This window comes from Variovorax sp. Varisp85, from assembly GCF_047304045.1.
In the GTDB taxonomy this organism is placed as follows: Bacteria; Pseudomonadota; Gammaproteobacteria; order Burkholderiales; family Burkholderiaceae_C; genus Variovorax.
This window is the reverse complement of the sequence record NZ_JBGLYN010000045.1, coordinates 1-52,527: the sequence shown is the minus strand read 5'-3', so window position 1 is coordinate 52,527 and position 52,527 is coordinate 1. Positions and strand designations below refer to the sequence as shown.

The 52,527-nt window shown below is 62.7% G+C and carries 48 protein-coding genes, 1 tRNA gene and 2 pseudogenes; 26 read left to right on the top strand and 25 right to left on the bottom strand.

Annotation, left to right across the window (positions count from 1 at the left end; genetic code table 11):
* Window positions 1–155 precede the first annotated feature (155 nt).
* The 11 genes from aceA to ACCC97_RS18320 all read left to right on the top strand — a co-directional run bounded on the left by aceA (window position 156) and on the right by ACCC97_RS18320 (window position 11,307).
* Window positions 156–1,487: an isocitrate lyase gene (gene aceA, locus ACCC97_RS18370; RefSeq protein WP_007832492.1), complete on the top strand. Its 1,332-nt coding sequence runs from the start codon at window positions 156–158 to the stop codon at window positions 1,485–1,487.
* A gap of 324 nt (window positions 1,488–1,811) precedes the next feature.
* Complete coding sequence (gene thrS / locus ACCC97_RS18365) at window positions 1,812–3,719, top strand: threonine--tRNA ligase (RefSeq protein ID WP_413334227.1); 1,908 nt, start codon at window positions 1,812–1,814, stop codon at window positions 3,717–3,719.
* Between the two features lie 101 nt (window positions 3,720–3,820).
* Window positions 3,821–4,444, top strand: a complete 624-nt coding sequence (gene infC, locus ACCC97_RS18360) for a translation initiation factor IF-3 (protein WP_081502643.1) — start codon at window positions 3,821–3,823, stop codon at window positions 4,442–4,444.
* Window positions 4,445–4,598: 154 nt separating this feature from the next.
* Window positions 4,599–4,802, top strand: a complete 204-nt coding sequence (gene rpmI, locus ACCC97_RS18355) for a 50S ribosomal protein L35 (RefSeq protein ID WP_007832497.1) — start codon at window positions 4,599–4,601, stop codon at window positions 4,800–4,802.
* A 24-nt stretch (window positions 4,803–4,826) separates the two neighbouring features.
* The gene (gene rplT / locus ACCC97_RS18350) at window positions 4,827–5,186 is read left to right on the top strand and encodes a 50S ribosomal protein L20 (protein ID WP_007832499.1); all 360 of its coding nucleotides are present in this window, start codon (window positions 4,827–4,829) and stop codon (window positions 5,184–5,186) included.
* Window positions 5,187–5,298: 112 nt separating this feature from the next.
* Entirely contained in the window at window positions 5,299–6,375 is a 1,077-nt protein-coding gene (gene pheS / locus ACCC97_RS18345; protein ID WP_413334225.1) for a phenylalanine--tRNA ligase subunit alpha, read from the top strand.
* Window positions 6,376–6,418: 43 nt separating this feature from the next.
* Window positions 6,419–8,860: a phenylalanine--tRNA ligase subunit beta gene (gene pheT / locus ACCC97_RS18340; protein WP_413334223.1), complete on the top strand. Its 2,442-nt coding sequence runs from the start codon at window positions 6,419–6,421 to the stop codon at window positions 8,858–8,860.
* A 5-nt stretch (window positions 8,861–8,865) separates the two neighbouring features.
* Entirely contained in the window at window positions 8,866–9,237 is a 372-nt protein-coding gene (locus tag ACCC97_RS18335) for an integration host factor subunit alpha (protein ID WP_042673257.1), read from the top strand.
* Window positions 9,238–9,301: 64 nt separating this feature from the next.
* Complete coding sequence (locus ACCC97_RS18330) at window positions 9,302–9,760, top strand: MerR family transcriptional regulator (protein WP_007832504.1); 459 nt, start codon at window positions 9,302–9,304, stop codon at window positions 9,758–9,760.
* A 26-nt stretch (window positions 9,761–9,786) separates the two neighbouring features.
* A tRNA-Pro gene (locus ACCC97_RS18325) sits at window positions 9,787–9,863 on the top strand.
* A 193-nt stretch (window positions 9,864–10,056) separates the two neighbouring features.
* Window positions 10,057–11,307, top strand: coding sequence for a site-specific integrase (locus ACCC97_RS18320; RefSeq protein WP_209535025.1), 1,251 nt, complete (start codon window positions 10,057–10,059; stop codon window positions 11,305–11,307).
* A gap of 265 nt (window positions 11,308–11,572) precedes the next feature.
* Here ACCC97_RS18320 and ACCC97_RS18315 read toward each other — a convergent pair whose 3' ends face one another.
* The 9 genes from ACCC97_RS18315 to ACCC97_RS18275 all read right to left on the bottom strand — a co-directional run bounded on the left by ACCC97_RS18315 (window position 11,573) and on the right by ACCC97_RS18275 (window position 21,283).
* Window positions 11,573–12,328: a hypothetical protein gene (locus ACCC97_RS18315; protein ID WP_209535027.1), complete on the bottom strand. Its 756-nt coding sequence runs from the start codon at window positions 12,326–12,328 to the stop codon at window positions 11,573–11,575.
* 300 nt (window positions 12,329–12,628) lie between these two features.
* On the bottom strand, window positions 12,629–13,612 hold the full coding sequence (locus ACCC97_RS18310; protein WP_209535029.1) for a hypothetical protein: 984 nt from the start codon (window positions 13,610–13,612) through the stop codon (window positions 12,629–12,631).
* A 2-nt stretch (window positions 13,613–13,614) separates the two neighbouring features.
* Complete coding sequence (locus ACCC97_RS18305; protein ID WP_209535031.1) at window positions 13,615–13,854, bottom strand: hypothetical protein; 240 nt, start codon at window positions 13,852–13,854, stop codon at window positions 13,615–13,617.
* 309 nt (window positions 13,855–14,163) lie between these two features.
* Window positions 14,164–14,502 (bottom strand): helix-turn-helix transcriptional regulator, encoded by a 339-nt coding sequence (locus tag ACCC97_RS18300; protein ID WP_413334220.1) that lies wholly within the window; start codon window positions 14,500–14,502, stop codon window positions 14,164–14,166.
* A gap of 200 nt (window positions 14,503–14,702) precedes the next feature.
* The gene (locus ACCC97_RS18295) at window positions 14,703–15,143 is read right to left on the bottom strand and encodes a hypothetical protein (protein WP_209535033.1); all 441 of its coding nucleotides are present in this window, start codon (window positions 15,141–15,143) and stop codon (window positions 14,703–14,705) included.
* A gap of 54 nt (window positions 15,144–15,197) precedes the next feature.
* Window positions 15,198–16,436: a hypothetical protein gene (locus ACCC97_RS18290; protein ID WP_209535036.1), complete on the bottom strand. Its 1,239-nt coding sequence runs from the start codon at window positions 16,434–16,436 to the stop codon at window positions 15,198–15,200.
* Window positions 16,437–16,570: 134 nt separating this feature from the next.
* Window positions 16,571–17,356 carry a hypothetical protein gene (locus tag ACCC97_RS18285; RefSeq protein ID WP_209535037.1) on the bottom strand — a complete coding sequence of 262 codons (786 nt, stop codon included), beginning with the start codon at window positions 17,354–17,356 and terminating at the stop codon, window positions 16,571–16,573.
* A 923-nt stretch (window positions 17,357–18,279) separates the two neighbouring features.
* Entirely contained in the window at window positions 18,280–20,304 is a 2,025-nt protein-coding gene (locus ACCC97_RS18280) for a 4-oxalomesaconate tautomerase (protein WP_209535039.1), read from the bottom strand.
* Between the two features lie 13 nt (window positions 20,305–20,317).
* Window positions 20,318–21,283, bottom strand: a complete 966-nt coding sequence (locus ACCC97_RS18275) for a tripartite tricarboxylate transporter substrate binding protein (protein ID WP_209535041.1) — start codon at window positions 21,281–21,283, stop codon at window positions 20,318–20,320.
* Window positions 21,284–21,439: 156 nt separating this feature from the next.
* Between ACCC97_RS18275 and ACCC97_RS18270 the strand changes: the two genes are divergently transcribed.
* Window positions 21,440–22,393 carry a LysR family transcriptional regulator gene (locus ACCC97_RS18270; protein ID WP_209535042.1) on the top strand — a complete coding sequence of 318 codons (954 nt, stop codon included), beginning with the start codon at window positions 21,440–21,442 and terminating at the stop codon, window positions 22,391–22,393.
* 44 nt (window positions 22,394–22,437) lie between these two features.
* Here ACCC97_RS18270 and dctA read toward each other — a convergent pair whose 3' ends face one another.
* The 5 genes from dctA to ACCC97_RS18245 all read right to left on the bottom strand — a co-directional run bounded on the left by dctA (window position 22,438) and on the right by ACCC97_RS18245 (window position 28,169).
* A complete protein-coding gene (dctA, locus tag ACCC97_RS18265) occupies window positions 22,438–23,772 on the bottom strand; it encodes a C4-dicarboxylate transporter DctA (protein ID WP_209535044.1) in 1,335 nt (444 codons plus the stop codon).
* 86 nt (window positions 23,773–23,858) lie between these two features.
* Window positions 23,859–25,205: a 3-carboxy-cis,cis-muconate cycloisomerase gene (gene pcaB / locus ACCC97_RS18260; RefSeq protein WP_145745837.1), complete on the bottom strand. Its 1,347-nt coding sequence runs from the start codon at window positions 25,203–25,205 to the stop codon at window positions 23,859–23,861.
* Window positions 25,206–25,246: 41 nt separating this feature from the next.
* On the bottom strand, window positions 25,247–26,077 hold the full coding sequence (locus tag ACCC97_RS18255; RefSeq protein ID WP_209535046.1) for an HpcH/HpaI aldolase/citrate lyase family protein: 831 nt from the start codon (window positions 26,075–26,077) through the stop codon (window positions 25,247–25,249).
* A 10-nt stretch (window positions 26,078–26,087) separates the two neighbouring features.
* Complete coding sequence (locus tag ACCC97_RS18250) at window positions 26,088–27,278, bottom strand: CaiB/BaiF CoA transferase family protein (RefSeq protein WP_209535048.1); 1,191 nt, start codon at window positions 27,276–27,278, stop codon at window positions 26,088–26,090.
* A 30-nt stretch (window positions 27,279–27,308) separates the two neighbouring features.
* Window positions 27,309–28,169, bottom strand: coding sequence for a MaoC family dehydratase N-terminal domain-containing protein (locus ACCC97_RS18245; protein WP_413334215.1), 861 nt, complete (start codon window positions 28,167–28,169; stop codon window positions 27,309–27,311).
* 273 nt (window positions 28,170–28,442) lie between these two features.
* Here ACCC97_RS18245 and ACCC97_RS18240 point away from each other — a divergent pair, with 273 nt between their 5' ends.
* Window positions 28,443–29,045: a hypothetical protein gene (locus tag ACCC97_RS18240; RefSeq protein ID WP_209535052.1), complete on the top strand. Its 603-nt coding sequence runs from the start codon at window positions 28,443–28,445 to the stop codon at window positions 29,043–29,045.
* A 287-nt stretch (window positions 29,046–29,332) separates the two neighbouring features.
* Here ACCC97_RS18240 and ACCC97_RS18235 read toward each other — a convergent pair whose 3' ends face one another.
* A complete protein-coding gene (locus tag ACCC97_RS18235; RefSeq protein ID WP_209535053.1) occupies window positions 29,333–30,232 on the bottom strand; it encodes a LysR family transcriptional regulator in 900 nt (299 codons plus the stop codon).
* A 188-nt stretch (window positions 30,233–30,420) separates the two neighbouring features.
* Between ACCC97_RS18235 and ACCC97_RS18230 the strand changes: the two genes are divergently transcribed.
* The gene (locus ACCC97_RS18230; RefSeq protein WP_209535054.1) at window positions 30,421–31,380 is read left to right on the top strand and encodes an aromatic alcohol reductase; all 960 of its coding nucleotides are present in this window, start codon (window positions 30,421–30,423) and stop codon (window positions 31,378–31,380) included.
* Window positions 31,381–31,751: 371 nt separating this feature from the next.
* On the opposite strand, the gene ACCC97_RS18225 is transcribed toward ACCC97_RS18230, so the two are convergent.
* Window positions 31,752–32,354: an ANTAR domain-containing response regulator gene (locus tag ACCC97_RS18225; protein WP_126184674.1), complete on the bottom strand. Its 603-nt coding sequence runs from the start codon at window positions 32,352–32,354 to the stop codon at window positions 31,752–31,754.
* Entirely contained in the window at window positions 32,351–33,523 is a 1,173-nt protein-coding gene (locus ACCC97_RS18220; protein ID WP_209535055.1) for a transporter substrate-binding domain-containing protein, read from the bottom strand. The genes ACCC97_RS18225 and ACCC97_RS18220 overlap by 4 nt, the downstream gene beginning before the upstream one ends.
* Window positions 33,524–33,893: 370 nt before the next feature.
* On the opposite strand from ACCC97_RS18220, the gene ACCC97_RS18215 reads away from it, so the two are divergent.
* The 7 genes from ACCC97_RS18215 to ACCC97_RS18185 all read left to right on the top strand — a co-directional run bounded on the left by ACCC97_RS18215 (window position 33,894) and on the right by ACCC97_RS18185 (window position 41,278).
* Entirely contained in the window at window positions 33,894–35,144 is a 1,251-nt protein-coding gene (locus tag ACCC97_RS18215) for an urea ABC transporter substrate-binding protein (RefSeq protein WP_209535056.1), read from the top strand.
* 61 nt (window positions 35,145–35,205) lie between these two features.
* Complete coding sequence (gene urtB, locus ACCC97_RS18210; RefSeq protein ID WP_261380360.1) at window positions 35,206–36,858, top strand: urea ABC transporter permease subunit UrtB; 1,653 nt, start codon at window positions 35,206–35,208, stop codon at window positions 36,856–36,858.
* Between the two features lie 3 nt (window positions 36,859–36,861).
* Window positions 36,862–37,959 carry an urea ABC transporter permease subunit UrtC gene (gene urtC / locus ACCC97_RS18205; RefSeq protein ID WP_145745829.1) on the top strand — a complete coding sequence of 366 codons (1,098 nt, stop codon included), beginning with the start codon at window positions 36,862–36,864 and terminating at the stop codon, window positions 37,957–37,959.
* The gene (gene urtD, locus ACCC97_RS18200) at window positions 37,956–38,702 is read left to right on the top strand and encodes an urea ABC transporter ATP-binding protein UrtD (protein WP_145745828.1); all 747 of its coding nucleotides are present in this window, start codon (window positions 37,956–37,958) and stop codon (window positions 38,700–38,702) included. The genes urtC and urtD overlap by 4 nt, the downstream gene beginning before the upstream one ends.
* 5 nt (window positions 38,703–38,707) lie before the next feature.
* The gene (gene urtE, locus ACCC97_RS18195; protein ID WP_145745827.1) at window positions 38,708–39,442 is read left to right on the top strand and encodes an urea ABC transporter ATP-binding subunit UrtE; all 735 of its coding nucleotides are present in this window, start codon (window positions 38,708–38,710) and stop codon (window positions 39,440–39,442) included.
* 50 nt (window positions 39,443–39,492) lie between these two features.
* The gene (locus tag ACCC97_RS18190; protein WP_126184668.1) at window positions 39,493–40,488 is read left to right on the top strand and encodes an acetamidase/formamidase family protein; all 996 of its coding nucleotides are present in this window, start codon (window positions 39,493–39,495) and stop codon (window positions 40,486–40,488) included.
* A gap of 28 nt (window positions 40,489–40,516) precedes the next feature.
* Entirely contained in the window at window positions 40,517–41,278 is a 762-nt protein-coding gene (locus ACCC97_RS18185; protein ID WP_145745826.1) for an SDR family NAD(P)-dependent oxidoreductase, read from the top strand.
* A gap of 74 nt (window positions 41,279–41,352) precedes the next feature.
* Here the strand turns inward: ACCC97_RS18185 and ACCC97_RS18180 are convergent.
* A pseudogene (locus ACCC97_RS18180) lies at window positions 41,353–41,475 on the bottom strand (IS3 family transposase); the annotation flags it as partial.
* Window positions 41,470–41,990: pseudogene (locus tag ACCC97_RS18175) on the bottom strand (RraA family protein); the annotation flags it as partial. The pseudogenes ACCC97_RS18175 and ACCC97_RS18180, both read right to left, overlap by 6 nt.
* Window positions 41,991–42,319: 329 nt before the next feature.
* On the opposite strand from ACCC97_RS18175, the gene ACCC97_RS18170 reads away from it, so the two are divergent.
* Both ACCC97_RS18170 and ACCC97_RS18165 read left to right on the top strand, forming a co-directional pair.
* Window positions 42,320–43,531, top strand: a complete 1,212-nt coding sequence (locus tag ACCC97_RS18170) for an MBL fold metallo-hydrolase (RefSeq protein ID WP_261380358.1) — start codon at window positions 42,320–42,322, stop codon at window positions 43,529–43,531.
* Window positions 43,532–43,665: 134 nt separating this feature from the next.
* Window positions 43,666–44,223, top strand: a complete 558-nt coding sequence (locus ACCC97_RS18165; RefSeq protein WP_145745823.1) for a transposase — start codon at window positions 43,666–43,668, stop codon at window positions 44,221–44,223.
* A gap of 142 nt (window positions 44,224–44,365) precedes the next feature.
* On the opposite strand, the gene ACCC97_RS18160 is transcribed toward ACCC97_RS18165, so the two are convergent.
* The gene (locus ACCC97_RS18160) at window positions 44,366–45,199 is read right to left on the bottom strand and encodes an IclR family transcriptional regulator (protein ID WP_145745822.1); all 834 of its coding nucleotides are present in this window, start codon (window positions 45,197–45,199) and stop codon (window positions 44,366–44,368) included.
* Window positions 45,200–45,402: 203 nt separating this feature from the next.
* On the opposite strand from ACCC97_RS18160, the gene ACCC97_RS18155 reads away from it, so the two are divergent.
* The 3 genes from ACCC97_RS18155 (at window position 45,403) to ACCC97_RS18145 (ending at window position 48,581) form a co-directional block, all read left to right on the top strand.
* Window positions 45,403–46,566: a CaiB/BaiF CoA transferase family protein gene (locus ACCC97_RS18155; protein WP_145745821.1), complete on the top strand. Its 1,164-nt coding sequence runs from the start codon at window positions 45,403–45,405 to the stop codon at window positions 46,564–46,566.
* A 237-nt stretch (window positions 46,567–46,803) separates the two neighbouring features.
* On the top strand, window positions 46,804–47,784 hold the full coding sequence (locus tag ACCC97_RS18150) for a Bug family tripartite tricarboxylate transporter substrate binding protein (RefSeq protein ID WP_186454226.1): 981 nt from the start codon (window positions 46,804–46,806) through the stop codon (window positions 47,782–47,784).
* Window positions 47,781–48,581: an enoyl-CoA hydratase-related protein gene (locus ACCC97_RS18145; protein WP_145745819.1), complete on the top strand. Its 801-nt coding sequence runs from the start codon at window positions 47,781–47,783 to the stop codon at window positions 48,579–48,581. Before ACCC97_RS18150 ends, ACCC97_RS18145 begins: the two co-directional genes overlap by 4 nt.
* 116 nt (window positions 48,582–48,697) lie before the next feature.
* Here the strand turns inward: ACCC97_RS18145 and ACCC97_RS18140 are convergent, their stop codons facing one another.
* The 5 genes from ACCC97_RS18140 to ACCC97_RS18120 all read right to left on the bottom strand — a co-directional run bounded on the left by ACCC97_RS18140 (window position 48,698) and on the right by ACCC97_RS18120 (window position 52,144).
* Window positions 48,698–50,176 carry an amidohydrolase family protein gene (locus ACCC97_RS18140; protein ID WP_261380357.1) on the bottom strand — a complete coding sequence of 493 codons (1,479 nt, stop codon included), beginning with the start codon at window positions 50,174–50,176 and terminating at the stop codon, window positions 48,698–48,700.
* Between the two features lie 394 nt (window positions 50,177–50,570).
* A complete protein-coding gene (locus ACCC97_RS18135) occupies window positions 50,571–50,924 on the bottom strand; it encodes a DoxX family protein (RefSeq protein ID WP_145745818.1) in 354 nt (117 codons plus the stop codon).
* A 3-nt stretch (window positions 50,925–50,927) separates the two neighbouring features.
* On the bottom strand, window positions 50,928–51,470 hold the full coding sequence (locus tag ACCC97_RS18130) for an NADPH-dependent FMN reductase (protein ID WP_145745817.1): 543 nt from the start codon (window positions 51,468–51,470) through the stop codon (window positions 50,928–50,930).
* A 36-nt stretch (window positions 51,471–51,506) separates the two neighbouring features.
* The gene (locus ACCC97_RS18125; protein ID WP_413334207.1) at window positions 51,507–51,821 is read right to left on the bottom strand and encodes a Dabb family protein; all 315 of its coding nucleotides are present in this window, start codon (window positions 51,819–51,821) and stop codon (window positions 51,507–51,509) included.
* Between the two features lie 17 nt (window positions 51,822–51,838).
* Window positions 51,839–52,144 carry a YciI family protein gene (locus tag ACCC97_RS18120; protein WP_145745815.1) on the bottom strand — a complete coding sequence of 102 codons (306 nt, stop codon included), beginning with the start codon at window positions 52,142–52,144 and terminating at the stop codon, window positions 51,839–51,841.
* Between the last annotated feature and the right edge of the window lie 383 nt (window positions 52,145–52,527).

Below are 52,527 nucleotides of genomic sequence, written 5' to 3'. Positions count from 1 at the left end.
ATTATAAAAATAATTTTGAATTGAGAAATATCTCCATAAGTTGTTGATTTTGTTTGATGAAAAATATGTCTTATATAAGACATAAGAGTCTGCGATTCGATTAAAGTAACTCCACGGCCGCAGCGCCAAACTTCAATCAACCTCACGGAGTGACCATGCCCCAGACCCTCACAGAACAACTGAGCCGCGAACAGCAGATCGCCGCCCTCGAAAAAGAATGGGCCACCGACCCCCGCTGGAAGGGTGTCAAGCGCGGCTACAGCGCGGCAGACGTCGTGCGCCTGCGCGGTTCCTTCCCCATCGAGCACACGCTGGCCAAGCGCGGTGCCGAGAAACTCTGGGACAAGATCAACGGCGGCGCCAAGAAGGGCTACGTGAACGCGTTCGGCGCTATCTCCGCCGGCCAGGCGATGCAGCAGGCCAAGGCCGGCCTGGAAGCCGTGTACCTGTCGGGCTGGCAGGTCGCCGCCGACGGCAACACGTCGGAGACGATGTACCCCGACCAGTCGCTCTATGCGTACGACTCGGTGCCGACGATGGTCCGTCGCATCAACAACACCTTCCGCCGCGCGGACGAAATCCAGTGGGGCCGCGGCATCAACCCCGGCGACAAGGAATTCATCGACTACTTCCTGCCCATCGTTGCCGACGCGGAAGCCGGTTTCGGCGGTGTGCTCAACGCCTTCGAACTCATGAAGAACATGATTGCCTCGGGCGCGGCCGGCGTGCACTTCGAAGACCAGCTGGCCGCCGTGAAGAAGTGCGGCCACATGGGTGGCAAGGTGCTCGTGCCGACACAGGAAGCCTGCGAGAAGCTGATCTCGGCACGCTTTGCCGCCGACGTCATGGGCGTGCCCACCATCGTGCTGGCCCGCACCGACGCGGAAGCCGCGAACCTGATCACCTCCGACCACGACGCCAATGACAAGCCCTTCCTGACGGGCGAGCGCACGCAGGAAGGCTTCTACCGCGTGAAGAACGGCCTGGAGCAAGCCATCAGCCGCGGCGTGGCCTACGCGCCCTACGCCGACCTGGTGTGGTGCGAAACCGGCGTGCCGGACATCGGCTTCGCCCGCGAATTCGCACAGGCGGTGCACGCTGCCTGCCCTGGCAAGCTGCTGTCGTACAACTGCTCGCCTTCCTTCAACTGGAAGAAGAACCTCGACGACAAGCAGATCGCCTCGTTCCAGGAAGACCTGTCGGAGCTGGGCTACAAGTACCAGTTCATCACGCTGGCCGGCATCCACGTCAACTGGTTCAACACCTTCCAGTTCGCCCACGCCTATGCCCGCGGCGAAGGCATGAAGCACTACGTCAACATGGTGCAGGAACCCGAGTTCGCCGCGCGCGACAAGGGCTACACCTTCGTGTCGCACCAGCAGGAAGTGGGCGCGGGTTACTTCGACGACGTGACCACCGTGATCCAGGGCGGCTCGTCCAGCGTGAAGGCGCTGTCGGGTTCGACCGAGGAAGAGCAGTTCCACTGATCCGCGGACGCGGTTTTCGCTGTCACTCTCGAGCCCGGCCACGCGCCGGGCTTTTTTATGGGCAACCCGACGAGGCGCCGGGGCTCCACGGCGCCGCGGCCGCAGCTTGAACGGGCAGAAGTTAGAATCCGCGCCTCTGCACTCAACAAGAGCGAGAAAGGCATCTTGGTTATGACACCGCGAACTACTCCGCAAGGATTCAGCGGCTTTTTCTTCTTCGAAGGAAAAGGCCGGTAGCCCCGCGCTCGCTGGTTTCCGCCAGCTCTTCAACCAGGCAAAGCGCGGCATCCACCGCGCTTTTTGTTTTTCTCCCGAGGTTTCCACATGATCCAGATCACGCTCCCCGACAACTCGCGCCGCGAGTTCCCCGGCCCGGTTTCGGTGGCCGAAGTCGCCCAGTCCATCGGCGCCGGGCTCGCCAAGATGACGGTGGCCGGCAAGATCGACGGCCGGCTGGTCGATGCCAGCGACGTCATCGACCACGACGCCAGGCTGCAGATCATCACGCCCAAGGACGACGAGGGCCTGGAGATCATCCGCCACTCGACGGCCCACCTGGTGGGCCACGCGGTGAAGCAGCTCTATCCGACGGCCAAGATGGTGATCGGGCCCGTGATCGACGAGGGCTTCTACTACGACATCTCCTACGAGCGCCCCTTCACGCCCGAGGACATGGCCGCCATCGAGGCGCGCATGCGCGAGCTGATCGCGCAGGACTACGACGTGATCAAGAAGATGACGCCCCGCGCCGAAGTCATCGAGGTCTTCAAGTCGCGCGGCGAAGACTACAAGCTGCGCCTCGTCGAGGACATGCCCGACGAGCAGGCCATGGGCCTGTACTACCACCAGGAATACGTCGACATGTGCCGCGGCCCGCACGTGCCGAACACGCGCTTCCTGAAGGTCTTCAAGCTCACGAAGCTGGCCGGCGCCTACTGGCGCGGTGACGCCAAAAACGAGCAGCTGCAGCGCATCTACGGCACGGCCTGGGCCGACAAGAAGCAGCTCGACCAGTACATCCAGCGCATCGAGGAAGCCGAGAAGCGCGACCACCGCAAGCTTGGCAAGGAACTCGACCTGTTCCACATCGACGAAGTAGCGCCGGGCGTGGTGTTCTGGCACCCCAAGGGCTGGGCCGTGTGGCAACAGGTCGAGCAGTACATGCGCGGCATCTACCGCGACACGGGCTACTGGGAAGTGAAGGGTCCGCAGATCCTCGACAAAAGCCTGTGGGAGAAAACGGGCCACTGGCAGAACTACCGCGACAACATGTTCACGACGGAGTCGGAGAAGCGCGAATATGCGTTGAAGCCGATGAACTGCCCGGGCCATGTGCTGATCTTCAAGAGCGACCTGCGCAGCTACCGCGACCTGCCGCTGCGCTACGGCGAGTTTGGCCAGTGCCACCGCAACGAGCCCAGCGGCGCGCTGCACGGCATCATGCGCGTGCGCGGCTTCACGCAGGACGACGGCCACATCTTCTGCACGGAAGACCAGATCCTCGACGAGTGCATCGCGTACACGGAGCAGCTGCAGAAGGTTTATGCCGACTTCGGCTTTACGGACATCCTCTACAAGGTGGCCACGCGGCCCGACAACCGCGTCGGCTCCGACGAGCTGTGGGACAAGGCCGAGCATGCGGTGATGGAGGCGCTGCGCCGTTCGGGCGTTGACTTCATCATCTCGTCGGGCGATGGTGCCTTCTACGGCCCGAAGATCGAATACACGTTGAAGGACGCGCTGGGCCGCCAGTGGCAGTGCGGCACGATGCAGGTCGACTTCAACACGGCCGAGCGCCTGGGCGGCGAGTACGTGACGGAATCGAGCGGCCGCGCGCACCCCGTGATGCTGCATCGCGCCATCGTCGGCAGCCTTGAGCGCTTCATCGGCATGCTGATCGAACACCATGCCGGCGCACTGCCCGCATGGCTCGCTCCGGTGCAGGTGGCGGTGCTCAACATCAGCGAAGGGCAGGCCGACTACGCTGCTTCAGTGGCGAAAACGCTGCAGAATCAAGGGCTTAGGGTCCAGCTGGATCTGCACAACGAGAAGATTACGTATAAAATACGGAAGCATTCGTTGCAAAAGCTCCCTTACATCCTCGTCGTGGGCGACAAGGAAAAGGAAGCAGGTGCCGTCGCAGTGCGCGCCCGGGGCAATCAAGACCTCGGAGCAATGTCCCTCGAATCGTTCGTGCAACGGCTCGTCCAGGACGTTGCCGACAAGCGTTGATTTGCCTCTGAAACACCCCATATGTTTCCTAGCCAGATCGTGCCGCTTGTCCGCGAGGACTGACCGGCGTTCGCTACAGATTTTGTAGCAATTTTTGAAGGATTCTGACCATCGCTACTGCATTTCGCGACCGCCGCCACCGCGAGGAACGCCAACACCGCCTGAACCGGGAAATCATGGCCCCGGAAGTCCGCCTTGTAGGCCCGGAAAACGAGCCATTGGGTGTTATGAGCCTCTCGGAGGCCTTGCGCCTCGCCGGCGAGGCCGATGTGGATCTGGTGGAGGTCGTCGCGGCGGCCAACCCGCCGGTATGTCGCCTGATCGAGTACGGCAAGTTCAAGTACCACGAGCAGAAGAAGGCGGCCGAGGCGAAGTCCAAGCAGAAGGTCATCGAGGTCAAGGAAATCAAGTTCCGACCCGGTACCGACGATGGCGACTACAACATCAAGATGCGCAACATCAAGCGCTTTCTTGAGGACGGCGACAAATGCAAGATCACGCTGCGCTTCCGCGGCCGCGAGATCACGCACCAGGAGCTGGGTCTGGCATTGCTGCAGCGCATTCGCGACGAACTGGGCGACCTGATCATGGTCGAGCAGTTCCCGAAGCTCGAAGGCCGGCAGATGATCATGATGATCGCGCCGGGCCGCAAGAAGGCCGGCGGCGGGGTTTCCAAGCCGGCAGCAGACGCTGCGCCGGCAACGGCGCCGGCTGCAACTGCCTGAGGCGTTTGCAGCAGTCAGGGTTTTGAAGGGATTTCGCCGTTGCCGGCACTTTGAAAGAAGAGCGGGCAGGGGCGAGATAAAGAAGTGTCTCGGGGCCAACAAGTCCGTGGAGTATCCATGGCGCCTCACGAGCACAAACTAAAGGAGCATTCACATGCCCAAAATGAAGACCAAGAGCAGCGCGAAAAAACGTTTCCGCGTTCGTCCCGGTGGCACCGTCAAGCGCGGTCAAGCCTTCAAGCGTCACATCTTGACGAAGAAGACCACCAAGAACAAGCGTCACCTCCGTGGTGCAGTCGCAGTGCATGAGACCAACATGGTTTCTGTCGCCGCCATGCTGCCCGGCCGTGGCATTTAACTCAGACGAACAAGGAGTACACACATGCCTCGCGTCAAACGTGGTGTAACGGCTCGCGCCCGCCACAAGAAAGTTCTCGCACTCGCCAAGGGTTTCCGCGGTCGCCGCGGCAATGTCTTCCGCGTCGCCAAACAGGCGGTGATGAAGGCAGGCCAATACGCCTACCGTGACCGTCGTACCAAGAAGCGCGTGTTCCGTCAGCTGTGGATCGCGCGTATCAACGCCGCCTCGCGTGAACTGGGCCTGACCTACAGCCAGTTCGCCAACGGCATCCGCAAGGCCGGTATCGAGATCGACCGCAAGATGCTTGCGGACATCGCCGTGCACGACAAGGCCGCTTTTGCCGGCATCGTGGAGCAGGTCAAGGCCAAGCTGGCTGCTTGATTTTGCACAGCAGGTTGCCGTCTCCGGACGGCTTCTTGCGCCCACGGCTCAAGGGCTGGCGCTTGAAAAGGCTCCAGCTCTTTTTTATTTCCCCTCGAAGATTTTTGTTGCTATGAACGAGTTGGACTCCCTGATAGCCACCGCAGGCGCCGCCTTTGCCCAGGCGAAGACACCTGCAGAGCTCGAAAACGCCAAGGCGCAGTTCCTCGGCAAGTCGGGCCGCATCACCGAGCTGATGAAGGGCATGGCCGCGCTGAGTGTCGAAGAGAAGAAGTCCCGCGGCGCCGCAATCAACGTGGGCAAGCAGTCCATCGAGGCTGCGCTGACCGAGCGCCGCCAGCAACTGGCCGACGAAGAACTCTCGCTGCAACTGCGCGCCGAAGCGCTCGACGTGAGCCTGCCCGGCCGTCGCCGCATTTCCGGCGGACTGCATCCCGTGAGCCGCACCCTGGAGCGCATCGAGGAGATCTTTTCGAGCATGGGCTTCGACGTGGCCGACGGCCCCGAAATCGAGAGCGACTGGCACAGCTTCACTTCGCTCAACAACCCGCCGAATCATCCTGCACGTTCGATGCAGGACACCTTCTACGTCGACCTGAATGGCGACGACGGCATTCCCTACAACCTGCGTCCGCACACCAGCCCGATGCAGGTTCGCTACGCGCATCAGCACATCAAGAAGTACGCGGCCGAATTCGCCGCTGCTGCAGCCGACACCACCGGCACCGTGAAGGCGCCCGAGATCCGCGTGATCGCGCCGGGCCGCACCTATCGCGTCGACAGCGATGCCACCCACTCGCCCATGTTCCACCAGTGCGAAGGCCTGTGGCTCGGCGAGAACGTGAGCTTCAAGGACCTGAAGGTCGTCTTCACCGACTTCTGCCGCACCTTCTTCGAGCGCGATGACCTCGTGCTGCGCTTCCGCCCGAGCTTCTTCCCGTTCACCGAACCCAGCGCCGAGATCGACATCCAGTTCGCGAGCGGCCCGCTGGCCGGCCGCTGGCTCGAGGTGGCGGGCTCGGGCCAGGTGCATCCGAACGTGGTGCGCAACATGGGGCTCGACCCCGAGCGATACATCGGCTTCGCCTTCGGCATGGGCCCCGACCGGCTCACCATGCTGCGCTACGGCGTGAACGACCTGCGCCTGTTCTTCGACGGCGACCTGCGTTTCCTCTCGCAGTTCCAGTAAGCACCCGTCCATAGAAACAGAAACCGAATACGAGATCGAAGAGATGCAATTCCCGGAATCCTGGCTGCGCGAGTTCTGCAACCCGCCCCTCGACAGCGCCGCACTGGCCGAAACGCTCACTATGGGCGGCTTCGAGGTCGAAGAGCGCCGCCCCGTGGCGCCGCCCTTTACCCGCATCGTGGTCGGCGAGATCAAGGAAGCCGTGCAGCACCCCAATGCCGACCGCTTGCGCGTGTGCCAGGTCGACGCGGGGCAGGGCGCCTTGCTCAACATCGTATGCGGCGCACCCAATGCGCGCGTCGGCATCAAGGTGCCCTGCGCGCTGGTCGGCGCCGAACTGCCGCCGGGTGAAGACGGCAAGCCCTTTCTCATCAAGCTGGGCAAGCTGCGCGGCGTCGAGAGCCAGGGCATGCTGTGCTCGGCGCGCGAACTGAAGCTGAGCGAAGACCACGGCGGTCTGCTTGAACTCGCTGCCGATGCGCCCATCGGCGCCGACGTGCGCGACGTACTCAAGCTCGACGACGCGCTGCTCACGCTCAAGCTCACGCCCAATCTGGCGCACGGCCTGAGTGTTTACGGCGTGGCGCGCGAGCTTGCCGCGCTCACGGGTGCGCCGCTCAAGACCCCGGCCATCGAGCCGGTGGCCACGTCGTTCGCCGACGTGCTGCCTGTCAAGGTCGAGGCGCCTGACCTGTGCGGTCGTTTCTCCGGCCGCATCGTGCGCGGCGTGAACACCAAGGTCGCCACGCCCGCGTGGATGGTCGAGCGCCTCGCGCGCTGCGGCCAACGCAGCGTGACGCCGCTGGTCGACATCTCGAACTACGTGATGTTCGAGTACGGCCAGCCCAGCCACATCTTCGACCTCGACAAGATCCACGGCGGCCTCACGGTGCGCTGGGGCAAGGCGGGCGAACAGCTCAAGCTGCTCAATGGCAACACCATCACCGTCGACGACAAGGTCGGTGTGATCGCCGACGACCGTGAAGTCGAATCGCTCGCCGGCATCATGGGCGGGGACGCCACTTCGGTCTCCGACGACACGCGCAACATCTACGTCGAAGCCGCGTTCTGGTGGCCGGAGGCGGTGCAGGGCCGCTCGCGCCGCTTCAACTTCTCGACCGACGCGGGTCACCGCTACGAGCGCGGTGTCGATCCGAGCCGCACGGTGCAGATCATCGAGCGCATCACGCAGCTGATCATTGAAATCTGCGGCGGCGAGGCTGGTAGGATGGACGACCAGACGCTGCGCGTGCCCGAGGCCGTGCCCGTCACGCTGCGCGTGGCGCGCGCCTCGCGCGTGATCGGCATGCCGCTGACGCAGGCGCAGTGCACCGATGCGCTGAGCCGCCTCGGCTTCGCGATCACCGAAGGCGAAGGCATGCTGACCGTGACCCCGCCGCCGCACCGCTTCGACCTGCTGATCGAAGAAGACCTGATCGAAGAGGTCGCGCGCCTGATCGGCTTCAACAACCTGCCGACCATCGCACCGCTCGCACCCATCACCGCCCGCGTGCGGCCCGAGGCGCAGCGCAGCCGGTTCGCGGTGCGCCGCAGCGTCGCAGCGCTGGGCTATCAGGAAACGATCAACTTCAGTTTCGTCGAAGCGCATTGGGAGCAAGACCTCGCAGGCAATGCCAACCCGATCAAGCTGCTGAACCCCATCGCCAGCCAGATGAGCGTGATGCGCTCGTCGCTGCTCGGCTCGCTGCTGCAGGTGCTCAAGTTCAACCTCGACCGCAAGGCGCCGCGCGTGCGCGTGTTCGAGCTGGGCCGCGTGTTCATGCGCGACGACAGCGTCGTCACCACCGACAGCACCGTGCGCGGCGTGAATCAGCCGATGCGCGTGGCGGGCCTCGCCTGGGGCGATGCCGACGAGGCGCGCTGGGACGGCAAGCCGAACCGTGTCGACTTCTACGACGTCAAGGGCGACGTCGAGGCACTGCTTGCACCGCTCGTGCCGGTCTTCGAAGTGGCTGAGCATCCTGCGCTGCACCCGGGCCGTTCGGCACGTGTGCTGGTCGATGGCAAGGCCATCGGCTTCGTCGGCGAACTGCATCCGCGCTGGCGCCAGAAGTGGGACTTCGCCCAGGCGCCGGTGCTGTTCGAACTCGACCTCGACGTCGTCACTGCACGCCCCGTGCCGGTTGCGCAGCCCGTGCCGAAGCACCAGGCCGTGGAGCGCGACCTCGCCGTCGTCGTGGCCGAAGCCGTCACGCACGATGCACTGGTACAGGCCATTCGCACGGCAACAGCCGCACAGGGTCTGCTGCGCGACGTGACGCTGTTCGACATCTATCGTCCGCAGCCATTGCGCGATGGTGCCGTGGTTGCGCCCGGTGCACTGGCCCAAGGAGAGAAGAGCATGGCGGTTCGCCTGACCTTCCAGAACGACGGCGCCACCTTGACGGACGAGCAGGTCGAACCTGCGGTCCGCGCAATCGTCGAACAATTGGGCGCCACGCTCGGCGGCCGCTTGAGGGGATGACGGGAATGAACGCTGCCGAATTCACGCTCGAGGCTCTCGAAACGCCCGCGCTCACCAAGGCGCATCTGGCCGACCTGCTGTTCGAGCAGATCGGCCTGAACAAGCGTGAGTCCAAGGACATGGTCGAGGCGTTCTTCGAACTCGTGGCCAACAGCCTCATCGAGGGCACGGACGTGAAGATCTCGGGCTTCGGCAACTTCCAGATCCGCGTGAAGGCGCCTCGGCCGGGCCGCAATCCGCGCACCGGCGAGGCGATTCCGATCGGCGAGCGCCGCGTGGCCACGTTCCACGCGAGCGCCAAGCTCAAGGAACAGATTCACGGAAGCATCGACCAGAACGGCGCAGCCGAAGTCGAGTGGAGCTTGGGCGCGGAATAGTGCTTGGTGCTGTGCGCCCGGGTGGAGTAATCTCTAAGGTTTCCCGCGCACAGTCTTGATTTCAATGGAGAAAACGCTCCCACCGATTCCCGTCAAACGCTACTTCACCATCGGTGAGGTCGGCGAGTTGTGTGGCGTCAAGCCGCACGTGCTGCGCTATTGGGAGCAGGAGTTCACGCAGCTGCGGCCGATGAAGCGGCGCGGCAACCGCCGCTACTACCAGCACCACGAGGTGCTGATGATCCGCCGCATCCGCGATCTGCTCTACGACCAGGGCTTCACGATCAGCGGAGCGCGCAACAAGCTGCAGGAACTCGTGCAGGGCGAGCGCGACCGTCGCAAGGCAGGAGAGGTGCCGCTTGAAGGCGTGGAGGCCATCGAGATCGATCAGGAAGAATTCGACGCCGCGGTGGTGCAGGAGTCCGCTGCACCCGCTGCTGCGCAGACGGTCGATCTGTCGCAGTTGTTGCACCTGCGGCGCGAACTCTTTGAAATTCGTGAGCTGTTGACCATCGGACGCTGAATTTCAACCGCTATAATCGAGAGCTTCGGTGTGTGGCGCAGCCTGGTAGCGCACTTGCATGGGGTGCAAGGGGTCGAAGGTTCGAATCCTTTCACACCGACCAATAAAACGTCCAAGGGCGTCCGGTTTCATCCACCGGACGCCCTTTTTCATTGGGGAACTGGGCGAATCGCATCCGCTGGCATACACTGAAATCCGGTGACTGCCAGCGCCAAGTGGGGGTACAAAAGGGGGTACAAACCGCCTGAACCCCCTGGGATGGCGGTTTTGTACCCCCACCCCCATGGATGTACCCCATGCCGTTGACCGATGCCGCATGCCGCAACGCCTCCTGTCCACCTGACCGAAAGCAGGCACGCTACGCCGATGCGGGCGGCCTCTATCTGGAGGTTTCGGCCTCGGGTTCTCGCCGATGGTTCTGGAAGTTCAGGATCGCGGGGGTCGAGAAAAAATTCGCCTTGGGCTCCTATCCCGACGTGAGCCTTGCGGCGGCGAGGAAGGCCCGTGACGCCGCCAAGGCCCAGAAGGCTTCCGGAATCAATCCCATACAGGCGCGCCAGGTCGTCAAGCTCAAGGCGGCCGTGAACACCGGCGATACCTTTCGAGAGACGGCGCTCGAGTGGTTCGACAAGCACCATGAGCGCTGGAGCGGCCACTACGCCACGCGCGAGAAGCGCAACCTGGAAAAGGACCTGTTTCCGTATTTCGCTACTCGTCGCATCAGCGAAATCGAGGCCATCGAGTTGTTGGCGGCCCTGCGCCGTGTCGAGGAGCGTGGCGCTCTCGACGTGGCCGGCCGCGTGCTGATGACGGCACGGGCGGTGTGGCGCTACGCGGTCGCCACCGCGCGGGCGCCGCGCGATATCACGGTGGATCTCAAGGGAGCACTTACGCCCCACAAGACGCGGCACTTCGCGGCGATCACCGATCCGGCCCAGTTGGGGACGCTGATACGTGTCATCCGGGGCTACCAAGGCGGAGCCATCGTGCGCACGGCGCTTCAACTGGCGCCCATGCTTTTTCAACGCCCCAACGAACTTCGGGCCGCAGCCTGGGCCGAGATCGATCTCGACGGCGCGCTCTGGACGGTGCCCGCTGCGCGGATGAAGCGGCGCATCGATGGCAAGCAACATGGTGATCCACACTTGGTGCCTTTGCCCAGGCAGGCTGTGGAACTGCTGCGCAAGCTGCACCCCATTACGGGCCGCAGTACGCTGGTCTTCCCGGGCGAGCGCAGTCATGAGCGGCCGATCTCGGACAACACCCTGCGTGCAGCGCTTCTAACCTTGGGGTACGGCCCGACCGTGCAGACGGTTCATGGCTTTCGGGCGACAGCCAGGACCCTGCTGGCTGAAACGCTGGAGGTCGACCCGTTGGTGATCGAAGCCCAGTTGGCGCACGCCGTCAAGGACGCCAATGGGCGCGCCTACAACCGTACGCAATACCTCAAGCAGCGCACCGTGATGCTCCAGCGGTGGGCGGACTATCTGGATGTGCTGGCTGCCAAAGCGGGTTCTCCGGCGGTTGAGTTGAAAGCTGCCGCATGAGATCGGCCCTAGCCGGGTGTTAGTACGGCCTTCCCGATCCGCCGTAAAGCGCCGCCGACGACCGTTCTTTGTCGAGGGCGTCACGCGTCACCGCTGCGGAAAGCGGCCCTTCACTAATCCGTTCCAAGAGGCGAACATCAGCTTCCTGCGCTGTAGCGAACGGAAAGCCTCGGGCCAGGAGCAAACGTCGACAAGCGACTGCTTTTGGAAGACGTTCACGGCTTCTGATGCGCGTAGGTCGACGCGTCAGCTCGCCGCGAGCCGTCTACCTTGGAAGGTCAAAGTCCATGAGGTATTCGACGGCGGTCAATCCAGCGAAGGCGAACAGCATTCGGTCGAGGTTACCCAGCGTGACGTTGGCTTCTTTGCAGACACCCCTGAGGCAGTCCTCGACAGACAGGTATATCGAGCGACTCGATTGCAGATTTGAGAACTTGCGGTTGTACCCGAGGTGAGTGTTCAGAAGGCCAACCACTCGCTGGTCGAGCGCGATTACGTCGTGCGAAAGTCCCACTGTAATCATGAGGTCAGAGACACTCTTGCGCTTGAATAGAAGCTTCGAGCGCTTGAGCAGCTCTTCACGCGTTGCATCAGGGCCGTCACGCGGAAGACCCTCCAGAAGCACAACACGAGTGCCTCGAACGATGCTTGGGTTGGCGACCGCGGCTGCCAGGCGTCGAGCGGCCTTGTTCCTGAACCGGGTCGCTTTGAACTTCGCGAGTTGATTCTCGATGTACGTACCCTTGTCTCGCTTGGTCGAGAGCGTGCTGAGGGAGAGAGCCGACTCGAACTCGAAACGATTGCCAATGCGATGAAGCTTCTCCATCGGCACGGCCGAGCCCATCACGCAGACTTGCGAGACGATGTGGCTCCAGAGTTCTTCGTCCGAGAGCATCTTCCAACGGCCCAGCGCCGGCGTTTTCGCGTGGGATGCAAGCTTCCCAATGACGTGGAGAAGCTTGCGCTTGGTTTCTGGCTGAATCGTGGTGACTGGCTTGCGGCCGATCATTTCTGTCTTCACATCCTCTCCTTGGCTTCCGCCCGCCTGAGTTTGCAACGAAGCTCGTCGCGGCTGTGGTCGCTCGTCTGCAACGTCTCAGCTGTGCCCAACGAACTTTGAAGGACGAGCCCGACTCTTTTTGGCGTTGAGGCGAGACACGTCGGAGTGTGTGACGGGTCAATGTCGTGACGATTGATTTGGTAGCTTTCGGTCTAGGCGCGACCATCAACCTTCGCCAGCGAACGGCGGCTTCCCGTGCCTCGGGGCGGACCGCGAGGTCTTGGGTGCCACGACAGCTTGCGCGAGGGGCGGCATCGGCCTCTAACTGGCGGGGTCTGAATAACCCGCAGATGTCGGCGTCGCCTCAGTGGCGATGCGCAACAGGTAGTCCTGGTCAATTGTGTGGACCTTCATCACGCCTCGCTTTGACGCGCTCGACTCGTAGTGACAGATGTCGACGACAAAGATGTAAATCGTCTTACCGCCAACGGTCAGGCAGGGTGCAAGTTGCCCGGACACCGCGAAAGGGAAGTCCAGCGTCTCCGGGCAGGTCTTGTAAACAACTAAGTACCCGACTTCCTGGTTGAAGTCCCGTGCATAGGTATGAACTTGGTGCACACCGCTTGCGAGATACGAGATGCCGCGTCGGCCACCATCGAAGACCTTGGCGTCCAGGACCAGCTCAGGTGCCACGAGGTCCGCTTCTCCAGATACAGACTGAGGTTCAACGTGGAAATCGAGCCCCTGATCGAAGAGGTAGGCATAAAGGTGCCTCGCGAGCTTTCTCTCATCTCCAGCTGCCAGCCCCGCAAGCACTTCGCGCTCGAACCACTCTACCTTGCGTTTGTACTTAACCAACAAAGAGAGGACCGCACCCTGTTGGTCGAGTGCGTCGTCGACATACTCATACAACGGTTCAAGGAACATCTCGCGAAACTGGTTGAGCGCCTCGTCGTGCTTCCTCTCGTTTGAGAGAGCATGGCCAATGTTGACTTCTGGGCCTAGATGATTTGCTAGAGGCTGCAGGGCGCAGTGCTGCATGACACGGTAGACGAAGCCGAACTGTTCAGCTTCCGTTGTGAACTCGGCAATCTCGTGATTCCTCGTGATGGCCGCAATCTCGGCGGTGTATGGCGCGGCTTCTGCTTCAAGCTTTGCGAGAATTCCTGCCGTCAATGGCTGGGCTTGCAAGTAGGCCCAAAACTGCACGATCGAACTGTGAAACAGCAGGTAGGAGCATGAGTTGAGGCGCCGGAAGCGCTTCTGTAGCTGGAAGCGGATGCGCTGTAGGTAGGCGGAGTCCATTGTCAAAGCCTGATGGTAATGTTGTTGAGCTTGGCGATTGCGTTTTCGAGTTCTTGCATCACCGTGTGGAACTGCCGCCGGGCTTTGCGGCACTCGTTCATATGGTCATTCAGCTGAATGTTCGCCTTGCAGCCACGGCAAATGAGTACGTCCCGAAGCCGTGCGTCTCGGTAGAAAATCTTCGTAGCGAAGCTGCATTTGGGGCATTCCACCTCAAAATCGAATCGGTCAAGATCAATCACTTCAGGTCCGTATCAGTGGCATCGTCGTGGTCATCGTATGCGATCCGAGCCTCTATTGACCACCGTGCTTCCTGCCGACATGCCCTCCGCTGTGGGGCTTTCTTCGGGGGCACCCCAGTGCGGAGCCAGCCGGCAGCCTTGTGGCAGAGAAGCCAGGTTAGCGGATGTCGCCGATGGGTGGGGAGCACCAGTTCCCTGCGAGGGGAAGCAGTCTCCGGGAGGGGCCTGTCCGCTGGCGTGAAGGATGCGCCCGACGGGTTGCCAAGGGCAGGTTCGCGCCGTCCGGGCGGCTCGGTCCGGTTCATCGAATCAAGTCGTGCGCCCGTTCATGCGCTCCGCGATCCACGATTGCACTGCGCTCTCTGGCCATGCCGCGGTGCGCTGACCGGCTTTCACCGATAGCGGAAAAATCCCCCTGCGCATTTGTTCGTAGATGGCTGACCTGCGCAGGCCGGTGAGGTGCTCGACTTCAGGCAGTCTGAGAAGCCTGTCGGGGGCGCGCTTGATCGTCTGCGCCAGCGGCATCGTTGAGTCGGAGCAGAGGAGCGTGAGCGCCTCCTGCAGCAGACGTGCCGCTTGCCGGGCTCGTTGAGCCGTGAGGTCGGTGGCGACGAACGCGCTCGATTCATGGTTGGTTTGGGCTCGCATGAGCATTGCCTTTCGGTTCTTCCGCAGCGCGTCCAATGCCGTTGCGGGACGTCCGTAGGTTGCCAGGGATGTCCTTCGAGACCGACTCGCTGTAGCGATGCGAGGCGTACCGGAGCGGGGGCGTGCGATTCGAAAAGGGCGCTCAGCACATGGCGAACCTTCGTGCACACTGACCAAAGTGGGTGTTGGGCCGATACCCTTCAGTTTCCTCCCTTCTTCCTTTGCAGCAGGAACGCCTTGCGCTCGGCTCGTGCTTCGGCGACTTGCTTCAGTTCGGCGTAGGACTTTGCGTGGAGAACCGCTCCGCTGGGGTTCTTCACGTTCGGGTTCACGACCACGGCGAAGTAGGTGGGCGGCGATTTGGGCCCTGCATTGCGAAAGATCTGCACCCGCATGCCGCTGTGCACATACTCTTCGACGACCTGGTCACGGTCCGAGGGTTCTGAGTGCGGTATCTGTGCCTTCACATGACGTGCACCATCTTCCGCGGCGATCGGGTAGACGTGCAGCTCCAAAACCCGGGCGTTCAACCCCACCTGAATTGCCGATCGCAGTGCGGCCTTGGTGGCCTCCGCGCCCTGGTCCGCGAGCGGGTTCATCTCGATGAGAATGTGCGCAAGGACTCGGTGGTTTTCGGTCATGTTGGGTTCCGATCGTTTCTGCGAAGGTTGGGGTGATGTGGTCTGGGGCGCGCCTCATTCCGGCCACCAAAGCGGCCGTGCCGGCTGCATCGCTTCGGCACGCAACGCGTCGGCCAACTCATGCACGGGGTCCTTGAGACTGCTTCGCAGAAGGGCGATCCATGTGCGCAGTGCGTCATCCTCGGGTTGATCGCTGGCGATCCCCTCCAGGCGCGACAGCACATTCAGGGCACTGTGATAGGCCGTCAGGGATTGGCCGACCGCGACGGCGCGAGGCAGTTGATTCGCCCGCGCCTCGCGGCGCTGGGCACGCGCCTGCTCTGCGGCCATCGCGATGTTGTGTGCCTGGGCTGCTTCCCGCTCCTGCTTTCGTCGGATGGCGGCTTCTTCGGCCAGCAGCTTGGACCTGAGCGCTTCGGCTTCCGGGAATGCGATCAGGGCGCGTGTGATCTCCGGGAGTTGCTGCTCCAGTTGTTCGCGGCTGCCTGTCCACTGGCGGGCGATGACGTGCCAGTCTCTCTCCAGCTTCAGCTTGTAGCCATCGAGGGCCCTGTACTCATCCCGATGAAGGAGGAAATCTTGGCGCTTGGGTTGCGCGATCTTCTCCACCTGTTCGGAGAAGTTCAGCCTGATGGCGCCGCCCGCGCGCCGGATCTCAACCGTGTTCGATGTGTCTCCCCGGCCAGCGACGACCTGACAGCCTCCTGCGATCAGTCCACGGATGAGCGCTTCGTGGAAACGGAGAATCCAGTCGATGTGGGTCAAGGTCGCGGTGATGCGCAGGCAGCCGCTGCCGGAGGTGTATCGGCCCGAGGACATCCTGTGGCTCGACATGGCGCCGAAGAAGGGCTTGCGCAGCCGTCTGGCTCCTTCCGCCTCCACTGCCAACTTCGCCTCATCGCGCTCGATGGATTGGAAGAAGCGAGTGGTCTTCGCCACCAGTGCGTGGCAGTGGTCGAGTGAGGGCGGTACATCGATGGGCTGCAGCGCAACGGCGTCCTTGGCCCGGGAAAACGCCTGCTGGACCTGCTGAATCCTCGTGGCGTCGGAGGAGCGGGCCGCCGTGGTGTCTTTCTCCGGCAGGTGGATTTCGTGATCGACGTCGGAAGGCGGCAGCGGGGCCTGCACACAGATCTTGCCGGCCGCGAGACGGGTCCAATAGCCAACTGGTGGAACAGGGATGTTGTATCGGCGGCAGAGCTTGGAGAGTCCGACATCGGACAGGCCGAGATTCGGCCCCAGATGGCGAAGCGGTGTCTGCCAGACCAAGGCATACAGTTCGGATCGTTTCACGCACATCTCCATCGTCAGATAAAACGAAGGCTCCCGGCCAAACCGATGAGCGTCGCCGAGCCGTCGCTGGCGGGTGGGCTGTTGACGCAGACGCTCAAGAGCACACTGGCGCTGGCGGAGCTGCCGGCGCTTGATCACCCGACCATGGCCGGGGGCGAAGATCCTGTTGTTTGTGGAACTCGGGCTGCCCTTATTCGCGAAGGCCCCACTCTCCGGCGGGACGCCCGGCCAGTTTCGGCTTCGACCTTCGCGTGGCGAACGGCATAGTCGAGCAGGTCTACCACCTGCTGGGGTCGCTCACGCCGGCCATGGGCGTGGAAGGCCACGAGGTAGAAACAGGCCGCCAATATCAATGGCATCCACAGGTACATGTTGCTGTCGTACTTGAGCAATGTCGACGCCGCCATGGCTGACGCCGTCAATGCGGGGAACAGGCCGAGCTTTCGCAAGTCGCCTGTGAGCAGGCCGACCCGCCCATCGAAGATGTCCCATCGGTGGCGGTACTGCAGCAGCGCATATTCCAGCGTCGCCTTGTCGTAGCTGCCGAACTGGGTCAGAAAGTCTGCATCGGCCTGAATGTCGAGCTTGATGCGCGCGAGCAGCCCGGGAAACCGTTGCCTGCGATGACGCCAGAGCAGATGCCCCACATTGAAGGTGGCGGTCAGCAGATAAGCCAGTCCAAACAGGAGCATGACGGTATAGAGCGGGGAGACGCTGGCAGCGAGCTTTTGCGAAGGCCATGCGTGCCGCCCCCATGCGGCACTCAGCAGTAGTGCCATGGTGGCCAAGTAGCCGCAGAGGATCGCCTTTTCCAGGCGACGCATTTGCGCAGAGGGCTGAAACGCGCTGTCTTCGCGCTGAACCAGCGTCATTTCCTGCAGCAACGAGAACAGTGGATCGAGAGAGTCGGGCTTGAGCATCGATTTTGAGTGGGCGAATCAGTTCGTCGAAATATCCGGCGAATGTCATTCTGGCTGACGCAGGGCGTCTCCGGCCGTGGCGGTGATGGCCGGCCGCGCTGTCGTGCATGCGCATCGAGCCACCCCTGGCGTCTCGCCCCTCTGGGCTTCCATCGTTCCCTCGCGCCGCTCGGCTGACGCCTTCGGCCCGGTTCGCTGATCCGGGCCTGCGCGCTTCGCTTGCGTGGGGTCTGCGACGAAGGCGGCCATTGCCTGTCCAGCCATCTTTCCTTCCCTCATCACCTTGTCCGCGACCGTAGCGCGCGCCGGGTCGCCGTCAAGGCGCGCCAGGCCGTGTCCTCGCCTTCGGTTGCGGGCCGCACCACCCCTGGCGCTTCTTCCTTGACGGCGACCCGGCACGCGCTCCTGTGGCCGCGGGCGATGAACTCAGGAAAGACGGTGGCAACGAGGCCAACCGGGTTCTTCGTGCCGACCCCACCGGAAGACCCGAAGAGGGCTCCGAATCTAGGAATCCGGTGAGGCTGTTTTCAACAGCCAACTTCGTCAGGAGAAATCATCATGCAACTTGCATCCCGTTTCGCGAACCACTCGCCGGTGCTGCGCTCGGAAAATCCCTTGTCGGATGCCCGATCGAGCTTGCCAAGGAGACCGGCAAGGCCTGGATTGGAGCCAGCGGACGCGACCGCGCTTCCACTACGTTGTCGAGATGAAGCCCGAGCCCGGCTGGGGTCTCGAACTGTTGCGCTGGTACGACCGGGGGCACCTGCCCGCGCTGGCTGCGGCGCGGGGCTGCATACGCGCCCAGCGCTTCTGGAACAACGATGACGACCTGGAGCGATCGCGTGCGGCCTTATTTCATGAAGCCCGTGCGCACCATGTTTGCGCTGGTGGCCTCCGCAGGGCCGTAGCTACGGCGCGGCGGATCAATCCAGCGCGAACTGGCGCTGTTCCTTCGGCGCAATGCCGGCCTGACGCACGACTTCGCGCCAGCGCGCCAGGTCCGACTTCATCCGCAGCGCGAGTGCGTCGGGGCTGCCGGGCTCGACCAGCGCGCCTTGGCTCTCGAAGCGCCGGACGACGTCCGGATCGGCCAGCACCTCGTTCAGCGCCTGATTGAGGTGCGAGACGACCGCGGCGGGCGTGCCCGCCGGCGCAAACAGTCCATACCATTGGACGACATCCACCCCAGTGACACCCAGCTCCGAAAGTGTCGGCACGTCCGGCAGGGCGGCGAGGCGTTTCGAGCCCGCCACGGCCAGGGCCCACAACTGGGCTGCGCGGATGAACGGATAGGCCGTGAACAGGCTCGGGAACATGATCTGCGAGCGGCCTTGCACCGTCTCCGCGATCGCAGGCGCGGCACCCTCGCAGGTCGTGCTGGCCATCGAAGTGCCGCTGCTGAGCTGAAAGAGCTCGGCCGCGAAATGCGGCGGCGTGCCGTCACCGGCGGAGGCGTAGCTTAGGCTGCGGGGTGTCGTCTTCAGCCGCTCGATCAGTTGCTGCACTTGCGGTATGCCCGCGTCCGGATGGGCGACCATCAGGGTCGAGGAAGAGCCCACGAGCCCTACCGGCTCGAAATCGGCGGCCGGATCGTAGGCCAGCTTCTGCAGCGCGGGGTTCATCGCGTGGGTGCCGACATAGCCGAACATCAGCGTGTGGCCGTCCGGCGTTGCCCTGGCCACGTACTCGCTCGCGATGGCACCGTTGGCTCCGGCGCGGTTGTCGACCAGGATCTCCTGGCCGAGCAGCGGCCCGAGCTTCGCCGCGATGATGCGGGCCATCGTGTCGTTGCCGCCGCCTGCGCGCGTGGGCACGATGATCGTCAGCGCCTTGTGCGGGAACCGGGAAGTGCTCGCGGCCTGCGGCTGCGGCCGCGAGAACACGTAGTCGGGCAGGTACATCTCGCCCTGCATGATCTTGCGCGCCGTGCGCAGGAGCGCGGCGTGATCCACCGCGGCGGTGTCGCCGGTGCCCTTGAGCTCGACCTCGATGTCGATCTGCCCCGCGGGATGCAGCACGACCAGCCTGTGGGTTCCGGCGGCGCGCGCGACGCCGCTGGCGACCGTTCCCGGCAGCGCGAAGGCGCTCGCCACGCCGATGGCGCCCGTCACCGCATGCGAGGCGTGGCACTTGCGCGGCGTGAAGTAGCGCGAGGTGATGCTGTCGTCCGTATCGCCCGCGCTCACGAGCACCGGCTTTGGCACGACGCTGTCAGACACGTCGCCCAGGCCCATCCTGCGGCCCGCCTCCAGTCGCAGCGTCTCGAGGCGCTCGAGCAGTCCGATGTTGGCGTCGAGCGCGGCGGGCTTCTCGCGCCCGGTGAGGCCCAGGTCGCTGGCGCGCACGATCATCAACGGCATGGCGGCGTCGATGCAGGTCACCTCCACGCCGTCGATCGTGTCGATGCGCCTGCCGGTCGGGAAAACCTGGCCCGTGACCGCGCCCCAGGCGTCCAGGAAGTTCAGCAGGATCGGCGCCGCCGTGCCCGCCACCCCGTCGATGCGCGCATCGCCTTCGTACGTCACGCGACCGCCAGGGGTGTGCACCGTCACGTCGATGCGCGAGCCGGTGTTGACGTTGTGCACGCGAACGAGGGTGGTGCCGTTCCTGGCCGGCACCAGGCCCTGCTCGATCGCGAAAGGCGCGACGCCCGATAGCATGTTGCCGCAGTTCGGCCGCGTGTCCACTGAGCGATGCCCGACGCCCACCTGCGCGAACAGGTAGTCGACGTCGCACTCAGGCCGCGACGAACGCGAGACGATGGCCACCTTGCTGTTCAGGGTGCTTCCGCCGCCCACGCCGTCGAGCTGGAGCGGGTCGGAGGCGCCTATCGCGCCGATGAGCGCCTGGTCGCGCGCCTCGTCGCCGTCCGGCAGCCATTCGCGCAGGAAGAACGGCCCGCGCGAGGTGCCGGCGCGCATCAGCACGCAGGGAATCGATCTGTTCATGTTCAGTCCGCGCTCAATCCGCGCTGATCCTGGCGGCCTGGACCACCTTCTTCCACTTGACCTGCTCCTGCGCCACGTAGGCGCGCATCTGCTCGGGGGTCATGGTCGAGACCTCGGCGCCGTGATCCTCCAGCCGCTTGATCACGCTCTTGTCTGCGAGCACTTCGTTGAGCACCTTGTTGAGCTGCGCGACGATGGGTGCGGGCGTTTTCGCCGGCGCGAAGATGCCGTACCACTGCGAGACGTCGACATCCGCGATGCCCTGCTCCTGCAGCGTGGGAACGTCGGGCATGAGCGCTGAGCGCTTCGTGCCGGCCACGCCCAGGGCTTTGAGCTTGCCGGCCTTGACGTAGGGCACCGCCGTGAAGAGGCTCGGGAACATCACCTGGGTCTGTCCGGCGAGGGTGTCGGTGATGGCCGGTGCCGAGCCCTTGTAGGGCACGTGCAGCATGCTGGTGCCGGTCGAGAGTTTGAACATCTCGGCCGCGAAGTGCGGCGCGGTGCCGTTGCCGGCCGAGGCGTAGCTCGTCTTGTCCGGCGCGGTCTTGAGCAGGGCCACGAGTTCCTTCGCGCTGGCCGCCTTGACCGAGGGGTTGACCACCATCACCGTGGCCGATGAGCCCAGCATGCCGACCGGCTCGAAGTCCTTGACCGGGTCGTAGCGCAGCTTCTGCAGCGCCGGGTTCATCGCATGCGTCGCGATGTAGCCGAGCATGAGCGTGTAGCCGTCGGGCGCCGCGCGCATCACGTACTCGCTGGCAATGGCCCCGTTGGCGCCCGCCTTGTTGTCGACGATGACAGGCTGCTTGAGGATGGCCGACATGGCCTGGCCGACGACGCGCGCCATGGCGTCGTTGGCGCCGCCCGCGGCGGTCGGCACGATCAGCGTGATCTGCTTTTCAGGAAAGGCGGCGGCCGCGCTTGCGCAGGTCAGGCATGCCCCCAGCGCGACGGCGCCGAGGAAGCGAATTTTCTGCATCTTCAATTTGTCTGCTCCGGTGGATTTTTGAAAGCTCGGGAGGCTCTTGCGTGGCCCTGGTGCGCATGTTCTTCCGACGCCTGAGTTCTGTAAATTGCATGTTTAGGATCGATTGATGCACACTGTCTATCAATCAGATCGAGTCGGAGCACTGCCATGGCCATCAACTTCAATCTCAACGACCTGCAGGCGTTCCGCGCGGTGGCGGAACTCAACAGCTTTCGCAAGGCCGCCGAGGCGCTGCACGTCTCGCAGCCTGCGTTCAGCCGCCGCATCGAGAAGCTGGAGGAGGCGCTCGGCGTGAAGCTGCTCGACCGCACCACCCGTCGCGTGAACCTGACCTCCGTGGGGCGCGAATTCGACCGCAAGGTGCAGCAGCTGCTGGACGACCTCGATCACACGCTGCTGGGCATCCGCGGTGTCGCGGCCACGCGCATGGGCGAGGTGAAGATCGCCTGCGTGCCGTCGACGGTCTACTACTTCCTGTCGCAGGTGATCTCGCGCTACCACGAGCGCTACCCGAAGATCCGGGTCAAGGTCCTCGACGCGAGCGCGAACGAGGTGCTGGCGACCGTCTCCAGCGGGGAGGCCGACTTCGGGCTCAACTTCGTGGGCGGGCAGGAGCCGGATATCGAATTCAAGCCGCTGCTGGAGGAGCGCTTCGTCGCGGCCTGCAGGCGCGACCATCCGATCGCCAGGAAGCGCCGCGTGAGCTGGACCGAGCTGGCGCAGTACGACTACATCTCGGTGAGCAAGGCGTCCGGCAATCGCCTTCTGCTGGACCAGGCGCTCTCGGAGGTGGCCGGTCGCCCGCAGAGCATCTACGAGACCCAGCATGTCACGACGATGCTCGGCCTCGTCGAGGCGGGTCTCGGGGTCGCGGCGGTCCCCTCGATCGCCATGCCTGACGCGGACCATCCGCTGCTGGTGAGCGTTCCGCTCCACGACCCCACCATCACCCGGACGATCGGCCTCATCCGGCGCAAGGGCCGAAGCCTCTCCCCGGCCGCGCAGCAGCTCTACGCCTTCTTCTCCGAGATGAAGACCAAGCCTGGCAAGCCCGCAGGCCGCCGTGCGGCGAACGAAGCGACCGGGGTCAGGCGCGCCTGAGGCCTGCCCGCCGTCCACCGCTCGATGCGTCGATCAGTGCTCGGTCAGGGCGTCGGGCCGGCGTGCCCCAGCGGCGCGGCGAAGTCCTTTGGGCCTTCTTCGAGCTCGTGCTCGGTCCTGGCGTAGTTCGCGGCCAACTCGCGCTGCAGCACCTCCCGGTCGCAGGCCTTTTCCCAGATGGAGACGACGATGCACGCCACCGCGTTGCTGATGGTGCTGGTGAGTGCGCGTGCCTCGGACATGAAGCGGTCGATCCCCACGATCAGCGCGACGCCGGCTACGGGCAGGTCGGGCATGACGGTGAGCGTGGCCACCAGCGCGACGAAGCCGCTGCCCGTCACGCCCGCCGCGCCCTTGGAGGTGAGCAGCATGATGCCCAGCATCGAGCCGATCTGGAGCCACGACAGGTGGATGTCGCAGGCCTGGGCGATGAACATCGACGCCAGCGTCAGGTAGATGGCCGTGCCGTCCAGGTTGAACGAATAACCGGTCGGCAGCACCAGCCCGACCACGCCCTTCTTGCAGCCGAGCCGTTCGAGCTTCTGCAGGAGCCGCGGAAGCACCGGCTCGCTGGACGAGGTGCCCAGCACCACCAGCAGTTCCTCCCTGATGTAGCGCAGCAGCTGCCAGAGCTTGAATCCGTGCAGGCGCGCGAGTGCGCCGAGGATCACGACGACGAAGAAGATGCAGGCGACGTAGAAGGTTCCGATCAGCAGGCCGAGCGATCCGATGGACTTGATGCCGTAGCGGCCCACCGTGAAGGCCATCGCTCCGAAGGCGCCGATCGGCGCGAGCCGCATGATGATGCCGAAGGCTGCGAAGAGCATGTGGGAGAAGCCGTCGATGCCGTCGAGCACGGGCTTGGCGGAGCTTCCTATGCGGGTGAGCCCGAAGCCGCAGAGCACCGCCAGAAGCAGCACCGGCAGCACCTCGCCCTCGGCGAACGCGCCGACGAAGGCGTTGGGGATGATGTGCATCACGAAGTCGGTGAACCCGTGGATGTGGACCTGGTTCGCGAAGCGCGTGGCGACCGACGCATCGAGGTTCCTCGGGTCGATGTGCATCCCGGCGCCCGGCTGCAGCAGGAACACGGTGACCAGGCCGGTGAGGAGCGCCAGGACCGTCAGCGCGTAGAAGAGCCCCATCGCCTTGAGCAGGGTCTTGCCGATTTCCTTGGAGTCGCCCAGCGAGGTGATGCCGCTCACGATGGTGCAGAACACCACCGGCGCGATCATCATCTTGACCAGCTTGACGAAGCCGTCGCCCAGCGGCTTGAGTGCGGCGCCGAACTCGGGCCAGTAGTGGCCCACCGCGATGCCGAGGATCAGGCCCGCGAGAACCTGCACATAGAGAAGTTTCGATAGCTTGCGGATGTTCATGACCTTGTCTCCGGGGTGGGGGCGCACGAATGCATGCCGGTCTGCGCCGGCTCCGTCTGCTGCGGTGAAGAAGGCGAGGGCGGCGCTCAGCCGCGCGCGGCCAGCACGCGGTCGACCATGACGCCGGCCTGGCCGAGGTGGTTGGCCGGCTCGCACATGGCCTCGAGCTGCGCGCGCGTCACGTGCCTGCCGATCTCGGTGTGCGCGGCAAGGATCTCGATCAGTGGCCGGTTCTCGGCGATCGCCTGGCGGCACAGGTCGTACACCAGGTCGTGCGCGTACTCGCGGCCGATGTAGGGACCCAGGCCCATCATCACGGCCTCGGACATCACCAGGCCGTTGGTGATGTCGATGTTGGCGCGCATGCGGGTGGCGTCCACCTCCAGGCCCTTCAGGATGAACCTGGTCTGCTTCAGGGCGCCCGACATCAGGCAGAAGATCTCGGGCAGCGACACCCACTCGATCTCCCAGGGGCCGGTGGAACGCTCGTGGTCCGCTACCATCGCGTCCATCAGGGCGGCGGCGTGCTGGCGGGCCACCGAGATGTTGGCGTGGATGTAGAGGCAGGAGATCGGGTTGCGCTTCTGCGGCATGGTCGACGACGAGCCGCGGCCCGGCGCGAAGGGCTCGAACACCTCGGCCACTTCGGTCTGCATCATCAGCTTGACGTCCATCGCGATCTTGCCGAGCGAGCCGCCGACCAACCCAAGGAACGCGCCGACCTCCGCGATGGTGTCGCGCACCGTGTGCCAGGAGATCAGCGGCTGGGCGAGCCCCAGTTCCTTCATCAGCCCCGCCTGAGTTTCCATCGCGCCCTTCTCCAGCGAGGAGAGCGTGCCCGATGCGCCGCCGAATTCGCCCATCAGCACGCGCGGCTTGAGTTGTTGCAGGCGCTCGCGGTGGCGGTCGATGCCGGCCAGGATGCTGGCCATCTTGTAGCCGAAGGTGATGGGCGTGGCCTGCTGCAGGTTCGAGCGGCCGATGATCGGCGTGTCGCGGTACTTGCGTGCCAGGGCCGCGAGCGCTTCGCCGATCTCGTCGAGGTCCTGCTCGACGAGGGCGAGCCCTTCGCGCATCTGCAGCACCGCGGCCGTGTCGGTGATGTCCTGCGTGGTCGCGCCCCAGTGGCAGTACTCGCCGAGCTTGTCCCTGCAGTTGGCGTTGATCTGGTTGACGACCGCGATGATGGGGTAGCCGATCTGCTCGGTCTTGGCCTTCAGCTTGACCCAGTCGATCTGCGACAGGTTGCAGTTCCTGACGATCTCGTCGGCCGCTTCCTTGGGAATGATGCCGAGCTCGCCCTGGACCTTGGCAAGGGCGCGCTCGATGTCGAGGTACTTCGCGGTCCGGTTCTCGTCGGACCAGACTTCGCGCATGCGCGCGTCGCTGAACATGTCGCCGAATATCCGCGAATCGATGATGGTGGAAGCCATGGTGCTTTGTCTCCTTCTGCGATGGAGGTGGATGAATGAAATCAGTCGCGGGCCAGCGCCAGCGTGCGTTGCGCCTGCAGCACCACGGGCCGGTCGACCATGCGGCCGTCCAGCCGCGCGGCCCCCGGCGACGCGGCATCGGCGGCCAGCACGCGCCGCGCCCAGTCCAGCGCCTGCGCGCTCGGCTGCAGGGCCGCGTGGATCGGCTGCACCTGGCGCGGATGGATGCACAGCTTGGCGCCGAAGCCCGTCTGCCGCGCTTCGGCAAGATCCGACAGGAGGCGAGTCTCGTCGTCCAGCTGTGGCGTGACACCCGACACCGGCGCGGGCAGGCTCGCCACGCGAGAGGCGATGGCGATGCGGCTGGCCGCGTAGGCGAGGCCGCGCGCGTCCGTCGCGATGTCCATGTCGAGGTCGAGCGCGAAGTCGAGCGTGCCGAACACCAGGCGTTGCACGCCGGCGGCCGCGATGGATTCCACCTGCGCCACGCCCTGGGCACTCTCGACGAGGGCGAGGACGGCCGCGCCGGGCAGCGCGGCACGCACGCGGGCGATCTGCGCGGCCGATTCGGCCTTGGGCAAGAGCACCTCGGCCGCTGCCGCGTCGCCCAGCGCGGCGAGGTCGGCAGCGAACCACGGCGAGCCGGCGTCGTTGATGCGCACCACGGTGCGCGACCTGTCGGCAGGGCTCACACCCTGCAGCCACGCCACGACGATGGCGCGCGCATCGGCCTTGTCGGCAGGGGCGACGGCGTCCTCGAGATCGAGCACGATCCGGTCGGCACCGCTGGCCAGCGCCTTGCCGAAGCGGTCCGGATGCGTGCCGGGCACGAAGAGGTAGGTGCGGGCGGAATGCCTATGTTCACCAGACATGGCGCGGCCTTCAGACGGCGTTCGACGCGCGCAGCGCGGCGATCTCGGCATCGCCGTAGCCAAGTTCCGCGAGGATCGCTTCGGTGTGCTCGCCGAGCGCGGGCACCGGGTCCATGCGCGGACCGGTGTCCCAGGTGCCGGGCGGCAGCATCGCGGGCACGGGGCCCTTCGCCGTCGCCACTTCGCTCCAGCGGCCGCGCGCCTGCAGCTGTGGATGGGCCCAGACCTCCTTCATCGTGTTGACCTGGGCGTTGGCGATCTGCGCGAGTTCCAGCCGCTCGACCACCTGCCTGCCGCTGAGCGAGGCGAAAGCCTCGACGATGATCTCGCGCAGTGCGGCCCTTTGCGCCACGCGCTTGAAGTTGGCGGTGAACCGCGGGTCTTTCGCGAGCTCGGGCTGTTGCAGCACCTTGTCGCAGAAGCTGGCCCACTCGCGCTCGTTTTGCAGGCCCAGCATCACGGTGGTGCCGTCGCCGGCCGGGAATGGGCCGTACGGGTAGATCGTCGCGTGGCTGGCGCCGGTGCGCGGCGGCGGCTCCGCGCCTTCGAAGGCGTAGTAGAGCGGGTAGCTGTTCCACTCCGCCAGCGACTCCAGCATCGAGATGTCGATGCGCTGGCCCCTGCCGGTCTGGCCGCGCTGCAGCAGCGCGGCGAGGATGTTGCTGTAGGCGTACATGCCCGCGGCGATGTCCGCGATCGAGGGCCCCGCCTTGCAGGGCTCCTCCGGCGTGCCGGTGACCGAGACGAAGCCGGCTTCGCTCTGGATCAGCAGGTCGTAGGCCTTCTTGTCGCGGTACGGCCCGGGGCGCTCGGGATCGTCGCCGTAGCCGGAGATGTCGCACATGATGAGTCCTGGCTTGGCGCGCGAGAGCCGGTCGAAGCCCAGGCCCAGGCGCGCAGCCGCGCCGGGTGCCAGGTTCTGCACGACCACGTCGGCCTTTTCCATGACCAGGCGCTCGAGCACGCGGGCGGCCTCGGGATGCTTCACGTCGAGCGTGAGGCTCTCCTTGGAGCGGTTGGTCCAGACGAAATGCGACGCCAGGCCGCGGACCCGCTCGTCGTAGCCGCGGGCGAAGTCGCCCGAGCCGGGACGCTCGATCTTGATGACGCGTGCGCCGAGATCGGCGAGCTGGCGGGTGGCGAAGGGAGCCGCGATCGCGTGCTCCAGCGTGACGACGGTGATGCCCTTGAGTGGCTGCATGGCGTGTTTCCTTCTGCGTTGCGAAACGAGTCAGCGCAGGACGGCGGTGGCGTCCATCGTCAGCCAGCCCTCGTGGTCCGAGGCCCAGAGCCGGATGGTCTTGCCGTCGGCCTGCGGCTGGCCGCTGACGTGGAAGGCGTTGAGGTCGAAGGTGGGCCGCACGGCCTTGAAGCGGAAGCTCGCCACGTCTGCATCAGGCAACTGGCGGCGCAGCAGGTCCATCAGCAGCGTGGCGATCAGCGGACCGTGCACGATCAGGCCCGGATAGCCCTCGACCTGCGTGACGTACTGGCGGTCGTAGTGGATGCGGTGGCCGTTGAAGGTCAGTGCCGAATAGCGGAACAGCAGTACGTCGTCGGGAACGATCTGCCGGCGCCACGCGGCCTCTGTCGGCGCCGCCTGCGGGGGCGGGGGTACGTCGTGCGGGCCCTGGGCCTCGCGATAGACGATGTCGTGGAACTCGACTAGCGCCGGCGCAGCCTCGCCATTGCAGCGGATCTCGTGCCGTACCTTGACGAACACGAGCTTGCCGGTGCGGCCTTCCTTCAGCGTGACGTCGTCGATGGTCGAGGTTCGCGTGACCTGGTCGCCCACGCGGATCGGCGCGCGGAACTCGAACTGGCTGCCGGCCCACATGCGGCGGGGCAGCGGCACCGGCGGCAGGAACCCGCCGCGCTTGGCGTGGCCGTCGGCGCCGATCTCGCTTTGGCGGTGCATGGGCAGGAAGTAGAGCCAGTGCCACAGAGGCGGAAGCGCCGTGCCGGTCGGCATCGGCGCGGCCGGGTGGTCGAGCGTCGCCGTCAAGGCCGCCACGGGCGTGGGATGGATGGTGTCCTCGAGGCGCTCGCTGCGCCCGACCCATGACTGCAACTGATCCGAATGTACGTCCACTCTCGTGTCTCCTTGGTTTGCTGCACCCAGCGGCAGCAGGACTAGACGGGAGTGTGCGGCGCATCGAACGCCAAGTGAATTGCATTATTTGAGGATATTGATGCAATTCATGGAACAAAGAAACGGGCTGTCAATGCCTCGCGCACTCCTTCTTCGCAAGTGCGATGAAGTTCAATGAATACGGTATTGGACCGCGTGACGGCGTATTCCTGCAGTCCATCGCCACTCGACCAGCCCGCCGCCAAGAGGCGGGCCCCACCTGAAGACGTATTCATGAAGCCCTGGGTTTCCAAGCTCCTTGCATTGCTGCGACCTGCCGTGATGCCGGCATCGGTATCCGGAGATGCGTCGGAGCCGGCGCCCGCGCTGCAGTCGCTGCCCGGCGAGCGCGTCGGCATCTCGGGAACTGAACCGTTTTTGTCCGCACCCCCATCAGCACGAGGAGGCCTCTCCGGGACACCCAGTGATGTCGCGAACGATCGCCGACATCGCTCACCGCTTGACGAGGTCGTGCAGCGCACAGCGACTTGCCCGGACAAGTTCGGCACTGCGAATCTGCAGGGTCGAATCATTCCGCCCCGTGCCGCAATAGATCGTTTCCATTGCATCGAGGCCATCGTGCGCCGCATCAACGGAACCACCACGACCGTCCCGCTCATCATCCGTCTCGACACTGGAGAGGACGTGGACTACTGGCTTCACGGCGGCATCCTGCCGCTGGTGTGGCGTGACTATGTGTCCGGCAAGTCCGAAGAGCATGTGTCTCATTTGGCGAAACGGCTGCAGCCGGAAATCGGAGGACCCCAGCACGAGTTGCCCGACGCCATGCCGGGCAGTGACGTGCCCAGTGCAAGCCAAGGCGCAACTCTGGGCTGACCTGGCAGGAAGGCCTTCTGCCCTTCCTTTCCCTCTCTCTCGAAGCAAGCCCGCTGACCTCTTGTGCGTGACGGCCATGTTGCCGCTGCACCGGCGCCTGGGTATCAATCCACCGCACGCGCAGCGCATCGACTGGAAGCCAGAACGCATGGAGGCCGCTCCGATTGGCGACATTTCCATTCTGTGAGACAGATGTGCGGCGACTGGTTACAGCGGACTCTCGTCGCTCAGATGTACAGCAATCATCGTGGCTCGGGGAGCTTCATGGGACCGGCTGATGGCCCGCTTCACTTCAGCCCGGGCACGGCAAACAGTTCGGTCGCCCAATCAGAGAACGCTCGCATCGCCGGCGAAAGAAAAGTGTGATGGGGGTACAGAAGCGATACCGGCACAGACTCGGGCCGCATGCCTGCCAGCACCTCGACCAGATCTCCTGACTGCAGATGGTCCGCCACAAGAATTTCGGGTAGCTGGATCAAGCCGAGGCCCGCGAGGCCAAGCTTTATGTACAGCGCAGTCTCGTTGACCGCCACAGTACCGGGGACTGGGACGTCGAAGATCACTCCCTCATCGATGAAATGCAACTCGCTGCCCCTTCGAGTCGTGCTGGAGAAGTAATGGACCGCTCGGTGTCGTTGCAAGTCTCCCAGCACTTCCGGGATGCCGTTGTCTTCCAGATAGGAAGGAGCCGCGCACGTGATCCAGCGCAGATTGCCTAAGCGTCGAGCGACCAAAGCCGAGTCATTGAGGCTGCCGGTGCGGATTACGCAGTCAACACCTTCCTGGATCAAGTCCACTTGGCGATCATTGACACCGATAGCCAGGTAAATATCCGGGTACTGTCGCCGGAATTGACCCAACTGCGGCAGGATCAAGGCATGTGCAATGCCGCCCGGCACATCTACGCGCAGTCGCCCTTGCGGGCGCTCGTCATGGCGCAAACTGGATTCGGTGTCCTCGATCAGCTCAAGAATTTCGCGACAGCGAGAGAAGTATCGCTCGCCTTCTGGTGTCAGGCTGAGGCTTCTGGTGGAGCGGTTCAGAAGGCGCGTCTGCAGATGTCTTTCAAGCCTCTTGATGAGGCTTGTGACGGACGATGGCGGCAAGCCCAGGGTTTCCGCTGCGCGCACAAAACTCCCGCTTTCGACCACGCGAAGGAAAACCTGCATTGCTTGTACGCGATCCATATCTTGTCCCAATAGCGGTAAAGCAAGCGACGTCATAACCCATTGTTCGGGTTTCCTGAATGATGAAAACCTCCCGGGCTCCTTTTTCTGCGCTGCTGCACTCCTTAAAGTGCGTCCACATGATGCCTACGGCCAAATCAACGATGTCTGATCGAGGCCCGCAACTTCTGATGCCACTGAGCCATACGATGAACCAAACCGATCCTAACTCGACCTCTCAAAACATCCTGGTGCTCGGCGCCGGCGAACTCGGCATCCCGGTGCTGCGCAACCTTGCGAAACGGGCGAAAGCCGTGAACGGTGCGAAGATCAGCGTGCTGCTACGTGCAAGCGCCGTGGAGTCCAGTGCACCGGACAAGCAGCAAGCTATCGCGGAACTCAAAGGTCTCGGAATCGAGATCGTCATCGGCGATCTTGTGAAGAGCTCCATCGACGAGCTCGCCGTCGTGTTCGCGCGATATGACACAGTCATCGGTTGCGCGGGCTATGCAGCCGGAATCGACACGCCGATGAAGTTGGCGCGGGCTGCCTTGCAGGCGCGAATTCCAAGGTACTTCCCATGGCAGTTCGGAGTCGATTTCGATGTGATCGGTCGCGGCAGCCCGCAGGACATCTTCGATGCACAACTGGACGTGCGCGAGTTGCTGCGCAGCCAGCACCAGACCGAGTGGGTCATCATCTCTACAGGCATGTTCATGAGCTACCTGTTCGAGCCGGAATTTGGCGTGGTCGACCTGCAGAACGACGCGGTCCACGCGATCGGCAGCCTCGACACGGCCGTGACGCTGACCACTCCCGATGATATCGGAGCGCTGACTGCAGAGATCGTCTTCACCACGCCCCGTATCCGGAACGAGATTGTGTTTCTGGCAGGCGACACCGTGACTTACGGTGAGGTCGCCGACAAGCTGCAGGCGGGCCTCGGCCGCCCCTTCAGCCGTTCGGAATGGAGCGAACAGTATCTGCTGGACGAACTGGCGCGTGACCCGACCAACATGATGCGCAAGTACCGTGCGGCCTTTGCTCAAGGGCGCGGTGTTGCATGGGACAAGCGCGGGACCTTCAATCAACAGCGCGGCATTCCGGTCACCGACGTGGCATCTTGGATCAGCGCCAACCTCGTGTCGGGCCGCGGCAATCGGTCGTGAGTTCGGTCATCGGCCGCCTCTTCGATCCTCATGCCTTCGACATCGACGAGCTCAATGCGCGACTGAACGCTCGCGAGTAAGCGCGTCAACGACAGCCGCCGATCGCTGCTCTGTACTCCAGCGCCGACAGGATCGAAGGCTCCAAGCCTTTTGCGGAGAAGCGCAAGCCAGTCTGGCAAGGTCGGTAAATCGGCGAAAAGCGCGTCGATCACCGCCCGAGGCAACTTCGCGATCGGCGTTGATGCAGCAACGGCGCGGGCACCCTCCATATGGCCCACGTGAGGGCGCCGATACGGCGAGCTTGGCGGCCGGGTTGGGCTCGGCAATGGCGGCGAACCAGCAGTCTATGGGGAAAAGGACGCGCTGCAGAATCACATTCCCAGCGCCTCGGTGGCTTTCAGAACTTGGCGCGCCACACTCTCGATCGGTTCGCGCTGCAGCATGGCTCGCTCGCGCAGGACCTCGTAGGCTTCGTCTTCCTTGAGCCGACGCGCATCCATGAGTGCACGCGTGGCTTTGTGAATGACTTGCTGGTGGGCCGCCTTCTGTTCAAGGCGCTGTATGTAGTGCTCCCTCGATCGGCGTTGCTTGCTTTGATGCAGTGTCAGCGCGAGCGCGGTCAGGACCCCGGCTGGCCTCACGGGCGAAGCAATCGTCGTGAATGCGTTCAAGTGCAGTACCGCCGCAAGGGTGATGGGATTCTCGAACGCAACGATGGGAATGACGGGAGGTGCATTTGGCCTTTCAAGCCACGGGCAGGGCTGCGACAGTGTGTCGGGGTGAACGGACATGAGGACCATGTCGGTACCCTGCGGCAGAGTGTCTAGCGCAGGCCATGAGCAGCTGAACGAGCACCCAATGCGCGAAAGCTGGGCCGTGAGTTCCTCCCGGTCTGCGTCATCGGGGTGGACTACCAGCAACCGCAGTAGGCGGATGTCTTTGAAGATGGCCTGACTGTCGTTGATTCTGGTCATGCGGCCCCCACTGCAACCTTGCCTGTGCCGCTGAATCGCGGGTGCGGGCGGCCCGCCCACGCGGGTGGGACATGCGACATGACGTAAGGGTCCGCAATCACGGGTTCGGGTGCTTCCGCCAGGATGTCGAAACTGCCGTTGGCATTGCATCGTCCAATGCGAGGGTTCAGGTGGGTGTGGTGGTTGCTGCCGTCCACGCAGATGCGTCCTTGCGGTGCGTCCATTTCCAGGCCCGCCATGGCGCGCGAGATATGAACCGGCTCCGTGCTGCCGCTTACGCCTATGGCTCGGACGAGCAAATGGGTTTGCACGTAGGCCGCCTCCCAGGAGGCATTGGTGCGTGCGTCGGCCCCAAAGCGCTGGCGATAGCGCTGGATGACTTTGCCGTTGGCCTCCGTGTCCACAGACTCGAAGTAGGTCGAGCAGGTGATCAGCCCCTCTGCCAGTTCGGTGCCGATGGTCTGGACGTCGGCCTCGCAACTCATGTGGCTGGCAACCGGCACCCTCTGACGATCGATGCCGGCGCGTTCCAGCGCTCGGTGCAGTCGGGCCATACCTTCACCCACCACGGTGGAGTAAATGAAATCGACACCGCTGCGCCGGATGGCCTGGGCCGCTGCTTCGTAGTCAAGCGCACCGGCATCAAGCGGCAGGTAGGTTTCCAGGGTCTTGCTGCCGCCGCGCTCGTGAATGAGTTCGCTCATCACGCGGTTGGCTTCGTGGGGGCAGACATAGTCTGATCCGATCAGCGCGACGCGGCTGCCATGGCGTTCGAGCATGTAACCCGCGAGCGGCAAGATGTTCTGGTTGGGCACTGCACCGCCGTAGAACACATTGCGGCTGAACTCGAAGCCCTCGTAGGCCGTGCCGTAGAACAGCAGCGCGTCGTGTCGTTCCACCAACGGAATGACTGCCTTCCGGCTGCTCGACATGTAGCAACCCAGGAACAGCCGGATGCCGCCTTCAATGATGAGTTGCTCACTTAACTGACCATACAGACGCGGGTCGGATGCGGGATCGACACACACCGGGACAATCTCTCTGCCGAGCACGCCGCCGGCGTCGTTGATTTCCTCTATGGCCATCAACGCGGCTCTGCGCTGAGTTTCCTCGACAGCTGCCGTTACGCCGGTTGAAGAATAAAGAACGCCAATCTCGATGGGTGCCATGTGTATGAATGTGCTGTGCTGGGTTCACCATGCAGCACCGCGATGGTGCGGTGTAGGTGTGCGGACGCGGTGCATGCCGCTGCGAAGCGGCTCTCGGCGCAAGAAGCGAGCCACCGGCTCCCGTCGGTCCACCTGTGAAAGAAGCACACAGACGCGCAAGGTGGGGACTACTTGCATGTAGTCGTGTTGAAAGGTGGCACGCCGTTTGCATCATGGAAGCAGTCTCTGGGATGCGCACCATCTTCAAGCACCCAGGACACGTTGCTGCGGACAAAGGCGTCCATGGCGACAACGGCAAATGAGCCCGACCCCTCCGAGGGGTGCGGGCTCTTTTTTTTTGTTCGCGAATTTCTTCAGTCGGAGTGAAGCAATGAAAAGACGCAATTTTCTGTCTGCAGTGGGATCGGGTGTCGTGGCGGTGTCGGCTGGCAATCTTTCCGAGACCGCGCTCGCGGCGACACCTTCGGGCAGTGATCCCGTCAAGCTGGGTCTGCTGTTCTCTCAATCTGGCGCCATGGCGAACAACGAGTCGTTGCTGAAGGACATCTCCCTGATGACGATCGATCAGATCAACGCCAAAGGTGGTGTGATGGGGCGCAAGGTCGAAGGTGTCGTGGTGGATCCCGCGAGCGACTGGCCGATGTATGCACAGATGAGCAAGCAGTTGATCCTCAGCGAGAAGGTGGCGGCCATCTTCGGTTGCTGGACCTCGGTTTCGCGCAAGTCGGTGTTGCCTGTAGTGGAGGCGCAAGACAGCCTGTTGTTCTATCCGCTGCATTTCGAGGGCGAGGAGCAATCCAAGAACGTCGTCTACCTCAACTCTCCGCCCAGCAGCTCTGTGCTTCCTGCAGTTGAATACCTGATGACCCCCCAAGGCGGTGAGGCCAAGCGATTCTTCATGTTGGGCAGCGACTATGTTTGGCCGCGCACCATCAACAAAATGCTCAAGGGTTACCTCAAGACCAAGGGTGTGCCCAACAGTGCTATCCGCGAGCAGTACGTTCCCTTCAGCCATTCGAACTTTCAGTCGATCGTGCGCGACATCAAGGCCTTCGCGGCGCAGCCCGGCGGCCAGGCCATCGTGGTGCTGACAGTGGTGGGAGATTCGATTCCCGCGATGTTCAAAGAGGCCATCAACCAGGGCATTCGCGCCACAGACATCCCGATCCTCGGCCTGGACGTGGTGGACAGCGATCTCGAAGGTCTGGACACGGCGCCACTCACAGGGCATCTGAGTTGCTGGTGCTACTTCCAGAACATCGATACCCCTGCAAATCGCCAGCTCAAGTCCGACTGGGCGAGCTATGTCAAGGCCAAACAACTCAAGCACCGCCCTGACATGGTGATCGACCCCATGGTGAGCACGGTAATGGGAATCCAACTATGGGCGCAGGCTGCTACCAAAGCAAAGTCGTTCGAGCCCGCGGCCGTACGCAAAGCCATGGCGGGCATGACGGTCGCGGATCCCGCAGGCTACGTCGCGAAGATGGATGCGACCAATCAATACCTGTGGCGCGGCACCATGATCGGCTCCATCAACGCCAAGCAAGGCTTCGACATTCTCTGGAAGTCCAAGGACATCGTTGCGCCGGTTCCGTACAGCCCTTTCGTCAAGGCGTGATCGCGCCTGTGCGTGGCCGACGTGCACGGCACGTCGGATCTCCTGACTGTGGAGCTTTCTCATGAAGTCTTTGTTCGAACCCTTGCGCGGAACAGCGCGTTGGCGCCGCTGGTTCCAGCATCTGATGCTCGCGTGCCTGTGCGGACCATTGCTGCAGGCACAGGCAGCCATGCCGGCGCAAGAGCGCAGCTCAATCGTCGCGTCCATCTGTACCGATCCTGGGGCGTATCGCGGCGCCCTGGATCGCATCGTTCAAGCGGTGGTTGGCACCTCTTCGGCGGACGCGGCCTGGGGCAAGACATTGCTGGAGCGGCTTCAAGCCGTGGCGGTGATCTGCCGCGCGCAAGGTGCCCCGGTGTTCAAGGTGGACCACGGCGTTGTGGACGCGGCTACGCTCGAACCCGTCACCGAGGCCGTCGACGAATTGCCCATGGTGCCTACGCTGGTGTTGGCGCGATTGCTGAAAACGTCGCAGGCAGAGATAGAGCTTTTCAGTCCCGATGTGCTCGTTCGCCGAGCGGCGGCCCAGCGGATGAGCCAGGCATACGCACAGATCAACGAACCCCTAGTGCGGTTGGCATTGTCCAAGGCTGCGGACCCTGAAGTCATCGCGACGCTCGAGCTCGCTCTGGCCAAGCGCAGCCTCGCCAGCGGGTCAGTGGAAGTGCGCGTCGAAGCCATACGCGCCATGGGTAAGGCGCCCAGCGAAAGCACACGCTCTCTCTTGCAAAAGTACCAAGAGGATCGCCCGGATATGAGTGCCGGCGAGCGCGCGGCACTGACGCAGTCACTGTCGCAGATTGATCGTGCACTGGAGGTAGGGAAGGCCGCTTCGATCTTCTTCAGCGGCCTGAGCTATGCGGGGGTTCTTCTCATCACCGCACTGGGTCTGTCGATCGTGTTTGGTTTGCTCGGTGTGATCAACCTCGCGCACGGGGAATTCATCATGATCGGTGCCTATGCCACCTATGTGGTCGAAAAATGGCTTCAGGCTCACGCGCCTGGTTGGTTCGATGCATATGTGTTCCTCGCCATTCCCTTTGCTTTCCTCGTGTGCGCGCTGATCGGGATCGTGCTCGAGATGACCATCATCCGACACCTCTACAAAAGGCCGCTGGAGACGCTGTTGGCGACGTGGGCGGTCAGCATCGCCTTGATCAAGCTGGTACAGATCCTCTTCGGCTCGCAGAACGTCGAGTTCATCACACCGTCGTTCTTGCAGGGAGGGGTGCAGTTGTATCCCGGTTTCTTTGTCACCTGGAATCGCGTGTTCGCCATCGCGCTGGGGTTGGTCATTTTTGCGACTGCCTACGCGCTGATCCGCCAAACACGGTTCGGTCTGTTGATCCGCGCCACCACGCAGCGACGGGATACCGCGCGGGCGCTGGGCATTCCTGCGCCTTCCATCGACCGCCTAGCGTTCGGCCTGGGCAGCGGCTTGGCCGGCTTGGCTGGTGTTGTGCTCACGCAGATCGCCAGCGTGAATCCTTCCATGGGCACCAGCTTCGTGATTGATGCCTTCATGGTGGTGGTGCTCGGTGGGGCAGGCAGTTTGGTGGGTACGGCCGTGTCCTCCCTGGTTTTGGGCGAGGTCAACCAGTTGATCGAACCGTTCCATGGCGCTGTGGCTGCCAAAGTGGCTGTTCTGCTGCTCATCGTTTTGATCATCCAGCGCCGCCCACAGGGCCTCTTTGCGCTCAAGACCCGGGGTTGACCCATGCTGAATTCCGTTTCTTCCCTTCGATCCCCTTCTTGCACAACCAGCCACATCGGCTTGCCTGTGCTACTCGTGTGCGCGGCGCTTGTGCTGCCGCTCTTCAATGCGGTCTTTCCGCCCGGCCACCCGCTGCACCTGTCATTGTTCGTTGTGAATCTGGTGGGGCAGATCATGTGCTTCGCGCTGCTGGCGCTGGCGCTGGACTTCGTGTGGGGTCTCTTGGGCGTGTTGAGCCTGGGACACGGCATCTTCTTCGGCATAGGCGGCTACGTGATGGGATTCCACCTTCTCAACGCAGCTTATGCAGACACGCGTGTGTTGCCGGATTTCATGCAGTTCATGGGATGGAGCACGTTCCCCGCGGCGCTGCAGCCCTTCGCCGCACTACCTGTGGCTGTGCTGTTGGGCCTGCTGCTGGCGGTGTTCGTGGGGGGAGTGGTCGGCTTGGCAGCGTTCCGGTCACGCATCAACGGTGTGTATTTCTCCATCATCACCCAGGCTTTGACATACGCGTTGATGCTTCTGCTGTTCAACAACGACCTAGGTCTCGGCGGCAACAATGGGTTGACGGGTTTCACGCTGCTGGCAGGCTTCCATCTGGCCCACGAGTCGACCCAGGTGGCATTGGCCAGTCTGTCGGCCGTCGTGCTGGCGGGGGTGTTCGTCCTGCTGCGCGGACTGGCGGTTTCCGGCTTCGGGCAAGCCATGGTGGCTGTACGGGACGATGAGGCGCGGTTGCGCTTTCTGGGTTTCAGGACCGACCGCATCAAGCTTGCCGCATGGTGTTTATCGGCCGCCGTGGCCGCGCTGGCCGGCATGCTGTACGTGCCACAGGTCGGGATCATCAATCCTGGCATCGTCTCGCCCACGCTCTCGGTCGAGATTGCGGTGTGGGTCGCCATTGGTGGGCGCGGAACACTGACCGGTGCAGTGCTCGGGGCGGTCGTTCTCAGCTGCCTGAAGTTCTGGCTGAGCGCCGAGATTCCCAGCGCCTGGCCTTTCGTGCTGGCGGGCATCACGCTGCTCATCACGGTGGCCTTGCAACACGGGCTTTGGGGCGGGTTGCAAAAGTTGCGTATCTGGAAGGCGGCGTCATGAGCCAGACGACCGCCCTGTACATCAACGGGCTGAACGTTCGTTTCGGAGGCTTCGCGGCCATCACCGATCTCACACTGGAAATCCGCTACGGCGAGACACGTGCCCTGATTGGACCGAACGGTGCAGGGAAGACCACCTTGATGGACGTCATTACTGGCAAGACACGACCCAACAGTGGCGAGGTCTTTCTGGACCGCACGCTGGATCTGTCCACGCGCGGTGAGGCGGAGATCGCGCGCAGCGGCATCGGGCGCAAGTTCCAGAAACCCAGCGTTTTCGAAGCATTGCCGGTAGCGCAGAACCTCGAGCTGGCTGTGCGGCGCGGGTTGGGCTGGGGCGAGATGGTGATGTCGCGGCTGAGCGTCGCGCAGCGGGAGCGCATCGAGGAGGTGCTGGTGACCATCGGCTTGCAGGAAGAGCGTCAGCGCAAGGCGGCCGAGCTCTCGCACGGCCAGAAGCAGTGGCTGGAGATCGGCATGTTGCTGGTGGCCGAGCCCAAGGTGCTGTTGCTGGACGAGCCGGTGGCCGGCATGACAGAGGCGGAGTCCGAGCGGACGATCGAATTGATTGCGTCTCTGCGTTCCCCCGCCCGGGCCATCGTGGTCGTGGAACACGACATGGAGTTCGTCGATCGTGTGGCTGATCTGGTGAGCGTGCTGCACGAGGGACAGCTGTTGGGCGAAGGATCGATGCAGGCGGTGCGAACCAACCCGAAGGTCATCCAGGTCTATCTGGGGAGGTGATGGTGATGCTCAAGATTGAAGGACTGAACCAGTACTACGGCAGCAGCCATGTCTTGCGGCAGGTGAGCCTGCAGGTAGCTGACGGAGGCTGCACGGTGCTACTCGGACGAAACGGCGTCGGCAAGACCACTCTTTTGCGCTGCCTCATGGGACTGCTGCCCATTCGTTCAGGTCAGGTGATGCTGGGTGGTCAGGAGGTGGCATCGTGGACCCCCGAAGCCCGCGCGCAGGCAGGGATGGGCTACGTTCCTCAGGGCCGCGAGGTGTTTTCGGAGCTCACGGTGCGTGAGAACCTGCTCGTGGGTGAAATCACCGCTGAGCGGCGGCGCCGGCCGGCAGGGTCAGGAGGCGGTGCCGGACAGGATCGCCGGCCCCGCCACACCTACGAAGACGTCGTGAGCCTGTTTCCCGTGCTCAAGAGCATGGGGCAGCGGCTGGCCGGGAATCTCTCGGGCGGTCAACAACAGCAGTTGGCCATTGCACGGGCGCTGCTGACCCAGCCGAGACTGCTGATCCTCGACGAACCCACGGAAGGCATACAGCCCTCCATCGTGCAGGAGATCCAGGCCGTCATTGCCTCACTCAAGGGGCAGTTGTCGATTCTTCTGGTGGAGCAATACGTCGACTTTGCAGAGTCGGTGGCCGACCATTTCACAGTGCTCGTGCGAGGACAGGTCGTGGCCAGTGGTGAAGGCCGTGACATGGCGGCTACCGACATTCGTGCCCTGATCTCGGTCTGACCATCCCGGCTGACCATCCCCTATTTCAACTCAACACAGTAAGGAAAAAAATGGACTGGCTCAAACAATCGATCATGCACACGCGAGGTGTCGCCCGCGGTCAAGTGGGGCAGACTCATGAGCTGAGCGAGGCCCGCCAGGGCACCTTTCACTACACGATCGGCCCGTACTCGCAGCCGGTGATGCAAGTCGCGCCAGGTGACCGTATCGTTGTGGACACCCGTGATGCGTTCGACGGGAAGATCCAGACCGAAAAGGATCTTCCGAGCCAAAAGCTGAAAGTGCCATTCCTCAATCCCCAAAGCGGCCCGATCATGATCGAGGGTGCTGAAAAGGGCGACGTGGTAGCTGTCCACATCGAGTCGATGTTGCCGCGCGGCGCCAACCCCCGAGGCACTTGTTGCCTGATCCCACGCTTCGGCGGACTCGCAGCCACGGATTTCACTGCACTGCTCAACGATCCGCTGCCGGAGATCACTCGCAAGATCGACCTGGATGAAGAAGGGGTGTACTGGAGCCGACGCGTCACGCTGCCCTACCGGCCGCACATTGGCACTCTGAGCCTCTCGCCCGAGATCGACTCCATCAATTCGCTCACTCCCGACAACCACGGGGGAAACATGGACATCCCCGACATGGGGCCAGGCAGCATCACCTACCTGCCGGTTCGTTCGCCCGGCGCGCGGCTGTTCATTGGCGATGCGCATGCCTGTCAGGGCGACGGCGAGGTCTGCGGCACGGCGGTGGAATACGCCAGCAGAACCACGATTCACGTCGACCTCATCAAGGCTTGGGAGATCGACTGGCCCCGCCTGGAGACCGAGGACAAGATCATGGTGATCGGCAGTGCGCGGCCGCTCGAGGACGCTACCCGCATCGCCTACCGGGAACTGGTGCTCTGGATGGCCCAGGAGTACGGCTACGACCAATGGGATGCCTACATGATGCTCAGCCAGTGCGGCAAGGTTCGCCTGGGCAACTTTGTGGACCCCAAGTACTCGGTGGCTGCCGGCGTGGAGAAGAAATACCTCGCTGACCTGGCTTGAATCCGTTGCTCAGACACAGGAGATCGATGTGGACCTGCGATTGCAAGGATTGAACGCCGTTGTCACCGGCGGCACCAAGGGGATTGGACGAGCGATCGTCGAAACGCTTCTGGCTGAGGGGGTAAGGGTCGCTTTTTGCGCACGCCACGGCGCCGAAGTCGCACAAGTGCAAGCCGAACTCTCGGCCGGAGGCGCGAAAGCTCGGGGCCACGCACTGGATGTGAGGGATGGCGACGCGCTTAAAGCTTGGGTCGCCGAGGTCAACGGCGAGTTTGGCGGCATAGACATTGTCATTGCCAATGTCAGTGCGCTGGCCATTTCGCACGACGAAGCTGCCTGGCGCAACGGGTTCGAGGTGGACTTGATGGGCACAGTCCGTTTGGTTGACGCGGCCATGCCTTCGCTGGAAAAGAGTGCACACGCGGCCTTGGTCACCATAGCCAGTGTCTCCGCGCGAGAAATCGACTTTGCCTCCGGGCCATACGGCGCCGTCAAGGCCGCGATCGTGCACTACACGCAAGGCTTGGCTTTTCATCTGGCGGGCAAGGGCATCCGTGCCAACTCCGTTTCACCGGGCAACACCTACTTTCCCGGCGGTGTCTGGACGCAGATCGAAACTGACAATCCCAAGTTGTTTGCGGAAGCGCTTGCGCTGAATCCAACAGGGCGGATGGGAACGCCTCAGGAAATGGCCAATGCGGCGGTGTTTCTCGCGAGTCCGGCGGCGAGCTTCATTACCGGGACCAACTTGGTAGTTGACGGAGCGCTAACGCGTGGAGTTCAACTTTGACTTAGAGCTCGCCGGTATGTTGATTTCCATCCAGAAGTGACCCAGTGGGGGTGCGGATAAAAACTTGGACTGGTTTATGCCGCAAGTCCAAGGCTCACCCGGTATTCGATCGGGCTGAGGGAGCCGAGCGAGATCTTGATTCGCTTTTCGTTGTACCAGCGGATGTACGCGTCGAGCGCCTCGACGAATTGCTCGATGTAGCAGTTCAGGCGGGTCAGCGTCGCGTCGATCCACGAACGGTCGAGGGTTCCGACCTTGATGTCGGCCACCATCTTGTTCTCGATCACTTGCTTCTGATGCGCTGCAGCGAGCAGGCGTCTGCATCGTCGAAGGGCACGCACAGGAGGCCGTCCTCGTCGCCGATGACCAGATCGCCCGGTTCGATGACCATGCCGTCGATCGAGATCGGCACGTTGATTTCGCCCGGACCGTCCGCGTAGGGGCCGCGGTGCGTGACGCCTGCTGCAAAGACAGGAAACGAACCTTCGCGGATCGCGCCTGCATCACGGATGGCACCGTTCATCACGAAGCCGCCCAGCTTCTGGTTCACGGCGTCACCGACCATGATTTCGCCGATGAGGGCGTTAGTCAGATCGCCACCGGCGTCCACCACGACGACATCGCCAGGCTTGGCCAGTTGGAGCGCCTTGTGGATCATCAGGTTGTCACCGGGGCGCGCCTTGATCGTCAGCGCCGGGCCGGCCATGCGGCCAGGCACTACCTTGATCATGGGAGCTGCATCGAATTCACCAAGGGCGTTGAGCTAGCCATCCCAGCGTTGTCGCCTCCACGCTGCTTGGCGCATAAGCGTGAAATGTGGCAGAGCTCGCGGCCATCACCCGTGACAGATCGACACGCGCAGGGTTTGTACCGACTCCCACATGTCAGCGTTGACAGCTATTCGACAGCTTGCAAACGCCACGATTGCGGCTCTGCTGGAAGGCGGTCCTGGATTCGCTTTCCTTCCCCAGCCGGTCTTTATGTCAGGCTGACTTGCAGAGTGGCATCCAAGAATCAATCTGAAAAATACAGAGGCAAAAAATGAAACTCAAGATGTTCGCGTACACCTCGCTTGCGGCCGCCGCGGCGCTGACTATGACGTTGACCGCATGTGGTGGCGGCTCAGACAACAACAACAGCTTTCCCTTGATCGGCATCGGTGCCAATACGCCGCCTCCCGCGGTCCCGAACACACCCGCCGAGCCGCCTGCTCAGGAGCCTGCCGATCCGCTCGCCAAGGCGCCGTCGGACATTCGGACCACCTGGTTCGGCATCAGCAACTGGCACTATCAGGTCGGCGACCTTGGCTTCATCCTGGACGGCGAGGTCGTCAACTCCGGTCGCACACCCAATCCGGCAGCCGTCAAGAAGGCCTTGACGGCGTTGACCAAGCGCGGGACTGTCGACTTCTTTCTCGTAGGACATGAGCATGGCGACCACGCCCTGCAGATCCCTGAGTACGCAAAGCAAACTGGAAAGCCGATCTACGCCCCCGCCGCCGTTTGCGCAGCTGTGGCCGCGTATGGCAACCCCGAGTCGCAATGCACCACCCTCAAGGGCGGCGAAACATTCAAGATGAACGAGTTCGTGACCGTGCGCGTGGTGCGCTGGTTGCACAGCCTGGACTGTGGGCAGGCAGGCAACGGCACGGCAGGGGTGGAGACATTCGGATTTCTCGTCACCGCACAGACGAAGAACAAGGACAAGGTACTGACGCTCTATGTCTCCGACAGCGGCGCGGGAGGCGTCGACCTCTTCATCCCCCGAGTCGTCGGCAAGGGCACGCCTTCGGAGACCGTCTACGGCGCGCCTTTCTCCAACCTCGCCGACGCTGTGCGCGCGGCCAAGGTGCCCAACATCGATGTCTGGCAAGGTGGCCCCGAATCGCGCGTGGTCAACCAGGCGCGCGTACTGATGCCGGCCTTCGGCATCAAGTATTTCCAGCCCCATCATCTCGGTACTCGCGCCACCTTGGTCGATGGCGTGAGCGTGGGCTACAAGCTCGAATACGGACTGCATTTCCCTTACCTCGAATCGGAAGTTCCGTTGCTTACGGCGTTTATGAAGAGCAATGGCACGACCCCGATGAATCCGTCGAACTATTTCGACGCCTGGGTGCTCGATGCCGCGGGCTTCCGACCTGTAGACAACGCTGACGTGAAAGCCGATTACGGCCTGCCAGCCACTGGCCCTGGCCCCGGAAAGCAGGGACCGAACCCCCGTTCCGGACAACTGGAATGCGTTAACGATTGATTTCTAGAGGGGCCGCTTTGCGTGTATGAGCTGGCCCCTTGAATGACAGGACACGGTCTATCGCTTATCTTTAATGATAGGGGTAGGACTGTGAGTACGACACGACTAGGAATACGGATACCGTCGAAGTGATCATGAGGGATCAGCGCCGCAGGCGCTGGTCCCTTGCAGAGAAGGCCACGCTGGTTCGTCGAAGCTATGAACCTGGCATGAGCGTGTCGCTCGTGGCGCGCCAGGAAGGCGTTGCTGCCAGCCTGCTGTTCCAGTGGCGCAAGCTCGAGCGACAAGGCGCGCTGACGGCTGTATCGGCGGGCGAAGCGGTGGTGCCGGCCTCGGAGCTGGCCGCCGCTCGTGCCGAGATCGCCAAGCTACAGCGCGTGATTGGCAAGAAGACGCTGGAGAACGAAACCCTCAAGGAAGCTGTGGAGTTCCTCTTTGACGACGGGGGCGCCGACATCGCAGCCGAGACCCGGGAGATAGCTCGACAGCCGAGCCTAGCCCCGTCAACACAGCTGTGCAGTCCCCAGAGCAACGGCATGGCCGAGAGCTTCGTGAACACGTTCAAGCGCGATTACGTCAGCCGCATGGACCTTGTCGACGTGAGAACGGTGATGGCGCAGATGGCCGCCGTCTTCGAGCACTACAACGAGGTGCACCCGCACTCGGCAGCCCTTCAAAGAATTCTTTGTTGAATAACCGAGCTGACGGATAGTGGGTCTGACGCGTTTGCCCAGCTTGATGTAGAGCTCAATGGCTCGAATCCGATCTTCGTAGGAATACATGAACTACCTCCTGGTAGTCCAAGTTTTCGTTCGCACCCCCAGTTGGCCCGAATCAGAGTGAGGTCAACTTTGGCGCTAGAAAATTCGCAAAGTCCTTCAATTGCGGTGCGATTCTGTGCTTGAGCGTTTCCAGATCGAATTCCGCGCTCATACCCGCACAGGACACCACGTACTTCCAGCCACTTCCTGAGCCGTCGCCACAAGTGCAAGCGACGGCGTTGATTCCGAGGCGCCACGCACCAATGCTTGTGCAAAATCGATAGCTGTCCCATTCAGCCTGAGCCGCGCGCATTTCTTCAGCGATCCTGGCCCGGACGTCAGCCGGAAAATTGAGCCATTCCTGTTCGACCTCGTGCTTCTTCGCGTCATCGGACACGGACCAGAAGACTCTGCCCGCCGCCGCCTGCCAAAGCTTCAGCCGAGTCCCGACGCCGGTTCGGACCTGTACTTGCGCTGGGCCCGATGCGTGAGCCACATAGATGACTTCGGAGCCGGCTTGAATATTCAGCGCTACGGTCGACGCTCCGATCTGGTTCGCGAAATCCTGCAGAAACGGAGTTAACGACTGGACGCCGGCCATGCTGTCCATGACTGCGTAGCTCCATGCCATCGTCGCGGGACCGAGCCGGTATTTCTTGATCGCGCTGTCATACACCAGGTGTTTGGTGATGGACAACGTGTAGGTCATCCGCGTCACCGTCGATCTCGCCAGCCCCGTGCTTTGAGCAATGTCCTCGTTGCCCAAAGCGGTCACGTCACGGGTGAACAGCGCAAGGATGTCCAGCCCTCGGCTGAGCGCCGTGACGAAGTGCCTCGATTCCTTTTTCTCCTCAAGCGTCGTGCTCAGGTCGGTGAGCAGGTTTGATGTTCGAGCCAATACGTGCATCCCAAGAGCGAAACGATGACGCGAAGCATACCGGTCACACGCTTGCTGCCTGGACCCAAGTTCAACGCCATGATGATTACTGCATTGCAGTAATCATTACTGCTTGTTGACACATCGACAGTAGACTTTTTAGAATTTGCTGAAGGCTTCAGGGGGCGCCGATCCCGGCACCTGAGGCGACTCGGAGAATTTGGAGACTGGTTATGAGTGGAAAGCAATCTGCGCTTGATGGCGTGGTTGTCATCGATGCGTCACGGGTGTTGGCCGGCCCATACGCTGGTCAGATCCTCGGCGACCATGGCGCAGAGGTCATCAAGGTGGAATCCTTCGACGGCGACGACACGCGGCGGTACGGTCGCCCGGTCGCCGACGGCAGCGCGCCCTATTTCCTGGGTCTGAACCGCAACAAGAAAAATGTCGCGCTGGATCTGAGCGCGGACAGCGGGCTCGATACGCTTCTCTCGCTTCTGTCGACGGCGGACGTGTTGATCGAGAACTTCAAGATGAGCACGTGGCGAAAATGGGGTATCGACGACCTGTCGACCCTGGCCACCAAGTTCCCGAATCTGATCCACTGCCGGATTTCGGGGTTCGGAGAAACGGGCCAGATGGGCGGGCTACCCGGTTACGACGCCGCGATCCAGGCCATGTCAGGCCTCATGAGCACAAACGGCGATCCTGCGGTCAAGGCGGCCCGGGTCGGCATTCCGCTGGTCGATGCAGCGACGGGCGTTCAGGCTGCGCTCGGCGTCATGCTTGCGCTCTACGAACGTGAGCGATCGAAGAAAGGACAAATGGTGGAAGCGACGCTGTACGACACGGCGTTGTCGCTCCTGCATCCCCACGCGGCGAACGTGCTCTATGGCGGTGAGGCCACCAGGACAGGAAATGGCCATCCCAATCTGGTGCCATACGACCTTTATCAAACGGCCACGATCCCGATCTTCATTGCGGTAGGCAACGATCGGCAGTTTGCGACGCTCTGCCGGCATCTGGGTCTCGTGGATGTCATTCAGGATGCGAAGTACGCCACCAACGTCAGCCGAATCGCCAATCGTGCGCAAGTGACCGAGCGCCTGTCGCAAAAACTGGCCGAGCGGGATGGCATGACGCTGTTCACCGAACTCATGGCGGCTGGCGTGCCTTGCGCGCCCGTACTCACCGTCGACGAGGCCCTCAAGCTGCAGCACACGTCTGACCGGGAAATGGTTCTCGAGAGAGATGGCTATCGCGGCGTGGGCATTCCCATCAAGCTCAGCCGCACGCCCGGACGACTGAGATCGCTGCCACCGAGCATCGGTCAACACAACGCTGAAATCCTCGCGCGATTCGGAATCTCCGCGGAGCCGGCGGCCACGAGTAGCTGAACGCAGGATCTTCGCGCGCCGAAGGGCTGGTTCGGCCACTCACCGTCTCTGCCGGCTCTTTCATACGCATCGCCGACGCGTGCGGCGCGTCCGTTGCAGCAAAACGGAACGGCGTCGGCGCGATTCGTCCATTCAGGCCATCGGCATCTGAACGTCGGAAATCGCGCGCCACGAAAGCCGCCAGTCCACCGACATTTTTCGCAGGTATTACGTTCTACACAACCAAGGAGCCAAGCGTTGACCCATCCCAAATACGTCCTGTCGGGCAAGCAGATCGTCATCTCGACGACGTTGGCTTTGCTCGCACTGGCGACCGCCGCACAAGAATATCCGAGCAAGCCAATCACGCTGGTCGTCCCTTTTCCTCCGGGCGGCAGCACGGATGTGCAGGCCCGCCTGGTCGCCAAAGGTCTGCAGGAGCAGCTTCGCGCCACCGTCATTGTCGACAACAAGGCCGGCGCGTCCGGCGCCATCGGCACGAAATACGTCGCAAAAGCGGATGCGGACGGGTACACGCTGCTGTTCGGAAGCACATCGTCGCTGGCTGCGGAACCGGTACTGAATGAAAAGGCCGGATTCGACCCACTGAAGGATTTCGCCATGGTCAGTCTGTCGACCGACCTCCCGTGGCTCCTCGTGGTGGAGTGCCAGAAGGGACCGAAAGACGTCGCGAAACTGATCGAGGCCGCGAAGGCAAGGCCAGGCGCACTCAACTACTCTTCGGTCGGCTACGGCAGTGCCAGCAATCTGGTCGGAGAGATGTTCAATCAAAGCGCGAACATCAAGGCTGCACACATTCCTTACAAAGGTGAGGCTCCTGCCATCACGGGTCTGATCGGTGGCGAAGTCGAGTACACCTTTGTCAGTCCGGTGGCGATGCCGCATATCGTCAGCAAGCGAATTTGTCCGCTGGCTGTCACTGGAAACTCGCGATTGGCCTTGCTGCCCGAGGTGCCGACGTTCAACGAACTGGGCCTCAAGAACATGAACTTCAACGTGTGGTATGGGATCGTCGCGCCCGCAAAGACCCCTGCGAAGATCCTGCAGACACTCGAGCGTGCCTCGATCAATGTGGTCAAGACACCGGAGTTCGCGAAATCGGTCGCGGCTCTCGGCATCTCCGGCGTCGGCACGAGCGGCGCAGCATTTGCCAAGCGCCTGGAAGCCGATCAGGCCGCCATCCGAGCGCTTTCGAAAACTGCGAGGCTCAAGGAATGAGCGACAACGCTATCCAGCACTATGAGTATTGCGACGTGGAGCAGCGCGGCCATGTCTTGATCGTCACGATCCGCCGGCCCGAGGTGCGCAATGCGCTGCATCGGCCAGCCTGTCTGGAGCTTGAAAAGATCTTCGACAGGTTCGAGGCGGACCCTTCATCCTGGGTGGCCATCATCACTGGGGAAGGCGACAAGGCATTCTGCGCCGGGAACGATCTCAAGTTCCAGGCTGCCGGCAACGACAACACCTGGCCGCCGAGCGGCTTCGGGGGCATCACCGGGCGGGTCAATCTGCAAAAGCCGGTGATTGCCGCTGTCAACGGCGTCGCCTTGGGCGGAGGGTTCGAAATCGCATTGGCGTGCGACCTGATCATTGCATCGGAAGACGCAGAGTTCGCGTTGCCTGAGCCGCGTGTGGGTTTGGCCGCCATCTGTGGGGGACTTCTGCGGCTTTCGCAACAGATCGCCTACAAGGAAGCCATGGGGATCATTCTGACCAGCCGGCGTGTCAAGGCATCGGAAGGCAAGTCCCTGGGCTTCGTCAACGAAGTGGTCACCAAGGATCAGGTGCTGGCGACAGCACTGCGGTGGGCAGAAGAAATCCTCAAGGCATCGCCGCTCGCCATCAGGGCCTCCAAAGCGCTTGTGCAAGCCGGACTGTCCGAGCCGGACATGAGTGCAATCTATCCAAGGCAAAAGCAGTTGCCGGAGGTCGCTGCACTCTACGCAAGCGCTGACCGGATCGAAGGCCCGAAAGCCTTTGCTGAGAAGCGAATTCCAGTTTGGTCAGGCCGATAAGCGTGGCATGAAAAAATCGCTTACCGCACCTCAACGGTGCTGAACAAGGCGATCACAGCCAGACAATTCGAGCCGACGATAGAGGACACCAGCGCTGCGATGTCCCCAGGCGTTTCTTACATGCGGCGGATCGGCATGAACGATTCCGAAAATGGATCTGGCTTGTAGCCAGCGGCATTGAACAGATAAGCGCGGGACTCGTCGATCGCGGCGCGCAGTTTTGCTCGATCCACGCCGAGCACGACGCCATCACGTTTGCGCAGCCGCCCACCGATGATGACGGTATCGACATTGCTGCGCTCAGCCGCGTGCACCACAGTACCGATCGCGTTGTTGACCGGGTAGATGTTGAGGTCCCTCGTTCGGATCAGAACCACGTCGGCTTGCTTGCCCGGCGTCAGGCTGCCAGTGCGCTTTTCCAGTCCCGCGGTTGCTGCACCGTCGATCGTGGCAGCCTGCAGCAACCGGGAGGCATTTGTCGATGCCGCCACATCGGGATTGCCACCGTGCCCCAGCACCCGTCGCAGATAGAAGGCCACGCGCATCTCCATGAACATGTCACCGCTGTAGGAGGTCTCGTTATCGACGCTCAGGCCAGGGCGAATGCCATGCTCGAGCGCCTTCTGCCACGCATTCATGCCATCCTCGATGCCGTAGTGGGCATCCGAACGTGGGGTCACGCTGACGCGCACACCTGCTTCGCGCAAGATCTTCCAGGCGGATTCCGGCAGACCAATGCAGTGGTTGAAGATGTTGTCACTACGTAGCAGCCCCTTGCGGTGCAGGTCCGGAAGTTGGGCCGCCAGGTCGGCGCCAATGAACTCGGTCACGATGACAGCGCCCAGTTCCCGTGCAACGGCCCACTGGTCCGTTTCAAGCTTTGGAAAGGCGTCCATCACGCCAAGTGTCAACAAGCCTGCAGGCCGATTGGCGAGGTACTTGGCATGCAGACGCGCAAGGTTGCCCGGCCAATGTGCCGTATCCCAATCGCCCGCGACCGGCGCCCCGGTGACGTGCACCGCCCGGATGCCTGACTCGAGCAGTGCGTCAACTGCGGCGTCGGAGTGCGCGGCCGTACGGCTGTTGTGCGAATCGTCGACCACGGTAGTGATACCGGCATCGATGCAACCCAGCGCCGTGATCATGTTGCCTACGTAGATGTCGCGCGGGCGGTAGTACTTGGCAAATGAGAGGTGGGTGGCGTTGCTATAGTCCTCGAGCGTTGCCGCATTGGGGTTGATGCGACGCAGTTGGCCTTCCCAGGAATGACGATGAGTATCGACCATGCCTGGCATGGCGATCATGTCCGCGGCGTTGATTACTTCGGCTCCGCCAGCATCAAGATTCACGCCGATGGCAGCAATGGTGCCGTCGGCAATCAGGATGTCTCCCTTGGGCATATTGCCGACTTTTTCATCCATGCTGATGATCGTGGCGCCTCGAATCAGAAGCTTGCGAGGGGGCGGTGCCAGCGGTGCCATCAGCTCGGCGCCCCGATCGAAAATTGCTGATCTTTCACGGGCGCCAGCGGCTCCAGCCAAGTATGTTGCCGCGGCAAATGCAAATGCGGTACGGCGGGTGATAGCAGAACTCATTCTGACCTCATGATCGTATGGTTGGATGGGAATGCGATGTGCCATAACTGGCGCCATGGGACGGAATCTATGATTTCGACATTCTTTAGAGAAGAACGGAACTTGGAATTGAGATTTACGAAGATCGGAAGAATTGAGTCAGATCGTCAACCGCGCGTTTCCTTCCAGATCGAAGTTCTCAGCCCTGATATTTCTAGGAAGGACATCGGACCCGACGGTTTCACCAGCTTGAAAAAGCTAAGATCCGCTGTCGATCTGTAGATTGCCGATCACAAGATCGGCTCCGACCGTTCAATTGGAAGGCGATCCCCACGAGATCTTGGTCAACGCCGCACGGGTAAAAGGCGCAGTTGACGTCGCGACGGACAAGTGGGGAACGGATTGGCCCGCCACATCAGCCATGGATGGCGACGATCACCATGCAGAGTGCCCAGAAGACATGCAGTTCGCAGCCCCCCAGGCTCCAGTTCCATTTACCGCCCGAGATCTTGTACGAGGCCGCTCCCGCGGAAAGCATGAACAATGCCCCAAGCCACGCGGTGTATGGCTGCAGCAGGTTGAACACGAGACCGATAGTCGCAATGATTTCAATGATCAGCGACACGATGACGAAGAAGGCGACTGGGCGCAATCCTGCGGACTCGAAGACCTTGTCCACAGCTTGGCGCGCAGTGAACTTCGCAACGCTGTGCGGGATGAACATCAATCCGCAGAGGATGGAGAGCAGCCGTACTGGATCGTCGATCATGGCTTAGCCGAGCCGCTGTTTCAGGGCCTGCATGGCAAGCAGCAAATCAACGATGAGCTTGCTGCCACCCTCATCGGTGAACTGTCCTTGCGCATCGAACTTTTCCGCGCAATGATTGATGAACACCTCGGGCTTGTTCACCGTGAACGCATCCATGAACACCAGGACCTTGCGCAGGTCGTACTGCACGCGCGCCGTCCCGACTGGCCCGGGGCTCGCGCCGATGATGCCGACGACTTTGCCTGTGAAGGGGGGCTCCGGCGGGCGCGACATCCAATCGAGAGTGTTCTTCAGCACTCCGGGGATGGAGAAGTTGTATTCTGGTGTGGCGATCAGCAGTCCATCCGCGCGGCGCACTTTTTCCTTCAGCGCTGCGACGGCGGCGGGTTCACCCTGAACGCGCTGATCGTCGTTGTAGATGGGAACATCGCCGATGCTTGCGATCTCGATCCTGATTCCTGAAGGCGCGAGTTTCTGAGCTGCTTTGAGTGCCAGCGTGTTGTAAGAGCCGGCGCGGAGGCTGCCGGACAGGCCAAGAATGTTCATCGGGTTTCCAGTCGAAATTAGACGAGGTCCGCGGACCTATGCCGCGAGTCTTGTAGTGAAGTAATCCACCTGGTGCCGCGCGATACGCAGATTGCCAACTTCGCGCTTCACGCGCAGGTGTTCGGGGTGACCCGCGTAGGCCTCCAGGTCTGCTTGGGAGGCGAATTCGCTGTACAGCACGACGTCGCACGCATAGTCCACGCCGCTTGTATCGATTCCAATTTCCAGGTGCAGAAGGCCGGGTATTCGCCCGCGAAGGCTGTGGAAGCTCTCCGCGAGCTGGTCAGCGTTTTGCCGACGCTGTTCAGGCGTTTCGCCGCGCAGCTTCCACATGACGATGTGTTTGATCACATTGCTCTCCATGACGCTTACTTTGCGGGCGGAAAGCCCGCCTTCTGAGGCCATAGATTCTGGAAGGCATGGATACTGCTTGATGCATAGACGCCAGCGTGCGTGAACGGCTCGTCATTGAGCCATGTGAGTGCATCGTCCCGGGAGGCGAACTCGATCGACAGCAAGCTACCGATCATCGACGTTCCGTCGTCCGTGAGAAGGGGGCCGGCAAAGGCGATCCGGTCAGCTACCTGGGCCAGATATGCTTTGTGGGCGGGCCGAAGTTGCAGGCGTAGCTCCTTCGAACCAGGCTTGTCGATCAAAAAGAATGTGTAGAGCATTTTGGGATATCGCATCCTCGCAAGTGCCGTGGACAGGGAACATCGCAGTCGGCGGGTTGACGCTCGCAATATCGAAGAAGCCCCAAGAGCGCGGCGTTCAACCGCGCAGTTCTTCGGGGAAAACAAAGGCCACCGGACATCGGACACCGCCGACGATCGGCTTGGCTTGCCTTGACTCGTCCAGGTCCTTTACTCGAGGTCGTGGAGCCTGGGCGTTGATGATGGTCGCGATATGCCGGCGTATCGAATCACCACCGACGGGGGCCGCAATGGGCCCCGGGGGGGGGGGGTGGTTTGGCCGGGGAGTGGTTGACGGGGGGGGGGGCCCCGGGCTCCCCCCCCGGGGCCCAGACCCCCCCGGCCGCCGGGGACCGGGGTAGCCC

Bases quoted from the DNA above. Each gene is read 5' to 3' on its own strand.
- aceA (WP_007832492.1), top strand. From the start codon at position 156: ATGCCCCAGACCCTCACAGAACAACTGAGCCGCGAACAGCAGATCGCC.
- thrS (WP_413334227.1), top strand. From the start codon at position 1,812: ATGATCCAGATCACGCTCCCCGACAACTCGCGCCGCGAGTTCCCCGGC.
- rpmI (WP_007832497.1), top strand. From the start codon at position 4,599: ATGCCCAAAATGAAGACCAAGAGCAGCGCGAAAAAACGTTTCCGCGTT.
- rplT (WP_007832499.1), top strand. From the start codon at position 4,827: ATGCCTCGCGTCAAACGTGGTGTAACGGCTCGCGCCCGCCACAAGAAA.
- pheS (WP_413334225.1), top strand. From the start codon at position 5,299: ATGAACGAGTTGGACTCCCTGATAGCCACCGCAGGCGCCGCCTTTGCC.
- pheT (WP_413334223.1), top strand. From the start codon at position 6,419: ATGCAATTCCCGGAATCCTGGCTGCGCGAGTTCTGCAACCCGCCCCTC.
- ACCC97_RS18335 (WP_042673257.1), top strand. From the start codon at position 8,866: ATGAACGCTGCCGAATTCACGCTCGAGGCTCTCGAAACGCCCGCGCTC.
- ACCC97_RS18330 (WP_007832504.1), top strand. From the start codon at position 9,302: ATGGAGAAAACGCTCCCACCGATTCCCGTCAAACGCTACTTCACCATC.
- ACCC97_RS18320 (WP_209535025.1), top strand. From the start codon at position 10,057: ATGCCGTTGACCGATGCCGCATGCCGCAACGCCTCCTGTCCACCTGAC.
- ACCC97_RS18310 (WP_209535029.1), bottom strand. From the start codon at position 13,612: ATGGACTCCGCCTACCTACAGCGCATCCGCTTCCAGCTACAGAAGCGC.
- ACCC97_RS18300 (WP_413334220.1), bottom strand. From the start codon at position 14,502: ATGCGAGCCCAAACCAACCATGAATCGAGCGCGTTCGTCGCCACCGAC.
- ACCC97_RS18295 (WP_209535033.1), bottom strand. From the start codon at position 15,143: ATGACCGAAAACCACCGAGTCCTTGCGCACATTCTCATCGAGATGAAC.
- ACCC97_RS18285 (WP_209535037.1), bottom strand. From the start codon at position 17,356: ATGCTCAAGCCCGACTCTCTCGATCCACTGTTCTCGTTGCTGCAGGAA.
- ACCC97_RS18280 (WP_209535039.1), bottom strand. From the start codon at position 20,304: ATGAACAGATCGATTCCCTGCGTGCTGATGCGCGCCGGCACCTCGCGC.
- ACCC97_RS18275 (WP_209535041.1), bottom strand. From the start codon at position 21,283: ATGCAGAAAATTCGCTTCCTCGGCGCCGTCGCGCTGGGGGCATGCCTG.
- ACCC97_RS18270 (WP_209535042.1), top strand. From the start codon at position 21,440: ATGGCCATCAACTTCAATCTCAACGACCTGCAGGCGTTCCGCGCGGTG.
- dctA (WP_209535044.1), bottom strand. From the start codon at position 23,772: ATGAACATCCGCAAGCTATCGAAACTTCTCTATGTGCAGGTTCTCGCG.
- pcaB (WP_145745837.1), bottom strand. From the start codon at position 25,205: ATGGCTTCCACCATCATCGATTCGCGGATATTCGGCGACATGTTCAGC.
- ACCC97_RS18255 (WP_209535046.1), bottom strand. From the start codon at position 26,077: ATGTCTGGTGAACATAGGCATTCCGCCCGCACCTACCTCTTCGTGCCC.
- ACCC97_RS18250 (WP_209535048.1), bottom strand. From the start codon at position 27,278: ATGCAGCCACTCAAGGGCATCACCGTCGTCACGCTGGAGCACGCGATC.
- ACCC97_RS18240 (WP_209535052.1), top strand. From the start codon at position 28,443: ATGAAGCCCTGGGTTTCCAAGCTCCTTGCATTGCTGCGACCTGCCGTG.
- ACCC97_RS18235 (WP_209535053.1), bottom strand. From the start codon at position 30,232: ATGGATCGCGTACAAGCAATGCAGGTTTTCCTTCGCGTGGTCGAAAGC.
- ACCC97_RS18230 (WP_209535054.1), top strand. From the start codon at position 30,421: ATGAACCAAACCGATCCTAACTCGACCTCTCAAAACATCCTGGTGCTC.
- ACCC97_RS18225 (WP_126184674.1), bottom strand. From the start codon at position 32,354: ATGACCAGAATCAACGACAGTCAGGCCATCTTCAAAGACATCCGCCTA.
- ACCC97_RS18220 (WP_209535055.1), bottom strand. From the start codon at position 33,523: ATGGCACCCATCGAGATTGGCGTTCTTTATTCTTCAACCGGCGTAACG.
- ACCC97_RS18215 (WP_209535056.1), top strand. From the start codon at position 33,894: ATGAAAAGACGCAATTTTCTGTCTGCAGTGGGATCGGGTGTCGTGGCG.
- urtB (WP_261380360.1), top strand. From the start codon at position 35,206: ATGAAGTCTTTGTTCGAACCCTTGCGCGGAACAGCGCGTTGGCGCCGC.
- urtC (WP_145745829.1), top strand. From the start codon at position 36,862: ATGCTGAATTCCGTTTCTTCCCTTCGATCCCCTTCTTGCACAACCAGC.
- urtD (WP_145745828.1), top strand. From the start codon at position 37,956: ATGAGCCAGACGACCGCCCTGTACATCAACGGGCTGAACGTTCGTTTC.
- urtE (WP_145745827.1), top strand. From the start codon at position 38,708: ATGCTCAAGATTGAAGGACTGAACCAGTACTACGGCAGCAGCCATGTC.
- ACCC97_RS18190 (WP_126184668.1), top strand. From the start codon at position 39,493: ATGGACTGGCTCAAACAATCGATCATGCACACGCGAGGTGTCGCCCGC.
- ACCC97_RS18170 (WP_261380358.1), top strand. From the start codon at position 42,320: ATGAAACTCAAGATGTTCGCGTACACCTCGCTTGCGGCCGCCGCGGCG.
- ACCC97_RS18165 (WP_145745823.1), top strand. From the start codon at position 43,666: ATGAGGGATCAGCGCCGCAGGCGCTGGTCCCTTGCAGAGAAGGCCACG.
- ACCC97_RS18160 (WP_145745822.1), bottom strand. From the start codon at position 45,199: ATGCACGTATTGGCTCGAACATCAAACCTGCTCACCGACCTGAGCACG.
- ACCC97_RS18155 (WP_145745821.1), top strand. From the start codon at position 45,403: ATGAGTGGAAAGCAATCTGCGCTTGATGGCGTGGTTGTCATCGATGCG.
- ACCC97_RS18145 (WP_145745819.1), top strand. From the start codon at position 47,781: ATGAGCGACAACGCTATCCAGCACTATGAGTATTGCGACGTGGAGCAG.
- ACCC97_RS18140 (WP_261380357.1), bottom strand. From the start codon at position 50,176: ATGAGTTCTGCTATCACCCGCCGTACCGCATTTGCATTTGCCGCGGCA.
- ACCC97_RS18135 (WP_145745818.1), bottom strand. From the start codon at position 50,924: ATGATCGACGATCCAGTACGGCTGCTCTCCATCCTCTGCGGATTGATG.
- ACCC97_RS18130 (WP_145745817.1), bottom strand. From the start codon at position 51,470: ATGAACATTCTTGGCCTGTCCGGCAGCCTCCGCGCCGGCTCTTACAAC.
- ACCC97_RS18120 (WP_145745815.1), bottom strand. From the start codon at position 52,144: ATGCTCTACACATTCTTTTTGATCGACAAGCCTGGTTCGAAGGAGCTA.